This is a genomic window from Haloarcula sp. HT12 (assembly GCF_055271655.1).
The window spans coordinates 1-53962 of sequence record NZ_JBUXKW010000003.1 but is presented as its reverse complement, the minus strand read 5'-3'; the positions used below and the strand labels follow the sequence as shown (position 1 = coordinate 53962).

Genomic DNA, 53962 nt, shown 5'->3' with positions numbered 1-53962 from the left:
GCCCTCCAGCACGCCGAGTACCCGACGGAAACGGTCACAGACTCCACATCGTTCGACCTCGGGAGTCCCGACGTGGTCATTGACGCGATGCTTGGGACAGGAATCGCCGGCGATCTCAGGGAACCAGAGGCGACGGCCGCCGCGGCGATGAACGAGAGCGACGGGACCGTCCTCTCGGTGGATGTCCCGTCCGGGCTTGACGCGGAGACGGGACGGCTGGCCGACAACGCCGTCGACGCCGACCACGTCGTCACGTTTCACGACACCAAGCCCGGCCTGCCGGACCTCGACGTGCCCGTCACTGTCGCCGACATCGGCATCCCCGACGCGGCCGAGTTGTTCGTCGAGCGGGGCGACCTCACCCGCCTCGAACGGGACCCCGCGAGCCACAAGGGCGACAACGGCGAGGTGCTGGTCGTCGGCGGCGGCCCGTACACCGGCGCGCCAGCGCTCACGTCACAGGCCGCCCTCAGAGGCGGGGCCGACCTCGTCCGGGTCGCCTGTCCGGCCGTCGTGGCACGGGAGATCCAGTCCTACAGCGAGAACCTCATCCTCAGACCCTTCGACGGCGATCACCTCGCACCGCCCCACGTCGATCACCTGGCCGAACTAGCGGCGGAACACGACACGCTCGTCCTCGGACCGGGACTGGGCGACGCAGACGCGACGCTTGACGCGGTCGGGGACTTGCTGTCCGGATTCGAGGGGGCGGCCGTCGTCGACGCCGACGCGCTGTCGGTGGTGCCGGACATCGAAACTGACGCCGAACTCGTCTGCACACCCCATCAGGGCGAACTTCTCGGTATGGGTGGTGAGACATCCGCGGACTGGCGGGAGCGGATGGGCCTCGTGGAATCGTTCGCGTCGGAGATCGGTCAGACGCTGCTGGTCAAAGGCCCCTACGACATCGTCTCCGACGGCGAACGGACCCGAGTCGGCCGGACTGGCAACCCGGGGATGACGGTCGGCGGAACCGGCGACGTGCTCGCGGGGGTGACTGGCGCGCTCGCCTGCGTTCAGGACCCGCTCGACGCGGCCGCCATCGCCGCCTACACTGTCGGCAGCGTCGGCGACCGCGTCGTCGACGAGCGCGGCTACGGACTGGTCGCAACGGATCTGTTAGACGAGATACCGAGCGTCCTGTGGCAGCGAGAAGGACAACCGTAGCGGCCGGGGTCAGGCCGACGCACCGACCAGGTCCCCGGCTTTCGCCCGGGACTGCTCGATGATGGCCGGCCGCGCCTCGAACTCGATGACCACCTGGTCGCCGTAATCGACCGTGTCGACGCTGGCGTGGTCGTGGATCCACGAGACGAGACTCATCGTGTCGTCGGTCATCGGGAGGACGAGCCGTTCGCGTTCGTAGTCCGGGAGTTCGCGGTCGATGCGCTCGGCCAGCTCGTCGATGTTGAGTCCCTGCTTGCCGCTGACCGCGACCGGGTTCGGGGCCAGTGAGGAGAGGGCGTCTTTCTTCCGGCGTATCTCCTCATCGTCGACCAGGTCGGTCTTGTTGAGGACCGTGACGATGGGCGCCTCGTTGCGTTCGTACAGCGTGTCGTGGCTCGTCACCAGTTTCTCCCGGATCTCCTCGACGGACTCGGAGATGTCGACGACGAGCAACACGAGGTCGGCGTGGTACACCGACCCGAGCGTGGACTTGAACGACTCGACGAGCCAGTGGGGGAGGTCCTGAATGAAGCCGACAGTGTCGGTGACCAGCACCTCGCGCTTGCCGACCTCGGCGCGTCGCGTGGTCGTCCCGAGCGTCGTGAACAGCCGGTCCTCGCTCTCGGCCGTGGTGTCAAGGTCGGGATGCAGGTCGTCGTTCTCGTCGACGTCGAGGTCGTCGGCGAGGCGACGCAGGAGCGTTGATTTCCCGGCGTTGGTGTAGCCGGCCAGCGCGACGAGATCGAACCCGGACTCGCGGCGCTGCTCCCGGCGGTGGCGTTCGGTCTCCTCGATAGATTCCAGTTCGTCCCGGATGTTGGCGATCTGCTTTTTGATGTCCTCTTCGCGGGACTCGTCGTACTCGCCCAGACCCATGAACCCCGGCCGCTCGTCGCGCTTGGCCAGGCTCGCCTTGGCCTCCGCACGCGGGAGTTCGTAGCGCAACTCCGCGAGTTCGACCTGGAGCTGGGCTTTCCGCGTCTGGGCCCGCTGGCCGAAGATTTCGAGGATGAGCCGGAAGCGGTCGATGACACGCACCCGCTCGGGGAGTTCGTTACCGATGTTGTACGTCTGGTACGGGCCGAGCTGGTTGTCGAAGATGACGACAGCGGCCCCTTCGCGGGCGACCGCGTTGCTCAATCGCGTTACCTTCCCTTCGCCGAGGTGGTACGCCGGGTCCTCCGTCCTGGTCTGTGTGATCTCGTCGACGACCTCGTAGCCGGCCGCCCGAGCGAGATCCCGGATCTCTTCGGTGTCGGCGGTGCCACTGTCGACACGCTTCGCGATGACCGCCCGTTCGGGTGTGTGTGTCGCCGTCACTCGGTAGAAAACTACGGCGTCCGATTATTTAACCCCCGGGGTGGCCCCGTCGGGTAGTTCAAAACACATGCCAGAAATGATACGGCGGAGCGGTGACCCGGTTTGCTCCGGCAGCGGAGCAGACAGCCCCGAGTCAGTGGGTCGCTGTTGGGATTACTCCAGGTCGTAGCGGTCGAGCTTCATGACCTTGCTCCAGGCGTCCACGAAGTCCTGGACGAACGTCTCTTCCTCGTCCTCACTGCCGTAGACATCCGCAATCGTGCGTAGACGGGAGTTCGAGCCGAAGATGAGGTCCGCGCGGGTTCCCTTCCACTTGACTTCGCCCGTCTCGCGGTCGCGGCCCTCGTAGACGTTTCGCTCATCCGAGACCGGCTCCCACGTCGTGTCCATGTCGAGCAGGTTCACGAAGAAGTCGTTGTTCAGCGTTTCCGGCTCGTCGGTGAAGACACCCAGGTCCGACCCCTGGTAGGTCGCGCCCAGCGTCCGCAGTCCGCCGACCAGCACGGTCATCTCGGCGGCCGACAGGTCCAGCAGGTCGGCCTTGTCCACGAGCAGTTCTTCGACCGGCGCGCTGTACTCGCCGCCGAAGTAGTTGCGGAACGCGTCCACGTCCGGCTTCAGCGCCTCGAAGGACTCGACGTCAGTCTGTTCCTGCGTGGCGTCCGTGCGTCCGGGCTCGAACGGAACCGTCACGTCGTACCCGGCGTCGGCCGCTGCCTGCTCGACGGCCGCGTTGCCGCCCAGCACGATGAGGTCGGCCAGCGAGACTCTCGTCTCGTCCGGCTGGGAGCTGTTGAACTCATCCTGGACGTCTTCCAGGGTCGACAGCACCGTCTCAAGCTCCGCCGGCTCGTTCACTTCCCAGCTCTTCTGGGGTTCGAGCCGAATCCGCGCGCCGTTTGCGCCGCCACGCTTGTCGCTGTCGCGGTACGTCGACGCCGACGCCCAGGCGGTCTTGACAAGCTGCGAGACGGACAGGTCCGTATCGAGGATCTCGGCTTTGAGTTCCTCGGCCTGCTCGTCGTCGATGATGTCGTAGTCAGCATCCGGGAGCGGGTCCTGCCAGATGAACGTCTCGTCCGGGACGTCCGGGCCGAGGAAGCGCTCGGGCGGCCCCATGTCGCGGTGGATGAGCTTGTACCACGCTCGTGCGAAGGCGTCGAGGAACTCGGGCGGGTTATCGCGGAAGTTCTCGATGATCTCTCGGAACTCCTCATCCCGCTTGAGAGCGATGTCCGTCGTCATCATCATCGGCGCGTGCTTCTCGGACGGGTCGTGGGCGTCCGGGACGGTGTCGTATGCCTCCTCGTCGACCGGTTCCCACTGCTTCGCGCCGGCGGGACTCTCCGTGAGTTGCCACTCGTAATCGAGCAGGTTGTCGAGATAGGAGGTGTCCCACATCGTCGGCCACTGGTTCCACGCGCCTTCGATACCGCTTGTGGTGGTCTCCGACCCCTTGCCGGAGTTCGGCCAGCCAAGGCCCATCTCCTCGATGGGGGCTGCCTCAGGCTCGGGACCCATGTCGTCGTCGGTGGCACCGTGGGATTTGCCGAAGGTGTGCCCGCCGGCGATGAGGGCGGCCGTTTCCTCGTCGTTCATCGCCATGCGGCCAAAGGCCTGCCGGATCCGCTTTGCCGACCGGAGCGGCTCAGGATTGCCGTCCGGTCCCTCGGGGTCGACGTAGATGAGCCCCATGACGGTCGCGCCCAACGGCTCCTCGAGTTCGTCGTTCTCGTCGATACGGTGTTCCTGTGGGGCTTCCCACTCGTCTTCGGGCCCCCAGTAGATGGCCTCGTCGGGCTTGAAGGCGTCCTCGCGGCCGCCGGCCCAGCCGAGCGTCTGCATGCCCATCGATTCGAGGGCGGTGTTCCCGGCGAGGATAATCAGGTCGGCCCAGGAGAGCTTGCGGCCGTACTTCTGCTTGATCGGTTCGAGCAGCCGGCGCGCCTTGTCGAGGTTCCCGTTGTCGGGCCAGCTGTTGAGCGGCGCAAACCGCTGTGTCCCGCCGGACGCGCCGCCGCGACCGTCAGTGGTGCGGTACGTGCCGGCGCTGTGCCAGGCCATCCGGATGAACAGCGGCCCGTAGTGACCATAATCAGCCGGCCACCAGTCCTGGGAGGACGTCATCAGGTCTTTGAGGTCCGCCTTCACCTCTTCGAGGTCGAGCTTCTGGAACTCCTCGGCGTAATCGAAGTCCTCGCCGTACGGGCCGATGTCGCTGGCGTTGTCGTCAAGAATATCTAAATCCAGCTTGTTCGGCCACCAATTGTGATTGGTCCGCGACTTAATCTCCTCCGCGTCTCCAGTAATCGTCCCCGCCTCCCCGTCGTCCATATCGTCAGTGGATGTTTCGTCAGCCATCTCTGAACAGTAAGAAGGATTCGGTCGTCGCATACAAATCTTTGGATATGAGTAAAGAAATGGTACAGTGTAGGAAATATTTCCCCGGGTTCTGCAGGCGGCTGTTGATTAGCAGTGATACGTTGCCCGCTGGCTCGTATCTGAGTATAAAAAGAGAGCTTCAGGGGAGCACAAAGGATTTAAAAACAGACAGTCAGGTACGCGGTATGGGTGAGTTCGTACTGCAACTAGAGGGGCTTGGCCTCCAGCAAATGGGCCTCGAGTTCGGCGGCGGCGGCCTTATCGGCGGGCTCATCGGGTTCGCCGCGAAGAAAGTCGCCAAACTCATCGCCGTCATCATCGGCATCGAGCTAGCGCTGTTCAAGTTCTTGGAGACGCGCGGCATCCTCGAAGTGAACTGGGACGCAATCGGCGGGGCCGCACAGAACGCGACCGGCACTGCGGGAGATGCGGCGGCGACGCAACCGCCGTCGTGGATCATGTCGCTGCTCTCTGCGCTGCCCGTCAGCGCCGGTTTTACTGCCGGCTTCCTAGTCGGGTTCAAGAAAGGGTAACGCGACGCCGCGGCGTCAACCGCGCGTACTGATGTCGTCTTCGTCCTTGATGATGCGGGTTTCCGCCTCGCCACTGGTGTGTTCGTTCACTACGTCATAGAAGTCGTTTTGCAGGCCAGCCGGGAACGTCAGGACGCCGACCCACGAGCCGTCCGACTGCCACTCCTCGCGTTCGAGGTCGCCGAACTGCCGGATCTGTGCCTGGGCGCTCCCGGCGTAGTCCGCGGGGACCTGCACGGCGACGGTGACCTCGTCGAACCGGATCGGGATGACCGGCCGGAGCGCATCGAGGGCGTCGTCAACCTGCGTCTCGACAGGTTCCATCGGGTCGACCCTGAAGTCCGTCTCTTCCAGCGCGGACTCGATGCGCTCCGGCGGATGTGGCGCGTCGTCCATCTGGGGATTGACCGCGTTGCGCGTGATCCGCTGGACGAGCTGTTTGTGCTTTTGCTCCTGCATCTCGCGACGCTGATCGGCCGTGATCTGAATTTCCCCCCGCTTGATGACTTCGGGGATGATGGCCATCGGGTCGGTCGTGTCGAACACCTCTTCGAGCATGTTCTCGGGCGGTCGGTCCCCCCGCGAGGCGTCCTCGAAGACGTCCTCTGCCGCGATAACGTCTTCGAGGTCGCCGTCGAAGTCATCGCGTTTTATCGCCAGCGCAGCGTCCGGATCCACCAGTACCTCGAACCGCTGGCCGTGGGATTCGAGGCGCGCCGTCACCGCCTCGTCAAGCGATATCATACCCGTCGGTAGCAGTGGGCCAGTTAAAGGCCTTACTGCGTCGTCGGACAGAAAAGAGTCCAGTCGCCCGCGAGGGCCGTCGGAAGCGTTACTCTTCCTCGGTGTCTTCGTCGTCCGCGTCTTCGTCAGTTGGAAGCAGGTCGGCCTCCGCGAGGTGGGCCTCCTTCTCCTCGTCGGTCAACTGGCCGAAGGTCTCCGTTTCGACGTCGACCGTGGCGACGCCGATGCCCTCCGGCGTGACCTCGTCCTCGTTGACCGACGCGAGGGCGGCCAGCGCGAGGTCGACGCCGTCGTCGAGGTCCATCTCCTCGTCGTAGTGCTCTTCGAGGTAGTCCCGGATGTCGCCGCGGTCGGCCCCGACAGCGAGGGCCTTCCACTCGTAGGGCGTCCCGGAGGGGTCGGTCTCGAACAGGCGCGGCTCGCCGTTGACGATGCCGCCGATGATGAGCGCAACGCCGAACGGGCGCGCGCCGCCGACCTGGGTGTACTGCTGGATGTAGTCGGTGATTTCCTTGGTGAGTGTCTCGACGCCGACCGGCTCGCCGTAGCGCAGCTGGTTCACCTGCGCCTGTCGGCGGGCGAAGTCGATGAGCTGTCGGGCGTCGGCGACGTGGCCGGCCGACGCGATGCCGATGTGGTCGTCGGCCTTGTGGATCTTCTCGACCGAGGAGCGCTCCATCAGCGGCGACCGGATGCGCTTGTCCACGGCGAGAACGACGCCGTCGCTCGTTCTGACGCCGATGCTTGCTGTGCCGCGTTTGACCGCTTCGCGGGCGTACTCGACCTGGTAGAGGCGTCCGTCCGGGGAGAAGATAGTGATCCCGCGGTCGTAGGCCTGCTGTTGGTTTTGTCCCTGCATAGTTATCGGAAATCGAGTGCTGTCGCGCCGACGAACGCGCCGTCGGGGGCCGCTTCGACATCGTAGCGCGGCGGCCGAACCGTAGCCCCCCGATCTGCGTTCTCGAACACGACGTGTCTCTGTTCAGTGGGTTCCGGCGGCCCGCGTATATACTTTTCTTCACAGGCGCGCACGGTGCCGCTAATCCCCCGGACACGGACACGAACCTCGTCGTCGTCGATGCTGTTCACACAGGCCAGCGCGGCGCGGGCCGGGTCGGTCTGGCCGCGTCTGGTCCGGACGATAGCCTCGGCCGTGCCGTCGTAGTCGTGGAACTGGAGGACTGTCATGTCCGTCTCGGCGCTGCCGGTGTCGCCCAGCAGGTTCTGTGCGGCGTACCACACCGCCCGCTGGAACGCCCGGCGGTCAAGCGACGCCGTCGGCCACGTCTCGATGCCGACGGCGAGATAGCGCCACCGGGGCCGGAGATGTTTCGGGAGGTGTTTCATGCGTGGTCGTTGGCGCGAAGGACAATGAGCGGTGCGGTGTGGCTACTGGCAGTTTCTGGTACTATTGATAAGGACAGGAAACGGTGTACCGGTTACTACAGTCCACAGCCCATACTTGTAGAAACAGTCCGAGAATCGATGTTGCCGTTGTCATCAATACGGACTTCTGCAAACCGGGAATTACAGTCGAACTGCTCAGTCGTTACTGGGTACGTGCCTGTCGTCTGTGTTGATTCATCAGTAACTCGAAGGAGATAACCATCCGGGGACCGAATTTCCAGTCGAAGCGTCCCATTCGGTTGAAGTGTTTCTGTACGGGTTATGAGTGACGAATCGGTGTTATTATGTATTAATTCTACAGACACGGTTCGGTTCGTCGGGCTATTATTCCAGACCTGGATTGGTAACCCCTCCCGACCGTCACCGACTTGGATGACGATAGTGGGTTCAACTTTCGTTCCTTGGTACGGCTCTGGAACGGATGGATCAATCGTTGGTGTGTCAGTTGTCATTACGTCGGGAGGGCCACTGAGGGTAGAGAGGGTGGGAAACAGGATTAATGAAGCGACGACAGCAGTAATGATAATAAGGAGTACCGTGAGAAACGGACGAAGATTCATGCAATTAGCCGTCAATCTCTGAATATATCTGTTTTATTGTTGTTGAGTCCGCAAATTTATCGACCAGACAGCTCACCACAGAGCGCACGGAACAATTTGGATTATTGCACACTCTCTATCAAGGGCACATGCTATTGTCAGTGGATCACACCAGCGCCAGTGTCTCGCTATTCAGCGTCCGCGTCGTCGTCTTCCAAACGAACACCCGGCTCGATGACGGCGTCACTCTGGCGTTCACGGTTGCGCTCCACGACGCGGCCCCACTCTGCCAGCCCCTCGCGGACGGTGTCGGCGTCGAAGCCGATGGTCTCGCCGACGGCAATGATGTCCCGCGGTGCCCGAATTTGCAGGTGATTGCTCGGCGACGCCGAGATGACAAACGGCGCGCCCGCGTCCTCGACCAGTTCCCGCAGTTTCCGGAGTTCCTTGATAGCCCGGACGCGACTGCCGCCGGACTCGCGAAGCACCGGGCCGAAGTCGAACTCGACGCGGACGCCGTTGTCGGCCGCTGCGTTCGCCAGCACGTGGTTGAAATCTCCGTCCTCGCGCATCGGATGGGCGAGTACGTCGACGGTCGGTTGCTCCACCGCGAACCGGTTGATGCGGCGGTCGCCGCCGTGGACGACGACGACCGTGCGGTCACTGCGGTAGTTCCCGACGAAGCCGCTAGCTCGTGAGGGGTCTTCGGCCCGAACCTCGACGCCGACCGCGACATCGATGTCGTACGCGTCGCTGATTTCGTCGGCGTCGTAGTCCGCTTGCGCGTCGCCGTAGTTCCTGACGACGATGCCGTCATAGTCCGATTCGGCGGCCGTCAGCGCGTGTCGGGCGACGGTGCTGTCGCCGTCGGGATGGGCATAGACGGCCTCGTACATCACAACTCCTCTAACAGTTCGCGGGCGTTTTCGACGGCCTTCTCCCGCTTTGCGGGGTAGGCCTCGACTTTCGCCCGGAGCGTGATGCCGTCGCCGCGTTCGACGCTCCCCCCGAACGCGGCCTGTTTGTCGAAGGTGAGAAAGAACGAACAGTTGTCGTCGACCCGGTCGTCGAGTTCCGCACGCACCGCGTCGATATCCGGCGCTGACGCGACCTGCGTGAGCACGTGGCGGATGTCGTCCGCGTTCTCGACGCGGGCCGAGAGGACGATAATGCGGTCGCCGTAGTGCCCCTCGCTTTTGGCGCGCTCGATAGGGTAGTCCTCTGGCAGGAACGTTCGGAGCGCCCCCTCGACGCGCTTGTCGTCCTCTGTCGCGTAGCAGAACGTCCGGAGGTCGACGTAGTGGAACGGAACCGACGACATCGAGGCCCTACTCGTCCTCGGCGGCTTCGAGGTTGTCCTCGGGGACGCCCTGTTCCTGGCCGTCCTCGAAGGAGACCGTGTAGTTAGCGTCGCCGAACATGGTCTCGACGACCTGCGTGATGGTACCTTCCTGACCGTCGTAGTCGCTGTGCTCGTCGTGGAGAATAACGGAGTCGTCCTCTTCGAATGCCATACCCGGCGGTACTCGGTGGCTCGTCAAAAAGGGACTGATTCAGTGTCGAAGGCTTATAGGCACCTCGCGCCAACTGCTTGCCATGAGCAGCACGGCAGGGGTCCCCGGATACTCGCCGCCACGGCTGGCGCTTCCAAAGCATTCGGACAGATGACGAGCGTCGACGACCTGTGGTTTCTCGCCGACGGCGCGTGTCAGACCGCCGAGCAGACGTATCACAAGCTCCGGGAGCAGTACGGCGGCTACGTCGAGTTCACGCGCCACCGCAACGTCCCGCGGCGGCGGTTCCGGGACGTGGCTGCGGCCGCCCGGGACCACGGCGCGCCCTACGGCGCACACACACTCGCCTACAGGGCCACCGGCGAACTCCTCCTCGTCCGCCACGAGGGCGTCGACATGTGGGTCCTCCCCGGCGGCGAACTCGACGGCGACGAGTCCATGCAGGAGGCCGCACTGCGCGAATTAGGCGAGGAAAGCGGCATCGAAGCGACCATTGAGGGGATGGCGATGCTCGGGCGCATCGAGTTCTACTGCGACGGCAACATGGCCTGGGGCGTCCTGCCGGTGTACGAGGCGCGGGCGGAGACGACCGACATCGCCGTCGACGACCCCGACCACGAAATCAGCGAGGCCCGGTGGTTCGACGAACTACCGGCCGATACGCGCGACCGCGAGGAAATCCTGGAGTGGCGCGAACAGCGGTTCGGGGACGGGGCGTAGTCGTTCGTCAGGAAAGCGTGACAACATCCATCATATCGCTGAAAGCCTCGAAATCATCGTCAGCAGTCACAAGTATGTCGCCTGTCGACTGCGCAGTCGCGGCTATCATCGTATCTCTGGGCGACACTGGCGTTCCTGCGTCCAGGAGGTTCGCCTGGAGATTCGCTGCCTCAATTGCTATCGATTCGGTGAAATCGAGTGCTTGAACGCGCCCAAAGGCCTGCCGGGTCTGAAATACGTCCGTTTTCCCGGGTCCGAATACTTCTCCCTCTAAAACCTCGTAGACACAGATCGAGGCGGTGAAAAGAGTGTCTTGGTCGTCGACGAAGGTCACGACCGAGTCGACGCCTTCGAGATAATCGATAATAACCGACGTGTCCAGAAACGTCATCTATCCCGCCCGAAGCTATCTTTTGACTCTTTGAGCCGTTCGCGTGCGGCATCGGCTTTTTCCGAACTCCACACTCCGGGTTCCATCGAATCGCCATCACGAGCCAACCGTGCCAGAAGCTCGTCGTACGATTCTCCCTCTCGCTTCAGCCGTTCGAGAAGGGCCTTGGTATCCTCGGAAACCCGGATCGTCGTGCTCATACGTATATGTCAAGTATACACTACTATATTCGTTTCGGGTATCTATTCTGGCCCGAAGGACTGCCCCTCGCGAGCGTCGGCGTTCATCCGCCGGATGGTCGCGCGGGCGTTGCTGGCGTCGTAGCCAAACAACACAGTTTCGGCATACTCCTCAGCAACTTCGACGGCCTTCGAGAGATCGTCCACGTCCACGTCGACGGCGTACAGTTCGATGCTAAAGGGCGTCGAGAGGCGGTCCTGCCACCCTTTTGCCAGAATCTCAAGCCAGTAGGTCGTCGAGTAGGCCATGTCGTAGATGGGGACGACGAACTCGTCGACGTACTCGGCGATATCGTCGACGGCAACGCCCGAGCGGGCTTCGAGGTGGCCGGGGTAGGGGTCCGGATACAGTGTGAGATACATCTCGCCGGGCACGCGCTCGCGGGCCTCGGCGACGAACTCCGTGATGACGTTACTGCGCCAGGTCGACCAGTCCTCGAATTCGCTGTCGGCGAAACGTTGCTCGCAGCGGTCACAGTGGCAGTACTCGTCCCGGGGGAAGCCCACGTCGTCGAGGCGGACATCCTCGTTGACGGCTGCCGCCTCCTCGATGATGTCGAGCAGGCCCTCGCGGTAGCGGTCGTGGGTCGGGCAGACGTAGGTCCAGTCGAAGTACGGCTGATTCCGGGTCGCCGGCGTCCCCTCGTCGTCGAACGCGAGCAACTCCTCCTCGCTCTCGACGGCGTTGTCGCCGAAACAGGACACCATGTTCACCGCGCCTTCGATTGGTTCGACAGCGCGGCCGGTCACGTCCTTGACCTCGTAGAACGCCCGGTCGAACTCGGACCACTCCGTCTCCTCCTCGTTACGGGTGACGACGCCGTACATACACGCTGGTACGGCCGTTCGCCGGGTAAGGGTTCGGAAAAACACGGGCGCTGCCGCTGACAGGAGTGGGTCCGTCGGAATACTGTCGGCCGGCGAAGAAGTGGCACCCCACACGAGACCGCTGAGGACCAGTGGGCAGGGCGGCCGACAGCACGGTTCAGGGAACGGTACAGCTCAGGGAGTCGGTCTTATCGCTTGACGTAGTACGCGAGGGCAAGCGCCATGACCGCGGCGAGGGCGATGACTTTCTTTTGCATCATTTCAATAAACGAACACCGATTATAAAGAACTATCGCCGTGCTAATCGTCGGCACGCCCTTCAGTATCGGTGCACGGATCGGCGTCCGGGCCGGCGATATCCGCCGCCTCATGCGTGCCGACTGGCGGCCGGTTCACCTCGGCTGCAGGGGAGTCGGCGAGGTCAGTCCGGTCGTCGGCGTCGGCCTCGATTGCGTCCATCTCACCGTCTTTCCGGGCGTCCTGGTCGATGCGCATCGAGCAGAACTCCGCGCCGCACATCGAGCAAAAGCGCGCCTCCTTGTAGTTGTCTCCGGGGAGCGTCTGGTCGTGGTACTCGCGGGCGCGGTCGGGGTCGAGCGCCAGGTCGAACTGCTCGCGCCAGTCGAAGGCGTAGCGGGCTTCCGAGAGCGCGTCGTCCCAGTCCCGCGCGCCCTCACGCCCGTTTGCCACGTCGGCGGCGTGGGCGGCGATCCGGTAAGCCGCGAGCCCGTCCCGCACGTCAGATTGCTCCGGGAGGCCGAGATGCTCCTTGGGGGTCACGTAACAGAGCATCGCCGCGCCGGCACGGCCCGCCTCCGTCGCGCCGATGGCGCTCGTGATGTGGTCGTAGCCCGGTGCAACGTCGGTCACGAGCGGGCCGAGCACGTAGAACGGCGCGCCGTCACACACCCGTTGCTGCCGTTCGACCTGCGCTGCGACCTGGTCCATCGGGACGTGGCCCGGTCCCTCGACCATCACCTGCACGTCGTGGGCCCAGGCAGTCCGGGTGAGCTCCCCGAGCGTGTCCAGTTCGGCGAACTGCGCGTCGTCGCCGGCGTCGGCGAGACAGCCCGGCCGGAGGCCGTCGCCGAGGCTGAAGGTCACATCGTACTCGCGGAATATATCGCAGATGTCCGCGAAGTTCGCGTACAGCGGGTTCTCCATCCCGTTTTCCTCCATCCATTGTGCGAGAATGGAGCCGCCGCGGGAGACGATACCCGTTTTGCGGCCGTCGGTCAGGGGCAAGTGTTCCATCCGGACGCCGGCGTGGATAGTCATGTAGTCGACGCCCTGCTTCGCCTGCTTCTCGATGACATCAAGCAGCAGTTTGTGGGTGATCTCGCTCGGCTCGCCGGCGCGTTTGACCGCTTCGTAGATGGGGACTGTCCCGATTGGAACCGGCGAATGTTCGACGTTTGCCGACCGAATCTCGTCGAGATCGCTCCCCGTCGAGAGGTCCATCACGGTATCTGCCCCGTAGTGGACGGCAGTGTGAAGCTTCTCCAGTTCGCCCTCGATGTCGCTCGTCTCCTCGCTGTTGCCGATGTTGGCGTTGACTTTCGTCGCGAACTCCCGGCCGATAATCATCGGGTCAAGCGAGTCGTGGCCGACGTTTGCGGGAATCACCGCCTGTCCGTCGGCGACCTGCTGGCGGACGAACTCGGGCTCGACGCCCTCGCGCTCGGCGACTCGCGCCATCTCCTCGGTGACGATTCCGTTCCGGGCCGCTGCTAGCCGCGTCATGATCACTAGGTTATACTACTTAGTTATAAACCTGTGGTGGGCAGTCGCCTCAAAGAGACCCCGTCAATACTGGGACTGACCCCAACACCGATGTACGCGAACGAGAAATAAGCGACCAATGGCCCGACGGACCCGTCGTGCGGTGCTCGCGGCGCTTGGGAGTGGTATCGCCGCGACGGCGGGCTGTGGGGCGTTCGGTCGGGAGCGGATAGAAGTACTGCTCGCGGGGAGCCTGCAGAGCGCGGCCAGCGAGACGCTCCAATCGCAAACAGATGTCGACCTCGCCGTCGAGGCCCGGGGGTCGGTGCAGGCCGCACGTTTAGTCGCCGACGGGAAGCGCGACCCCGACATCGTCGCGCTTGCGGACCCGGCCCTGTTCGACCGGGTCATGGACACCGACTGGCATGCCGTGGTCGCCAGCAACGAGATGGTGCTGGCATACAACCCGGAGACGGACGGCGGGACGCGCATTGCGGACGCGGACCCGTGGTACGACCCGCTCCGAGGGGGCAGCGTTTCGCTGGGTCGGACCGACCCGACGCTCGACCCGCTTGGCTACCGGACGCTGTTCGTGCTCGACCTTGCTGCCGACTACTACGACGAATCGGAACTCCCTGACGCAGTGCTCTCGCCGGACCAGACCTACCCCGAGACGCAACTGCTCGCGCAGTTCGAAACGGGGGCCGTCGACGCCGCGTTCGTCTACCGGAGCATGGCTATCGAGCGGGACTACCCCTTCCGGGAGTTCCCGCCGGAGATACACCTTGGCGACCCTGCTCACGCGGAGGCGTATCGGACCGCCAGCTACGAACTGTCGGACGGGACGACGATCACCGGCAGCCCCATCGAGTACGGTGCCGTCCGGCGTGACGACCACGGGACGACGCGTACAGCCTTCGAGACCGTCCTGTCCGGTGACTGGCTCGCACCACACGGATTTACCGTCCGTCAGGCGTATCCTCGACTAGTGGGAGATGTCCCGAGTACTGTCACGCGGTGAGACCGGGGCCGGCCACGCGGTCGGCGTGCGCGAACTCGTTCCCGTCCTGGGAGCGGTGCTGCTCCTGTATTTCGTCGTCCCGGTGATGGTGCTCGTGCTCACGTACTCCCCGGCGGCGCTGCTTTCGAGCCTGACGGAAACGTACGTCATCAACGCCGCGATCACCTCCCTCGTCGCCGCGCTCGGCAGTACCACTATCGCCGTCGTGTTCGGCCTGCCGCTTGCCTACTGGCTCTCGAAGAACACCGGCGCGCTGGCGACCGCCGCGATGGGGGCCGTCGTTCTCCCGCTCGTCCTCCCGCCGGTCGTCAGCGGGATGTTGCTGTTGACCGTCGTCGGCCCGAACGGCCTCGGCGGCCTCACCGATCTGGCGCTGACGCGGTCGCTGCTGGGCGTCGTCGCCGCCCAGACGTTCGTCGCGTCGCCGTTTTTCGTCGTCACCGCCAAGGCCGCCTTCGACGGCATCGACGACCACCTCGAAGAGGCCTCCCGGTCGCTCGGGCGCGACTGGGTCGGGACGATGCGCTCGGTGACGGTCCCGCTCGCGAAGCCCGGCCTGCTCGCCGGCCTTGTGCTGACGTTCGCGCGTGCGATGGGCGAGTTCGGGGCGACGATGATGCTGGCGTACTACCCGCGGACACTCCCCGTCCAGATCTGGGCCTCGTTCATCTCGGACGGGCTGGACGCGGCGCTGCCCGTGGCGGTGGTCCTGCTCGGTGTCGCGCTCGGGACGCTACTGATAGTCCACGCCCTCCGGGCGACGCCGTGGCGGTAGCGGTCGGTGTCGGAAAACTAGGACCGCTCGTGCGCCCAGAACTCCTCGTCGACGGTGACCTCCTTCTTGAACAGCGGCACCTCCCCTTTCAGACGGTTGATACCGTCTTCGACGGCGCGGAACGCCTCGGTCCGGTGACCGGCCAGAATGACGACGAAGACGATGTCTTCGCCGGCCTCGACCACGCCGGTCTTGTGGTGCAGTCGGACCGCGTAGACGCCGTCCCGTGCTTCGAGGTCCCGCCGGAGCGCGGCCATCTTCTCGGCGGCGACCTCGTCGTAGCGCTCGAACTCCAGCAGCTCGGTCGGCGGGTCTTCCGGCCCCTCTTGTGCGCGGACCCGTCCGGTGAAGGTCGCAATCGCGCCGGAGTAGACTTCATCCGGGTCCCGCTTGATATCTGCGACGAGCGTCTCCAGCGTGATGTAGGGGTCCCGTTCCTCCAGCGCCGAGACGATTTTGTCGAGGTCGGCGTCCGCGCCGTGGGGCGCGCGGTGGACGACGGGGTCTGCGACCTCGCGGTCGCCGAGGACGACCTTCGGAATGGTTGCGTCCGAAAACCCCTCGACGAGCGCGTAGTCGTAGTCGGGCGCGAGGGCGTCGAGCGTCTCATCGAGCGTCCGCGACTGCCCCGTCGCGTACCACTCGCCGTCATCGGTGAGCGCGACCGTCTCGGCCGCGCCGGCGTCGCGGTGGCGAGCCGTGTCCTTCCCGTCCGTGTCGATATCCGGCGCGTGCGTGCAGTGTTTGACCGTCGCGACACGTCCGGATCCGGAAAGCCGCTGTGTCAAACGTTCGACCAGCGTGGTCTTTCCCGTCTCGGAGTGTCCGACGACACCGAGGACTTGCATGCACACCAGTAACAGGGCGACGTAGATAGACCTTTTTCATGCCAGCGGCGCATCTGCAGTCGGTGGCCGCCCTCAGCGGTCGACGGTCTTCTCGACCACGCGGATATCTTCGATGGCCGTCGCGGGGTACTCGCCGTCCTCGTCTTTTTCGTTTGCCTTCACCATGTCCCAGACGACGTTGAGGCCAGTCGTTACGCCCTCAAGCGCCTCCATCTCGCAGCCGGTCTTGCCGACTGTCTCGACGGCGACCGTGATCTCGACGGCCTCGTCGCCGACGATGAACTCGACCTCGACGTTCGTGATAGGGATCTGGTGGCACATCGGCACTGTCTCCCAGGTGTGTTTGACCGCCTGTATCGCCCCGATACGAGCTGTCGTCAGCACGTCGCCTTTCTCCACCTCGTCGGCGTCGATGGCGGCGAGTGTGGACTCGGTGAGTCGAATCTGTCCGCGCGCGACCGCGCGGCGCTGGCTCTCGGCCTTGTCACCGACATCGACCATCTGTGCGTCCCCCTCCTCGTCGACGTGCGTGAACTCCTCGGGCATGCCTACCCGTAACCGACGCCGGCCCAAAACCGTGCGGGTCCGAGTTACCGGCGGACGAGCCCCAGCAGGTGACCCACGGCTGGCGCGACGAGTTTCTCCGCGCCTGTCCGGGCGGCGTTCTCGCTCCCGGGCAGACAGAACACCAGGCGGTCGTCGACGACACCGGCGGTCGCGCGCGAGGCCATCGCCATCGGCCCGACCTCCTCGTAGGAGAGCCAGCGGAACAGTTCGCCGAAGCCGGGTATCGGCCGGTCGAACAGCGGTTCGATGGCGTCGACGGTCACGTCGTCGGGCGTGAGGCCAGTCCCGCCGGTCGTCAGGACCACGTCGACGCCGTCATCGAGCAGCGCGGCGGCGGCGTCCTCGATAGCGTCCATCTCGTCGGCGACGAGACGGCGCTCGGCGATGCTGTGTCCCGCGTCTTCGCAGGCCGCGGCGATGATATCGCCGGCCGGATCGTCGTCCAGCGTTCGTGAGGACGAGACCGTGAGAACGCCGATGGCGATCCCTTCGGCGTCGTGAGCGTGGTGGTCGTCGTGAGCCTGGGCCTCGTGACTGTGGTCGTCTCCGCCGTGACCGTGGTCACTGTCGTGTCCATGCTCCCCGTGGCTGTGACGCGACTCGCTGTCACTGGCTGCCTCGTCGTGATCGTGTCCCATACCGGGGATGACAGTCGGCGGCAAAATATACCCTCGGCTGTGTGGCCGGCGACCGGTGGGCCAGCGCCGACAGAGCGCGAAAACCGTCCGGGTCAGCGGACCCAGTGCCTCACTCGTAGTACGGGAGGCGTTCGACGACCTCCGCGAAGGCGACGTTTTCGCGGACCTGGTCCATCTCGACGCGGAGGCGCTCGCCGACGTCCGCATCGGACACGATGACCACGTACCCGCCGTCGATACGCGCGACGCCGTCGCCCTTGTCGCCGATGTTGTCGATTTCGACCACGCGCGTCTCGCCTTCGACGACGGGCGGAGACGACGGTGCGAACTCCGGTTCCCTGCTCGGCTCGTCGGACCGGGAATCGGACTGCGGCTCGGATCGGGACCTGGGCTGAGAGTCGGATGTGGATCGGGACTGTGACTGTTGCGTGGGTGCCTCGGCCGCCGACTGGAACAGTGCGATCCGGTACAGCGTCTCGGGGGCCAACGTTCCAAGTTCGACCTCTTGTTTCGGAATCTCGATCACGTACGAGTCGTCCTGCTCCTCAACAAGTCCGGTAAAGAGACAGTGGAGAGCTGAATCGGTCGTCATTAGTATAATTGGTTTGGCTAGCACCGGAACTGCATTGATTCTGGTGTTTTCAATCCGCCGTGCCAACCGCAGCGGGGAGCGGTCGTTACTCGAACCCAAACAGCCGACGGAGTTCGCGTTCGATGGCCTCAGTGAACGCCGACAGAACCGTGTCGAACGTCTCTTCGTCGCCCGGCAGAGACTGCGCACACGCCGCGGTGTCGTCGGGGAGTCGAATGGTGAACCTCCCGTCGCCCTCGTACACCGGCTCGCTCTCGCTGAGAATCTGCCGGTCGATACCGCGAAGCACCTCGGAGTCGTACTGCCCGTGCAGCTCCTGGTACGCGTTCGAGTACGCCGTTTCGAGTTCATCGAAGTAGTGGACGTATTTCTCCTCGAACTTCTCGGCGTCGAACTCGGTCATGGGTAATGTGTCACCGGGGCGCGGGTAAAGGGTTCTGTGACTGGCGGACGAGACGCCCGGCGGTCATCGACCCGGTATCGGTCGTAAATGGGTCCGTCTCAGCGGGTGTCAAGCAGGTCGTCGAGGAGTTTCCGCTGGGCAGCGGCGAGGTGCTCGGTGAACGTCGAGGTGGAGATATCCAGCGCTTCGGCCACGTCGCCGGCGGTCGCCTCGCGCGGGTGTTCGAAGTACCCCATCTCGTGGGCTCGACCCAGAACCTCGCGCTGGCGACTGGTCAGTTTCGCACGGTCGAAAACGACCGGCCGGTCCGTCTCCGAGGACGTATCATCGAGCAGCCGCCGGAGTTTGACCGTATCCCCCTCCGATTTGAGGTCGTCGACGATCTCTCGCAGGGTGGGAACGTCGTCGACGATGAACGTGACGACGAGGGACTCGGTGTCCGCCGTGAACTCCTGGACCACGCAGCCGGCCGCCTCGATGCGTTCACAGACGCAGCCCTGACCGGCCGCTCGCGATAGTTGGAAGATGTGTCGGCTGTCGTAAGCGAACACGTGATCGACGTTCGAATCCTCCCTCTGCATCGCTTCCGGGGATCCGTCACCACCTTTGAGGGTGAACTCTTCGACGACACGGTCGGCACCGCCGCTCGTTGCGCTCCGGGAAACCGTCGACACCGACCACTCGTCGTCAGCGTGTGGCTGTACTTGACAGGACCGAGGACCGAACACTTCGACCTCGGCGAGTATTCGGCCCGACATGTGCGGAGGGTGGCTCGGCACACATAAGAAAGGGTGTGCGAACATGTTCGCATAAAAAGCCGCCATATAATGGGCCTAAGATGTCGGGCTGGCAGTTCATCCGGGTCCTGGGACAAACCCCGAACACAGCGACACAGCGCAGGCGTTCGAATCGCTGGCGAACCGAGATAACACAAGATTATGAGACGCAACACGATACTCATCGGACTGTTGATAACAGCGGTGTTGCTGCCGATGTGGTACGTCGCCTTGCACGGCGAGCCACCGTCGGAAGAGATCGCTATCGACGAAAGCGTCAGCGACATCCGGCCGCTCGATAGCCCGATAGAGACGCCGAACAAGCTGTCACCGAGCCAGGTCGGTGTCGTCGTCTGGGTCGCTCTGTTCGTTCTCGTGGGCGTACTGACGGCCGCCCATCAGTTCATGAACAGAGCGGTTCGGCCGCCCGACGAGGCCGAACCGGTCACCGACGGCGGGACCGTCTCGCTGCCGTGGCTCAACACTGAGCACCGTTGGATCGTCGAGTACCACGACGCCTCGGACGCCATAGAGGGGCTCGTCGCCATGAGCGGGCTGACGGTCCTGTCTATCGTCTTCGCGGCGCTGTTCACCGGCGAGTACCTCACGCTCGCCCGAACCCAGTACTTCGGGCTGTACGCGACCGGGATGTTCCTCTCGCTCGCGCTCTCGACGGTCGCGTACTACGCCTGGTTCATGCCACACGTCGAAGTCGCCGAGATCAGGGGGCACGAATGATCGAGTATCCGAAACCCGATGACGACGACGAGGAACAGGGCGACGACTGCTCGTGTGACGGGGCCGGTACGTCCCCGACGCTGTACGGAGACGCGCGTGCGGAACTCCGCCGCCGCGATTTCGCGAAGTTCCTCGCGACCGTCGGCGGCCTGACCGCCGTCGCCAGCCTCACCGCGCCGCTCGCCAGCACCACGCAGGTGTTCGAGCGGGGATACAACGGGCCGGTGTACTCCGACGGCATCCACCTCGTCGACAGCGAGGGCGAGCGCATCACGGAGGGGCGGCTCTCCGAAGGCGAACACATGACCGTCTTCCCGGAGCCCCGCCCCGGCATCGAGGACGCGCCGACGCTGCTGGTGCGCTACGCCGAATCCGACTACGGCAGCGACATCTCCGAGGGGTTTACGATCAGCGGCTACGCCGCCTTCTCGAAGGTGTGTACCCACGCCGGCTGTATGGTCTCGGACCGGGAGGAGGACCTGGTCGTCTGTCCCTGTCACTTCGGGAAATTCAACGTTTTGGAGGGAGCAGCGGTCAGCGGCGGGCCACCGGGACGGGCGCTCCCACAGCTCCCGATTACGGTGACCAGCGACGGCTTCCTCGTCGCCACCGGTGACTTCGAAGGGCCAGTCGGCCCGGGAGGCGAGTGATGTCCCGCGCCAAAGCCGTCTACGACTGGTTCGACACCCGCCTCGACCTGGAGAACGGTCAGAAGTTCCTCGGCAAAGCGTTCCCGGCCGAGGACTCGTTCCTGCTGGGCGAGGTGGCGCTGTTCTGTTTCCTCCTCCTGATACTGTCAGGGGTCTTCCTCGGGTTCTTCTTCGAGCCCTCGACCTCCGACGTGGAGTACGACGGCAGCGTCCAGAAGTTCCAGGGCGAGGAGATGCCCGAAGCGTTCGTCTCGGTGTTGCACATCACCTACGACGTGCCCTTCGGGATGTTCATCCGCCGGCTCCACCACTGGGCGGCCCACCTCTTTGTCGCCTCCATCGGGTTGCACATGTTACGGGTGTTTTTCACCGGCGCGTACCGCAACCCGCGGGAGCCGAACTGGATCGTCGGCACGGGACTGGCGGCGCTCGCGATGGGGGCGGCCTACACCGGCTACGCTTTGCCCTTCGACGAGTTCGCTGCCACGGCCACGAGCATCGGCTACAACCTCACGGTGTCGATACCCCTGTTAGGTGATTTCCTCGGCCAGGTGGTGTTCGGGGGTGAGTTCCCCTCGAGCGCCACCATCCCGCGGCTGTACTTCCTGCACGTCCTCGTGATACCGGCGGCAATCGCCGTTGGGCTGGCTGTCCACATGGCCATCCTCATCCGGCAGAAACACACCGAGGCACCGCGGGACGGGGACGTGACCGGTGGCCGCCAGCCCGTCGACGAGGACGACGACGACATCATCATCGGCCTGCCGGCGTTCCCGAACCAGGCCGCCGTCTCTGCGGTGGTGTTCTTCGTCACCGCGGCCACATTGTCGGCGCTTTCGGGCCTGCTGCCGGTCCACAACGTCGCGGAGTACGGTCCGAACGACCCCGCGGCCACGCCGGAGCTCATCATGCCGGACTGGTTCCTGATGTGGGTGTACGGCTTCCTGAAGCTCCTGCCACAGATCAGCTTCAACGTCGGCCCGGCCCACATCAACGGGGAGTTCATCGGCGGCATCGTCCTCCCGGGCCTGGTGTTTGCCGCGGTCGCCGTCTGGCCCTTTATCGACCGGACGGAGCCGACTCACTTCACCGCGGACCCGCTGGACCGGGCCTGGCAGACCGCCGTCGGCGTGGCCGCCGTCGCGTTCATCATGATCGCCTCGATAGCGGGGATGAACAACATCCTCGCGGACCAGGTACTGGGCACGACGACGAACGTCGTCAATCCCATCCTAACGGCGGCGTTGCTCATCGTCCCGCCCGTCTTCGGGGGGATTACGTACCTGCTGTTGCGCGACGGCGAGCCGACGCCGTCCCGGGAGGGTGACGTGGCCGCCGACGGCGGCTCCGTCGACGACGAAACGGGTAGCACTGACTCGGAGGGAGACGGATGACTGCGAGCGTCGAACTGACTGAGCGGCAGTATCGCCTGCTGGATACGACGAGCAAGCTGGTCGGCCTCGGGCTGGTCGCCGCCGGCCTCGAAGTCGGCGGCAGCACGCTCGCCGGCATCGCCTTAGCCGTGGCCGGCGCTGCCTGCGCGACCGCGACAGTGTTCATCACCAATGAGTAGAAACGACCTGACCGACGACGAGGCGGACAGTGCGGGAATCAGCCGCCGCGACTTCGTGCGCGGCCTCGGAGCGGCATCGCTGCTTGGCGCGACGGGGCTGTCGTTTGCCGACGACGGTATGGACGGCCTGCAAGCGGTCGACGACCCCATCGGCAACTATCCGTACCGGGACTGGGAGGACCTCTACCGCGACGAGTGGGACTGGGACTCCGTCGCCCGCTCGACCCACAGCGTCAACTGCACCGGCTCCTGCTCGTGGAACGTCTACGTCAAGGACGGGCAGGTCTGGCGCGAGGAACAGGCCGGCGACTACCCGACGTTCGACGAGAGTCTCCCCGACCCGAACCCGCGCGGCTGTCAGAAGGGGGCCTGCTACACCGACTACGTCAACGCCGACCAGCGCGTGCTCCACCCGCTCCGCCGCACGGGCGAGCGCGGCGAGGGCCAGTGGGAGCGGATCAGCTGGGACGAGGCGCTGACCGAGATCGCCGATCACGTCATCGACGAGGTGCAGGCGGGCCGGTACGACGCCATCTCGGGATTCACACCGATCCCAGCGATGTCCCCGGTGTCCTTCGCCAGCGGCAGCCGACTGGTCAATCTGCTCGGCGGCGTCTCGCACAGCTTCTACGACTGGTATTCGGACCTACCACCGGGACAGCCGATTACGTGGGGCACCCAGACGGACAACGCCGAATCCGCCGACTGGCACAACTCGGACTACATCATCGCCTGGGGATCGAACATCAACGTCACGCGCATCCCCGACGCGAAGTACTTCCTCGACGCCGGCTACGAGGGCGCAAAGCGAGTCGGTATTTTCACCGACTACTCCCAGACGGCCATCCACACCGACGAGTGGCTCTCGCCCCATGGCGGCAGCGACACCGCACTCGCGCTGGGCATGGCCCAGACCATCGTCGACGAAGGGCTGCACGACGAGGAACACCTCAAGGAGCAGACGGACATGCCGCTGCTCGTCCGGGAAGACACCGGGAAGTTCCTCCGGGCCAGCGAGGTCGGCCTCGCCGAGGACGCCGACGACCCCGAGAAGGTCTTCGTTATGGTCGACGCCGACGGCAATCTCCGTCGTGCCCCCGGCTCGCTCGGCGAGCGGGACGGCCAGCACGACCACTCGGTGAGCATCGAACTCGACTTCGACCCGCAGTTGAGTGTCGAGCGCAGCGTCGACACCGACGAGGGGAGCGTCGAAGTCCGGTCGGTCTGGGAGAACCTCACCGACGAACTCGCCCAGTACACGCCGGCGGTCGTCCACGAGGAGACCGGCGTCGGCGAGAACACCTACCAGCGGGTCGCCCGCGAGTTCGCCGAGGCCGACGCCGCCAAGATCATCCACGGGAAAGGCGTCAACGACTGGTATCACAACGACCTGGGCAACCGCGCCATCCAGTTGCTCGTGACGCTGACGGGGAATCTGGGCGATCCAGGCACCGGGCTGGACCACTACGTCGGCCAGGAGAAGATCTGGTCGTTCCACGGCTGGCAAGTGCTCTCGTTCCCGACCGGGAACGTCCGCGGGGTGCCCACGACGCTGTGGACGTACTTCCACGCGGGCATCCTCGACAACACCGACCCGGACACCGCCGAAAAGATACGCGAGTCCATCGACAAGGGGTGGATGCCGGTCTACCCCGAGGAACGCGACGACGGGAGCCGACCGGACCCGTCCACGATGTTCATCTGGCGCGGCAACTACTTCAACCAGGCCAAGGGCAACGTCGCCCTCGAAGAACAGCTCTGGCCCAAGCTCGACCTCGTCGTCGACATCAACTTCCGGATGGACTCGACGGCGATGTACTCGGACATCGTGCTGCCGGCGGCCAGCCACTACGAGAAGTACGACCTCTCGGAGACGGACATGCACACCTACGTGCATCCGTTCACGCCGGCCGTCGAACCGCTCGGCGAGGCCAAGACCGACTGGGAGATATTCCGCCTGCTCGCCGAAAAGATTCAGGAGCGCGCCCAGGAACGCGATGTCGAGCCGATCGAGGACCGGAAGTTCGACCGGACCATCGACCTCACGACTATCTACGACGACTACGTCCGCGACTGGGAAACCGGTGAGGAAGAGGGGCTCGTCGAAGACAAGGCCGCCGCGGAGTTCATCCTCGAACACTCCGAGGAGACCAACCCCGAGGGCAGCGACGAGCAGATAACCTTCGACGACATCGACGAGCAGCCACAGCGGTTCCTCGAAGCTGGCGACCACTGGAGTTCAGATATCAAAGACGGCGAGGCGTACGTCCCGTGGCAGGATTACGTCCACGACAAGAACCCCTGGCCGACCTTCACCGGCCGCCAGCAGTACTACATCGACCACGACTGGTATCTCGAACTCGGCGAGGAGCTTCCGACCCACAAGGAGGGGCCCGAAGACACCGGCGGTGACTACCCGCTGTCATACAACACGCCCCACGGTCGGTGGTCCATCCACTCGACGTGGCGCGACGACACCAAGATGCTCAGGCTCCAGCGCGGTGAGCCAGTGGTGTATCTGAACCCCGAGGATGCCGCGGAGCGGGGCATCGAGGACGGCGACACTGTGGAGGTGTACAACGACCTCGGTGCGGTGGAGGTCCAGGCGAAGATCTACCCCTCCAGTGAGCCGGGGACCGTCCGGCACTTCTTCTCCTGGGAGAAGTTCCAGTACCCCGACCGGGACAACTTCAACACGCTCGTCCCGATGTACATGAAGCCGACGCAGCTAGTGCAGTACCCGGAAGACACCGGGGAGCACCTGCACTTCTTCCCGAACTACTGGGGACCGACCGGGGTCAACAGCGACGTGCGCGTGGACGTGCGGCCCACCGGAGGTGACAGCGAATGAGTACCGATCAACAGGACGACCAAGGAGAGGACACGCTGGTCAACGTCGCCGACGGCGTCGACCACCAGGTCGCGATGGTGATGGACCTGAACAAGTGTATCGGCTGTCAGACGTGTACGATCGCCTGCAAGAACCTCTGGACGGAGGACGGCGGCAGCGAGTACATGTACTGGAACAACGTCGAGACCAAGCCCGGCGAGGGCTACCCCCGCGGCTGGGAGGACTCCGGCGGCGGCTGGGAGTCCGAGGAGCATTCGGACCGCTCGCCCGGCGAGATTCCTGACGAGGAGGACTACGGCCGCGCCTGGGAGTTCAACCACGAGGAGATCATGTACGAGGGCAGCGACGAGCCGCTACGGCCCCGCGACGGCGCGGAGTGGGGGCCCAACTGGGACGAGGACCAGGGGGCCGGCGAGTACCCCAACAGCTACTACTTCTACCTCCCGCGCATCTGCAACCACTGCACCCACCCCTCCTGTGTCGAGGCCTGTCCGCGCTCGGCGCTGTACAAGCGCCAGGAGGACGGCATCGTCCTCGTCGACCAGGACCGCTGTCGAGGCTACCGCTACTGCGTCGAGGGGTGCCCCTACAAGAAGGTGTATTACAACACCGTCTCGAAGAAATCCGAGAAGTGCATCTTCTGTTACCCCCGGATCGAGGGCGAAGGCCCCGAGGGGGAGACGTTCGCCCCGGCCTGTGCCGAGGAGTGTCCGCCACAGCTCCGGCTGGTCGGCTTCCTCGACGACGAGGAGGGGCCGATCCACAAGCTCGTCGAGGAGTACGAGGTCGCCCTGCCGCTCCATCCGGAGTTCCGCACGCAGCCAAACGTCTACTACATCCCGCCCTTCGCGCCCGGACAGCACACGGAGGACGGGGAGACAGTCGATATCGACCGGATTCCCCGCCAGTACCTCCGGAACCTGTTCGGCGACGGCGTCGACGAGGCGCTGGACACCATCGAAGCGCACCGACAGCGCGTTCGCCAGGGTGGTGACAGCGAGCTGATGGAACTGCTCCAGGACAAGAACCCGGCCAAACAGTACCGACTGGAGGTGTTCGACGATGAGTGAGCACCGCGAACGTCGAATAGGCTGGCGAATACGCCAGCGGAGTTCGACGATGAGTAGCGAGCCGCTACGCGGCTCGGAAACGCGAGCGGGCGATGCCCGCGAGCGGCCCCAGTTGGCCGCGCCGGAGCGTGCTCAGGGGGTGGTCAACGATGGCTGACTACCGACGCACGCTCGCACTCACGGCGGTGCTCTCGGCGCTCGTCCTCGTCTCGACGGTGGCCGCGCCGATGGCGAGCGCCCGGCCGGCACACGAGATCCCGGTCTCGGAGGTATCGGACGCCGACCTCGCCGAGCCAGACGCCGACGGCTGGGAGGAAATCCCAGCCTCGGATGTGCCGCTTGCGAGCGCCCCGAGTAGCGTGCCACACGCCGACGACACGAGCATCGAGACGGTCGACGTGCAGGCGGCCCGCACCGACGAACGGCTGTACATCCGCCTGGAGTGGCACGACGCGACCCGGGACATGGACGCCAGTGCCACGCGGGAGTTCGCCGACGCCGTCGCGGTCCAGTTCCCCGTCAACACCAGTTCCCGGCCGCCGATAGCGATGGGCGGCCCGGACAACCGGGTCAACGTCTGGTACTGGAGCGGGGCGACCGGGACCCAGGAACTGCTCGCCGGCGGTGTCGGCTCGACCACGCCGTTCCAGAACCCGACCGTACAGGCGAACGCGACTCATCAGGACACTGGCGGTAACGCCACCTGGACGGTGGTCTACTCGCGCTCGCTCGAAGCATCAAGCGAAAACCGCACCGACCTGCGGACCGACGGCGACCTCGACGTGGCCTTCGCCGTCTGGAACGGCTCCAACGGGGAACGCTCCGGCCAGAAAGCGGTCAGCGAGTGGCACTACTACCCGTTCAGCGGCGGTCCGCAGGGCCCACCGTACGAGACGCTGCTGTGGACCGTCGCCGGTATCGCTATCGTCGCCGTGATCGGCGTCACCAGCTTCGGCATCTACCGAACGCGGGGGGTCGAGTGATGGCGACGACGCCCACTGACCCCATGGACGACCTCGACGAGGACGCGGCCGCCCGTGGCGCGGTGTACGCGACGCTGGCCAAGGCGTTCGAGTACCCCGAGGAGTCGCTCCACAGCGCGGCGGCCGACGGGACGCTGGAGAGCGATCTCAATGCCTGTCTCGACCGGACCGGTCTGGACGTGTCCGTCCCGTCGCTGACCACCGACGACGACTACGAGACGCTCGCGGCCCGTTACAACGACATCTTCGAACTCGGCTATAGTGAGTACACGGACCGCACCGACGGCTCGCTCGAAGCGGAGGGGCCGCCGGTCCCGCTGTACGAATCGAAGTATCGGCCGGACCACTCCTGGAACGACGTGAACCTCGACCTCTCGCGGGCCTACAGCCACTACGGCCTCGAAATCGACCAGGACCAGCGGGACAACCACGACGCGCTGACCTACGAACTGGAGTTCGCGGGCTACCTGGCCCGCCGGGAAGCCGCCGTCGGCGAGGACGCCGCAATCGCTCGGCTGGACTTCCACGACCGCCACCTCGGCCACGCGGCCGCGGGCGTCGCGGACCGACTCGCCGACGAACCGGGGACCGATATCTACGGCGGCTTCGGCGAACTGCTTGAGGCATTCGTCCGGGCCGACCGCAACGACCTCGCGGAGCGGCTGGAGGGGAGGCGATGACAGCGGCGCTGCAACAGCGGGTCAGGCCGTTGCTTTCCGGCGGACAGCACTCGCTCGCGAACGTCGCGGTCGGCGCTGCGGCCGTCGCGGTCGCCGCTCGCTACCTCGCCGTTCTGTTCGTCAACGCGCCGGGACAGGCGGCCGTTCCGGTCGCACCCGGCCTCGCGACAACGGTGTCCACGGCCGTCGTCGCCGCCGCGGCGATCGCCGTGGCCGTCACCGACGCCGACCCGCTGGCCGGCATCGGGCTCCTGTTCGTCGGCGTGTTCGGCCTGCTGTCGCTTGTCAGCAGCGCAGCGGCGCTCCCGGCGGCCGTCGCAATCGTTCTCGGGACAGCCACCGTCGCGGCTGTCTCGGGTCGGCGGCTGGACGTTATGTCGGCCGCCGCAGTCACCCTGCTCGTCGCGGCACTGAGCGTCGGCCTGGCGAGCGGCGTCGGCGGCTGGACGGGGCTCCGGCCGGTGGCCTCGACCGTTGGGCTGCTGGGGATCGCGTCGACGCCGGCCGTTGCCGCGACGGACTGGCGCTCGCTATCGACGGCTGACTGGGGCGCGATACTCGGCGGACTCGCCGCCTTCGCCGTCGTGTTCGCCGTCGGTCGCGCCGTCCCGTTCGTCACCGGTGCGGTCACGCTCACCGGAACGGGCGTCGTCGGGACGAGCCTGCCGGTCGTGGCACTGGCCGTCGCCGGCGCGGTGACAACGGCCAGCGCGGCCAGCCGAACCCGTCGCTGGGGGCTGCTGGCCGGCGTCGCACTGGTCGCGTTCGCCGGCGTGCCGGCGTCGCTCCCGCGAGCGCTCCCGTTCGCGCTCGGCATCGCCGCGCTCGTACAGGAGGGGCGACGATGACCGGCTGTCACGACGACGACGAGTTCGAGAAACACCTCGAAGAGGACCCCGACCCGCAACTGGACCCGGAGCGCAGTCCGGGCCTGCACAGCGATATCGAGGCGCTGGAAGACATCGAGGTGTCCCGCGAGGACGTGACCATCGGCGAGGCCACGCCCGAGGAGCTGGCCGCCAGCGACACCGAACCCGTCGAGGACGACGCGGTGGCGTCGCTGCTGTCCGACATCGAGCACGGCCCGAAAACCGACCGTCGACGCGCCGCCCTCGAACTGAAAGACCGTGCGACCACCGACGAAATCGTGGCGGGCCTGGCCCGCGCCGCGACGACCGACGACGACAGCGACGTGCGCCAGTTCGCCGTCGAAGCGCTGACGGCCCACGGCGGCGAGCGGGCCGCAGCGGTGGCGGTGGAACTGCTCGCCGACCCCGACCCGTGGGTCCGGGCGGAGGCCGTCGTCACGCTCGACAACGTCGACCGAGAGGCCCACGAGGCCGATATCGAAGACGCGGTCCACGACGACCACCACGCGGTCCGGCGCAACGCGGCCATCTCGCTGTTCAAGCTCCGCGGCGAGGCGATGGCCGACCTGCTGCTGGAGCAGAGCCGCGACGACAGCGAGCGGGTCCGCGAGTGGGCCGCCCACATGCTCGGCGGCGTCGACGAGGACCGCGCCCGCGAGCGACTGCGGGAACTCACTGACGACCCGGCCACCGTCGTCCGCCAGACCGCCGAGCGGTCCCTCGAAGCGGACCCCGGACGGTTCCGCCGACAGTTCGGCGGTGCGCTGGAAAACGACGCCCGACTGCTGCCCGGCGAAGACAGACTGAATCGGATGCCCGACCTCTGACGATGACTGACGGAACGCCCACCACCCTGACCGACCGTATCGAAGCCGCACTGCGAGACGTGCGCGACCCAAACGCCGACCTCTCCGTGTTCGACGCGGGCTTCGTCGAGAACATCGACGCGGCAGACGGCGACGTGACGATCGAGGCCGACCTGACCGCACTGGACGGCCAGACGAGCACGCAGGTCGTCCAGGCGATGCTCCACGCGGTCGACGACGTGGACGGCGTCGACAGCGTCCACGTCGAGCGGACGATGCCCACGAGCGAGGGCACCGCCGGCGTCGAGTCCTTCGACCACGTCGTCGCCGTCGCCAGCGCGAAAGGCGGCGTCGGCAAGTCGACGGTCGCCACGCACCTGGCCTGTGCGCTGGCCGCCGACAGCGACGCGGCGCTGTTCGACGCCGACATCCACGGGCCGAACGTCCCCGAACTGCTGGACGTGAGTGGTCCGGTCCACTCCAGCGAGGAGGGCGACCCGCTTCCGGTCCGCGCCGGTGACATGGACGTGATGAGCGTCGGCCTGATGGAGAGCGGCGCGCCGCTGGCCTGGCGCGGCGCGATGGCCCACGACGCCCTCGATGATCTCTTCGAGAACACCGCCTGGCGCAACGACGACGTGCTGGTGCTCGATCTGCCGCCGGGGACCGGCGACGTGGTGCTGACGACGCTCCAAGAGGTTCCGGTCGACGGCGTCGTGGTCGTGACGACGCCGTTTCACGCCAGCGTCAGCGACACCAGCCGGACGGTGGAGCTGTTCCGGGACAACGACGTGCCGGTGCTGGGGACCGTCGTCAACATGGCCGAATACGTCTGTGACTGCTGTGGCGAACCGAACGACCTGTTCACCGGGGACGCGCTGGGAGACCTCGATGCCGAAGTGCTGGCGGAACTCCCCTTTTCGCAGGATCTGCAGGGGACGCCAGTGCCCGGCAGTGTGCCCGACGCGGTCAGTGAGTTGGGCGACGCCGTCGAGTCGGCACTCGACACCGCCGGCGAGGTTGGCGTCGACCCGACCGCCGATATCCGGGACTTGCCGCCGCAGGAACGCAAGGATCTGGTTCGAGAACAGTTCACCGCGCTGGACAGCGGCGAGTCGTTCGTCCTCGTCAGCGACCGCGACCCGACGCCGGTCGGGCAGTTCCTGGGCCGCCTCGCGGAGGCGCCGCGGGAGGCCTTCGACCCGTTCGAAGTCCGCCGGGCGACGCCTGCCGACTGGGTGTTAGAGACGGTCAAGCCGTAGGCACGGGCTCCGAAACCAAGACTGTTGGGCGGTAGCACACCGCTGGGCGGAGGCCGTAGTAAAGGCATAATTATCGCGGTCCGTAGGAGTACCATAATGACCGCTTCACTCGTGACAGCGGGTCGACTCGCTCGCGGTCCCTCAGGTACCATCTCCTGGCGGGCCGGAGGGGCAGCGTGACCGACCCGTTTGCGGTGATGAACGCTATCGGACTGGTCGGGTTCGCGTTCGTCGGCGCGGCGAAGGCCATCGAAGAGCGCTACGACGTCTTCGGCGTCACGGTCGTCGGCGTGATGACGGCGCTGGGTGGTGGGACGACGCGGGACCTGCTGTTGAACAGGGTTCCGAACTCCCTGCAGTCGCCCGGCGAAGTCGCGCTGTCGCTCCTCGGTGTCGCTGCCGCCGTGTTACTCGTGCATTTCCTCGACGACGGCCACCAGCATCCGGTCGTCCTGACGGCCGACGCCATCGGGCTGGCGGCGTTCACTACCACCGGAGCACTGCTTGGTCACCAGGCCGGTCTCCCGGTGTTCGCCGTCGTCGCGCTGGCGACGGTCAACGCGGCCGGCGGCGGCGCGATATCGGACCTGCTGTTGGGGCGGACGCCGTTCATCCTCCGCCAGGATTTCTACGCGTCCTGTGCCGTTATCGGCGGCCTCGCCTTCTGGGCGCTGGCACAGATGGGCGTGGCGCTCAGCGCGGCGTCGGCCGGGTGCGCGCTCGCGGTGCTGCTGGCCCGAGGGCTGGGCCTCGGCCGCGGGTGGTCGCTCCCGACGGTGCAGGCGTGGGAGCGACGCGACGCGCAGTAGGGCGGCGCTACTTCTCGTCCGGCCACCATCTGAGCGTGAGCGCGACCGACTGGTCCAGTCCGAACACGTCCGACGAGCGGTCGACGACGGCGGTTTCCGGGCAATCGACGGTTGTCCGTTCGTCGTCTATCTCCACGGTGAGGTCACCGCTTCCCTCCTGAAGGCGTTCTGCGAGGACATCGAGTTCCGCAAGCAGCGCCGCGCGGGAGATCGTCGTCTCTCGGTCGGTGTTTTGCTGGGCGACGCCGCCGACGAGAGGGTCGATGTCGACATCTTCCGAGCGGTTCGAGAGCACGGCGTTGATAGCCGCACCCAGCAGTATCACCAGGCCGATGACGTACAGCCAGCTCAGCAGGACGAGGATACTGGCGATGATGTTCCCGCCCGTCGAGCCGGATTTGAACGCGGTAAAGAGAACCTGCGCAATCGTGAGGCCGACGGCGGCGAACGCGACACCCGGGACGACCTCAAGCGGCGAGACATCGGTGTCCGGGAAGACGTAGTACATCGGATAGAAGACGACGAACAGGCCGGCGGCTCGGACCAGCCCACCAAGGACTGCCCACAGCAGTCCGCTCCCTGCATCCGGCAGGACGCTGCCCAGTGCGCTGGCGCTGAGTATCGCCACGGCGACAGTCACCAGCAGGAGCAGCCCGTCGCCGAGCTGGTCGAGGAAGGTGTTCGACGCGCCCGTCTCGTAGATGTCAGAGAAGGCGGTGTCCAGCCCGCGGAAGATACGCAGCGAGCCCCAGAGGAGAAAACCCACGCCGAGGGCCGACACGGACGCGTCGGCTTCGGTCAGTCCCTGCTGGATGATGCCGCTGGCCTGTGCGGTCAGGACGGCTTCCATAATGCCGACGATAGAAGTACTGAGCGCGACGTTCTCCGTCCGCTGGACGAACGTCAACACCAGCAACAACAGCGGCAGGATCGACAGGAACGCGTGGTAGGCTATCGAGCCCGCCATGAACGTGAGCCGTTCCGCCCTGATTTCGTGAACGAGAGCCCGCAGGACCTCCTCCGTGCGGGCGCGGCTGTAACGCATACGGGCCGTTCGACGGCGGGACGCAAATAGACGGCGTCGGCGGCTGCCCGTCCAGTGGTGTCACCGGATTCACAAGATAAATGCCACCCCCGCCTGATACACAGACAATGGTCCTCTCGGACGTTTTGCTCGCCCCCCTGGGACTGGCAGCCCTCCTCCTGGCTGTGCCGATAGTGGTGCTGTATCTCATCCGACCGGACCCACAGGAACTCACGCTGCCGACGTTCCAGTTTCTCGTCGCCGGCGAACGCCAGCAGTCAGCGACGCCGTTTCTCGAACGGATCTCCCGCAGCCTCCTCCTGCTGTTGCAAGTACTGGTCGTGCTAGTGCTCGCGGTCGGGCTGGCGACGCCGTACGTCACCGTCTCCGAGCGCGCGACGGTCGAGGAGACGGTCATCGTCGTCGACACCAGTGCGTCAATGCAGACCGACGCCGACGGCCAGACGCGGTTCCAGCGGGCCGTCACAGCCGCCCGGGAGGAAGTGACGGGAACGACCTCCATCGTCACGACAGCCAACGGCGGCGAGGTGGTGCTCCAGCGCGGCACGCCGACAGCGGCCCAGGGGACGCTGGACGGACTCAGCCCGACAGACGCGCCGGGGGAACTCAGCGGCGCTATCTCACAGGCGGCGTCGCTCGCCGGCGAGAACGCCAGAGTCGTCGTGTTGAGCGACTTCGCGGGCGAGGAGTGGACCACCGCAGTCACGACGGCGCGGGGCCGCGGGCTCTCCGTCGACCTCCGGCAGTTCAGCGGCGGCGGCGACGGGAACGTCGGCTTCATCGACCGCCGGTTCTCCGGTTCGGCGGTGACGCTGTCGGTGAAAAACTACGGCGATTCGACCGTCACCCGGACGGTTCGGCTCGGTAACACCCAGCGAGAGCTGCAACTCGGCCCCGACGACGTGGGTTCGGTGACGTTGCCGGTCCCGGCCGGCGGCAGCGAAGCCCGGCTCAGCCCCGGTGACAGTTTCGCCACCGACGACAGCGTCTACGTCGCCGCGCCTGAGGACACCGCTGTCGACGTACTGGTGCTGACAAACGACCGGAACCGATACCTGACAACGGCGCTGTCGGTCGTCGACCGGGTGAACGTGACGGTCAGACAGCCGCCGACGACGATACAGGGCGACTACGACGTCATCCTCTACAGCAACGTCGACCAGAGTTCGCTGCTCCCCGGCAACGTCGAAACCGGGCGCGAACTGGTCGAGGACGACGGCGGGGTCGCGGTACTCGCACAGGACAACCTCCCCCAGCGGTACCAGGACCTCCTGCTCATCGAGCCCGGCGAGATCCGCACGGGTGCGACGGTGGGCCAGACCGCACAGACACAGCTCACCCGCGGCATCGACTTCCAACCCCCGGACGAGTACATCTCGGGCTCGCTTCGCTCCGGATCGGCCCAGGTGCAACTGGGAGACGGGACGCCCCTCATCGCGACCGAAGATCGAGACGGCGGACGGGTTATGTACTACGGCTACATCGAGGACCGCTCCAGCTTCAAGTTCAACTACCAGTATCCCGTGTTCTGGAAGCGGGCGGTGTACTACCTCGCGGACAGGGAACAGCTCCCGGCGCTGAACCACGAGACCGGCGAGACCGTGCGGTTCGGCAACAGTACCGTCGAGGGGCCGGCCGGCTCCGTCTCCGGGAACTCGGTCCCGCTCCAGCGGGCCGGTTTCTACCGGAGCGAGAGCCGGCAGGTGAGCGCTTCGCTGCTGGACGAGGGCGAGTCAAACACCAACGTCGACGCGCTCGACCAGCGCTCGGGAACGGCCGGGAACCTGACCCGGACCGAACAGCGGTCGGTCCCGCAGCCGTTGACGGAATACTTCGCGCTGGGCGGGCTGGTGCTCGCACTGGCCGAAATCGGCTATCTGCGCCGGCGGGGTGACCTCTGATGGCGGTTTCCTACACACTCACGGAGGGGCTGACCGTCGGCGTCGAGCACCTCTGGCCGCTGCTAGTCTTACCGGTCGCCGTCGTCGTCCTCGCGTATCTCATCCGGCGTGGCGACGGCGGACCGCGGTCGGCCTCGAACCGGAGCCGCCGGCTCCTGCTTGCCAGCCGCGTGCTCATCGTCTGCCTGCTCGTGCTGGGCGCGATGGAACCGTACACCGTCCAGACACGCGAGACGCCGGGCGAACCGGGGGTGACACTCCTCACAGACGAATCCGCGAGCATGGGTATCTATCCGAACACGACCGACGAACTGGTACAGGACATCGAAGGGGAGGGCGTCCCGGTGACGCGGGCGACCATCGGCAGCGGATCGAACTCGCGGATCGGCGACGGCGTGGCGGCGAACCTCCAGGAGAACGGGACGGTCGTCGTGGTCTCCGACGGTCGCGTCACGGAGGGCCGGAGCCTGTCGATGGCTGCCGAGGACGCCGCCGCGCTCAACGCGACCGTCCACAGCGTCACGCCGCAGTCCCCACGCACCGAGCGAGCCGTGGCGATAGCGGGGCCGTCGACGGTGAGCCGCGGCATCCAGTCCCAGTACACCGTCTCGATGCAAGGCGTGAGCGTCCTCGAACCCGTGCCCGTGGAAGTGACCATCGACGGTGAAACGGTCACCGAAGGTGAGCTCCGGCCGGACGGCACGCTCACCGTCGACCACACGTTCGAGGAAATCGGGTCACACCGCGTGACTGCGACGCTGTCCGGCGACGACGAGTACGCCCGAAACGACGTGTTCTACAAGAGCGTCCGCGTCGTCGAACAGCCCGACGTGCTGTACGTCTCACAGGGACAGTACCCCCTGCGGAACTACCTCGACTCGCTGTACAACGTCTCGACGGCCTCGTCGGTCCCGGCGGACCTCGACGACTACTCGGCTGTCGTCATGCAGGACACGCCATCGGGTAACATCGGGAACGCCACCGCGCTGCAGGACTTCGTCATCAACGGCGGCGGGCTGGTCGTCGCGGGCGGTGACAACGCCTACGAGAACGGCGGCTACGAGACGTCGTCGGTGGCCTCGATGCTCCCGGTCCGCGTCGGGAACGCCACCGGCGGCGAGTCGAACATCGTCATCCTCGTCGACGTCTCCGGCAGCGCCGAGAGCGGCCTCTCGATACAGAAAGCCGTCGCGCTGGACGTGCTCGACCAGCTCGGCGACGAGAACCAGGTCGGCGTCGTCGCGTTCAACCACAACGCGTACCGCGTCTCGGAGATGCAGGCACTCGGCCAGAATCGGGCGGAAACCGAAGACAAGATCCGACGGCTCAGCAGCGGCGGCGCGACGGACATCGCCGTCGGGCTCCAGGGGGCCGACGAACTCCTGGGTGACCGCGAAGGGACGATAATCCTGCTCAGCGACGGCCAAGACCGGCTCGGCCCGCCGGCGGCTGTCGCCAACCAACTGGGCCGCGAAGGGACGCGAATCGTCTCGGTCGGCGTCGGCAAGCGCGTCGGCGTCGCGACGATGCGCCAGATCGCCAGCGAGTCCGGCGGCTCGTACTTCGCCGCCGACGAGACCGAGCGGCTGCGGCTCCTCTTTGGCGGCTCCTCGCGGCGCTACCAAGGAGAGAACCTCACCATCGTCACCGAGGACACGTTCATCACCTCGGGTGTGGAACTGACGGCTAATCCCGGCCAGGCCAATAACGTTCAGGTCAAGCCCGGGGCCGACTACCAAGTCGCCACCGCGGACGGAAAGCCGGCCATCGCTTCCTGGCGATTCGGGCTGGGCCGCGTGGTCTCTCTCACCGCCTACGACTCGGACAACACGATGGGCGGCCTGCTCGAACGGCCGGACTCGCTGGTCGTCACGAAGTCAGTGAACTACGCGGTGGGCGACCCGATGCGGACCCAGACCGGCGTTACCGCGGTCGACGATGCCCGCGTAGGGAGTCCGACGACGCTGACCTACCAGGGCGATAGCCGCCCGGAGGCGGCGGACATCTCCTTCCGACAGGTCGGGGACGGCCGGTATCGCGGCGAGTTCACGCCCCGGGAAGCGGGGTATCAGACGGCGCTTGACACCGAGTACGCGGCGAACTACCCCGTCGAGTACGGTGCCTTCGGTCCGAGTGACAGCCTCGATGCGCTCGTCGAGACGACTGGAGGACAGACCTTCAGCCCGAGCCAGGGCGAACAGATTGCCAGAGAGGCCCGCCAGAAGTCCACCCGGGTCCGCACCGTTCGGGACACCTGGGACTGGCTCGCTCTGCTCGGCGCGCTCCTGGTGTTCACCGGCGAGGTGGTTGCCCGGCGCGTTCAAGTGTACCGCGGTCGCACCTCCCTGGAGAGTGGTCTCCCGTGAGCGAAATCGGCCGCCGTATCAACCTCGGACTCGTGGTGTTCGTCGTCCTCTCGATGATCGGCACCGGCGGAACGACGGTGCTGTACCAGGACTCGGCGAGCGAGCTCCGCTCACAGAACCAGGAGCTCCGCCAGCAAAACGCCGAGCTCCGCCAGGATCTCGACGAGACCAGGAGTGACCTCGAATCCACGCAAGCGCGCGCCGATGAACTCGAAGAACGATTAGAGACCAGGTCGGAAGACGTCGACCAGGTCGCGACCAACCTGAACCAGACGGAAGAGCAGCTGAACGCCACGGAGAGCCAGTTGGCAGAGACCCGACAGTCGCTTCGCCAGAGCCAGAACAGAGTCGAGGAACTGGAAGGGACAGTCGATGACCTCCGGGACGAGCGCAACAGTCTCCAGAACGAGGTCGACGACCTCGAGTCGACGATAGACGACCTGGAAACCGAAAACGAGGAGTTAGCAGACGAGCGCGACGAGCTGGAAGATCAGGTGTCGGAGCTGCAAGACGATATCGACAGCCTAGAGTCACAGATCAGCTCCCTCGAAAGCGATATCGAGGACCTGGAAGACGAGAACCAAGAGCTGAGAGACGATATTGAGAGCATCTGTAACAATATGGAGACACCGGACCCGACCTGCGAGGACTACTGATGGACGGACCAGACACAGACAACGAGGAAACTGACGGCAAGGACGCGCCTGCGAGTGAACGGGCAGAGGCACGCGAGCGCATGGCTGCCGCCATCGCCGAGGTCAGACGCGAGGGAAAGAAGGCGGCGTTCGTCTACGCCGTCGTCGACGCGATGCTCCTCTTTCTCCTGGTGAACATCGCCCTGACGGTCCTCGCGCCGACCGAGCTCCCGACACAACTGTCGGTCCCCGCGACGGTGACAGATCCGGTCGGCGCGGCTGTCGGCCGCTCGCTATCGGCGCTATCTGTCCCTACGGGCGCAGTCGTCGGGATCGCCGTCGGACTGGCCTGGTTCCTCGGCGAGTACCTGTACCGGGTCCGCCAGCCGCTCGTCGAGCAGTTCGAGGCGGCGAACGCGAACGTCACCGATGCGCTCCGAACAGCGCGGGACGCGGTCGAGGACGGGGCCGAGACGCGGATGGCGGCCCGGCTCTACGAGGATGTCCTCGACGGACTGAAACAGAGTTCGAGCGTCGCACTCGTCGACAGTCGGCGACTTGTCGGGACCCTCGTCGTCATCGTCCTGCTGAGCCTGGCGACGGTACAGGTAGCCGTCGTCGATATCGGCCTCCTCGACCGGGACCCGGTCGAGTCGGAGTCGCCGAACGAGCGGCCCAGCAGATACGAGGGCCTCGAAGACGGCGACGCGATACTCGGCGACAGCGAGGACGTGCAGGCCGGCGACGAGAACCTCACCGCCCAGATCGATTCGACGGGCGGCGACGAGGAAATCGACCGGAGCCAGGAGTTCCCGCCGTCGGACTCCGGGGGGCCAGGGAGCGGCGACGGCACAGTCGACAGCCAGCAGGCCGGGTTCGCTGGCCAGGAGGAAGTCGAGGACGCGGACCTCATCCGCGAGTACAACCTCAGGATCCGAGACCAGGACACGGACGACGAGGACACCGACCCATGAGTCCAGAGCAAGACATCGACGCACTACAGCAGAAGATCGCGAACGCACGTGAACAGATCAGCACGCGGATCGTCGGCCAGAAAGAGGTACTGGAGCAACTGCTCGTCTGTATCCTGGCCGACGGGAACGCCTTGCTTGAATCGAACCCCGGACTGGGGAAGACGACGATGGTCCGGACGGTCGCGGAGGTGACCGACCTCCAGTTCTCCCGGATTCAGAACACGCCCGACCTGATGCCTTCAGACATCACGGGAACCGAGATCATCCGCGAGACCGACAGTGGCCGGGAGTTCGTCTTCGAAAAGGGGCCGGTGTTCGCCAACGTCGTGCTGGCCGACGAGATCAACCGGGCGACGCCGAAGACACAGGCCGCCCTGCTGGAAGCGATGCAGGAGAAACAAGTGACCGCCGCCGGTGAGACCTACGAACTGCCCCGTCCCTTCTTCATCCTGGCCACCCAGAACCCCATCGACCAGTCGGGGACCTACGCGCTCCCGGAGGCCCAGACCGACCGCTTCATGCTGAAGCTGCTGGTCGACTACCCCGATTACGAGGAGGAGCGGACCATCGTCGACATGTACACCGCCGGGAAGAAACAGGTTCCAGTCAAGCGGTCACTGACCCGCTCGGAGATACAGGAGATACAGCAGCTCGTCCGCGAGATGCCCATCGCCGACGACCTGCGGGACCGGGCGGTCCAGCTCGTGCGTCGGACCCGGGAGGCCGACGACATCGAGTTCGGGGCCAGCCCGCGGGCGAGCATGGCGCTCGTCCAGACGGCGAAGGCGCGGGCGTTCCTCCAGGGGCGCTCGCACGTCACGGGCGACGACATCGAGGCGCTGGCCGCCCCCGTGCTGCGGCACCGGATCATCGTTGACTTCCGGGCCGAACGGGAGGGACGGACGGCGGACGACCTCATCGCCGCGCTGCTGGAATGAGTCAGCCAGTGACCGCGGATCGGCGGGCGACTCCGTGGGAGGGACAGCCGTGACTATCGAGCCGGACTTCCTGGACGAACTCGGCCGGTTCACCGCCGCCTTGAACCGCCAGACGACCTCGATCCGGCAGGGCGACCAGCAGTCCCCGCGGGTCGGGGAGGGGCTTACGTTCAGCGACTACCGGCGGTACTCGCCGGGCGATGACACGCGGCGTATCGACTGGAAGCTGTTCGCCCGCACGGAGGAGTACTTCATCAAGCAGTACGAGGAAGAGCGGAGCCTGACCGTCCACCTGCTCGTCGACACGAGCGCGTCGATGGACTACGGCGACGCGGGGAGCCACAAGTTCGAGTACGCCGCCAAGCTCGGGCTCGGCTTCGCCTATCTCACCGCCGAGGAGAACAACGATTTCCAGTTCTGTACGTTCCGCGACCGGGCGGAGCGTATCGATACGGGCCAGTCGAATCGGGGCGAGCTCCTCTCGCTTATCGACCAGTTGAACGAGGTGACACCGGCGGGGAAGGCGGACTTCGAGTCGTCGCTCGAAGCCTACGCCAAGCGCATCCGCTCGCGCTCGCTCGTCGTCGTGTTCAGCGACTGTCTGACCGACCCGGAGGAACTCGAGTCGGGCGTCGCCGCGCTCGCACGCAACGATGTCGACGTGTTGCTGGTCCGCGTGGTCGCCCCGGCGGAGCGAGACCCCGGCGTCGTCGGCGACGTACTGTTTGCCGACCCCGAGAGCGACGAGAAACGCCGGTCGTACTTCAGCGGCTCGCTGGCCGAGACGTACCAGTCGCGGCTCGACGCTCACATCGATTCCGTCTCCAATCGCGTTACGGCACTCGGCGCGGACCACGTCCTGATCGATACCGGCGAGGACTACTTCGACTCGTTCGCGAGTATCTGGCTGCAGTAGCCCGAGGGCAGCCACGCAGACCCAAAGAATTTACTGCTAACTCCGGAACTGTCAGCGGCATACGGTATGTCTCTGCCCTCCCACCGTCAGCTCAAAGTCGCCGGGTTCGTCGTCGCGGCGCTGTTGCTCGCACTCGCCGCCTACCCCGGTTCCTTCGGCGATCCGTACGTGACCGCCAGCGACAGCCCGAAGTACGCACATACGATTGTGCCGGAGTCCTCACCGTTGTACGAGGAGTACACAGCGGGGTACGACCACGAGGTCTACCAGTACGCGGAGCTGTCACCGGTCGCTCGGGAGCTGTTCGACCGAACCCGAGCCGCTGAGCCCCGCGAACAGTACAACGGCAACCGTCGATACATCCCGGAGGTGTGCCGGGGTTTCATGCTCGTCTGTGACACGTATCACGAGGACGAGCTCCCCGAGGAGTTTACCTACGGGACCGAACTGGACTACGATGAAGCGTTCGTGTTCATCGAGGATGGCTCGGACCGATACCTCCTCCGGACAGGTTGGACCGGCCATGGCGGGCTGTTCGCGTTTCCGATCCGGTCTGTCCTGTCGTGGCTGACACTACTCCCGCTCGCCGGGTTCATCGGACTCCTCGCAGCGAGGGCTGCCGACACCAGCCTGCTCACCGGCGCTGTCGGCGGCGGGGCAGTTGTTGCGGTCGCCAGCCTGCTCAGCCCCTACGTCGAAATGACTGGGGCAGTTTCGGGACTCGCTATCGGGGTAGTGTGCCTGTTAGCCGTCTGGCTCAGCATCATTGCCACCGGCGGCCGTGCCCTCTATCACCGTATGACAGCGTGATAATGGAGCGTTTACGCGAGCCACCGGCAGATCGGGCCACAGCCGCTACTCTGCGAGAATGTGTGCCGGCAGGTCGTCGCGGATGATCGTGTCGCAGTACTCACAGCGGACGCCGTCATCGCCGACGGCAAAGCGCGAGTCGACGGGCTCGTCTTCGGTGGTGATGCAGTTGTGGTTCGGGCATTCGAGGACGCCCTCGACGACCGACGGGCGCTCGACGCGTCCTTTTTCCACGACCTCGTAGTCGCGGATGATGTTGATCGTCGCCGCAGGGGCGATAAGCGAGAGCACGTCGACCTCGTTCTGAGAGAGTTCCCGACCCTCGACTTTGACCACGTCCTTGTGGCCCAGGCGGTCCGAGGGCATGTTCATCGCGACGGAGACGGAGTCGCCGCTGGTGCCGTCGATGCCCAGAATCGCCAGGACGTTCAGCGCCTGGCCGCCCGCGATGTGGTCGATAACGGTGCCGTTCTGGATCTTCGAGACGCGGAGTTGCTGGTCGTTGTCGCTCATTGGTCACCTCCGAGCATCAGGTCGAGCAGAGCCATCCGCACTGGGACGCCGTTATGGGCCTGCTGGAAGTACTGCGCGTGGGTGGTCTCGTCGACGTCGTGGGCGATCTCGTCGACGCGCGGGAGCGGGTGCATCACGGTCAGGTCGTCCTTGGCCGCCTCAAGCGTGGCGGCGTCGATCTGGTACTGGCCCGCGACCTCGCGGTACTCGCTCTCGTCGGGGAACCGCTCGGCCTGGATGCGCGTCACGTAGAGCACGTCCAGTTCCGGCAGGATCTCGTCGAGTTCGGTGTGCTCGCGGATGCCCGCGCCGGCCTCGTGGAGGTCGTAGCGGACCGACCGCGGGAGCTGAAGCGATTCGGGGCTGATGAAGTGCTGTCTGGCGTCGACGGTCGTGAGCGCGTGGGCCAGCGAGTGGACCGTCCGGCCGTACTTCAGATCGCCCATAATGCCGATAGTCAGGTCGTCGAAGCCCGCGTTCTCCCGGATCGTGTACAGGTCAAGCAGCGTCTGCGTCGGGTGCTGGCCGGCCCCGTCGCCGGCGTTGACGAGCGGCACGTCGACGAACTCGCTCGCCATCTTCGCGGACCCCTCCATGGGGTGCCGGAGGACGAGCGCGTCGGTGTAGCCTTCGACGACACGGACGGTGTCGGCCAGCGACTCGCCTTTCTTCACGCTTGAGGACTCGACAGAGCCCATGTCGACGATGTCGCCCCCGAGGCGTTTCATCGCCGTGGTGAAGCTCATTTTCGTCCGGGTGCTCGGCTCGAAAAAGAGGAGGCCAAGCAGCGTGTCGCTGTGCCGGTCCGCGAACGCCCCCGGGTCAGCCGCGATGTCGGCCGCGCGGTCGAGCACCGTCTCGATGTCGCCCCGCGAGAGTTGTTTCGCGCTGATGATGTGGTCGTGCCGCATTTCACTCGATACCGCGCTCCGGACGGTCTTGAATCCCCCGACACGGGAACAGGACTGTCATCCTCAGCGTCACGTTCGGTTCGGAGAAGACCGGCACAGAGGGACGAAGCCAGCGTCACGGAAGAGCACAGCGGCGGAAACAGCGACGGGGCAGGACGACCCGTCAGGGATTGCTCTGCCAGACGTCGACGCGCGGCTCGGTGTAGGCCTTGCCGACGATGTCGGGCATGCCGTCACCGTCGAGGTCGACGACCTTCGCCTCGTGGGTGGGGATGCCGGTGCCCAGTTCTTTCCGCTCGAAGTTCCCCGCCCCGTCGTTGTGGAACACGAACTGCCGGGGTTCGTGTCCGTCCTCCAGCCCCATTTCCGCGACGAAGATGTCGGGGTTGCCGTCGCCGTCGAAGTCCGCCACGTCGAGGCTGTGCGGGTTCGAGAGGTCGTCGTGCAGTAGTGTCAGGTCCCAGTCGGGCGGGTCGAACACGCCCAGCCTGGCCGGGCGGTCGTCGAGATACGGCTCGTCACCTTCGACCAGAATTATCTCCAAGTCCCCATCGCCGTCGACGTCCTCGATAGCGACGCGGGTACACTGCCAGTCCTCGGCGATAGACTCTCTGTCCCAGCCGTCGGCGGTCCGGTGGAAGACGTTGGGGCCGGCGACGATCTCAACCTCCCCGTCGCCGTCGACGTCCTCGACAGCGACACCCTCGACGTCGAGGTCCTCGGCGACGATGTGGCGGTTCGCAACCGGCCACGGCTCCCGGGTCGGGTCGTCGGGAATGTCGTAGTAGAACACGGTTCGGGATTCCTGGGACAGCCCGACGACTTCGTTCTGTCCGTCGCCGTCGACGTCCGCTACGGCGGTGTCGTGGTACTTCTCGAAGTCGTCGGTGATGAGCCGGCGCGTCCACTGCTGTCGCGGATCGTCCGGGATCTCGAACCACCACAGCTTGTGCTGGTGGATGTTCTGGCCGGCGACCATGTCTGGGCGGCCGTTCCCCGTTATATCGCCGAGCGAGCCCCCGACGGAAAGCTCCGGTGCGCTGGCTACGTCGTGGCGCTCCCAGCCGGGGTTCTCGTACCAGAACACGTTCGTCTGGAGCCAGCGGGCAACCGGCCCCATGCCGAACACGGAGAGCAGGTCGACCGACTTGTCGACGAGCGGGAGCTGGACCTCGTGCTCGTCGCCGAGCGCGCCGACGATGACGTCCGGCCGACCGTTCCCCGTGAGGTCGGTCGTGAGACAGAAGCTCATCGTACTCGCCGGCGGCGAGGCTTCGATGCGCTCGTGGTGTAGATTCATGTCCCAGCCGTTCGGGTGTATCGGTATTGTTATAGTCGGGCTAACACGCCGACAGCGGTCACGAACTCGTGGCCGGAATCCGTGTGGGGCGCCGGGACGGTTCGCGCCCATCGTGGAGGCGATCCAGCGTGGCCGCCCCGTGAGTAATCTTCGCCCCCGGGTCGCTGTCGAGTTCGTTCTCGTAGATCAGCCAGTCGGCGCCGGCGTCGGCCGCGGCGTCGACGACCGCATTCATATCTACGAGGCCCTCGCCGTGGGGGACGTTCTCGTATCCCCGGAGCGGCCCCGCAGAGCCCACATCACGGAGGTGGACCATCTCGATGCGGTCGCTGCAGAGCGAGAAGAGGGCAATCGGGTTGTAGCCGGCTTCGCGGATCTCCGCGACCTCCGGTTCGAACGTGACTTCTGCCGGCGCGGTCCGAGCGATGAGGTTCCACATCGGGGTCTCGCTCGGAATCGTCGTCGGCTCGGTCGGCCAAAGTCCGCTCAGCAGCCGGTGTGCGTACCGCCCGACAGCCGTGGGTACCGGCGTTTCCTCGATGACCGTGCCTGCCCCGTCCGGAAGGAAGGGCCGGAAGGCCAGTCGGCCAGTATGGAAGCCAAGCCGCATGTCCCAGTCTTCGAGGCTGGCCGCTGTGTCACGGAACCGATGGGAGAGCGAGCGGATGTCACTCCGGGTTCGGAGCTCGGACGACGGGAGATGCGGGACGACGACAGTGTCACACCCCACTGTTTGACACCGGACGAGCAGGTCTGATTCGCCGTTCAGGGCAGCCTCAATCTCGGAGAGGGCTGCGTGGACGGCGACCGGTTCGAGATTGGCGTCATCGAGTGCTGCTGCGATATCTTCGGGCGGTTCCTCGTGGAACCGATGGGCGAATTCGACGCCATCGTAGCCGGCAGTTCCAACACGTCGAACGATTTCAGGGAGCGACTCGGGCAGGGTTCGGATACTGTATAACTGGAGGGCCGTGTTCGGTCCACTACCCATGCCTGATAGTAGTGTTGTGACTATTTTCGTTACACACATGCTATCGAATCATAGTCCGACTGTAATCGAACGATTCGCCCGTCGGGACGTTCGCCGACGGAGGTATAGACCCGCTACCGATAGCGGAACACAGCGGTAGCTACCGCATAAAAGGTAGCCAACAGCCAACCGCGAGAAGGCGATCCGTCTAATCAGGATCTGATGGGCAATGCCTCACGACCCTCAGCACAAGGGTTCAAAAACCATAACCGGTCCACCCACAGTATGCTCGCAATCGCTGGCGGCAAGGGTGGCTGCGGGAAAACGACGGTCGCTCTCGGGGTCGGACAGGCGCTTGGGACGCCGACCGGACGGTCGCTGGTCATCGATACCGACCGCGATATGCCCAATCTCCATCGCCGTGCTGGCGTCGATCCGACGCCCGGAATCGCCGATATCACGGCCGCGACTGAGCCGGCTTCGGTCGCCCAGCGCGCCACGACTGTCAAGAACGTCGACGTACTCCCATGTCAGACCGCCTCCGGTGCCGCTGTCGGCAATGCTATCGCCGGTCTCACCCGGTGTGATCGCCCCGTGGTACTCGACTGTCCTGCCGGCGCTGGCCCGGACGCCGCCCGGCCGCTGCGGGCGGCTGAGCGGACAGTCATCGTGAGTGAGCCGACCCGCCAGAGCCTCACCGACACAGCCAAAACTGCGGCGATGGCCAGGGCGCTCGACGCGCCGCCCGCCCTCGCGGTACTGGTCGGCAGTGACGGTTCGGTGGACCCGTCGGAGTTGCTGTCCTGTTCGGGAACGGTCCACGTCCCGTCGGTGTCGAAGCCGCTGGAATCGGACCGGGCGACGGCACAATACGTCGAGATAGCGAACGTTCTCACCAAGCGGAATACTTAATCTCGTGGCTAAATAACGTTTCAGTGGTATGGCCAACCGGTTGCGAACGGGCATCGATGTCCTCGACAGAAAGCTCGACGGTGGCATCCCCGCCGGGAGTATCGTCGTGCTCTCTGCCCAGCCGGCCAGCCAGGCGGAGCTGTTCCTCTACGAACTCACCGCCACGCGCGGGACCCTGTGGCTGTCGCTCGACCGGACCGCCGAGTCGGTCATCGCGAGCATCGAGCAGACACCGGCAAACACCGGCGACCCGACAGTGCGACACATCTCCGGCGAGGCACCGCTCGACAACGCCGGCAAACTCGTCTCGGCGCTGCCGGAGACCTCGAACCTCATCGTCGACCCCCTCGACGTGCTGGAAGCGCAGGAGCCACACTCGCGCTTTCGGGCGTTCATGAACGACCTCCAGAACCACATCGTCAACACCGGCAGCCTCGCTATCGTCCACTGCCTGGACGGCCGCGACGTGCCACCACTTCGGGACACGACCGAGCACTTCGCCGACGTGGTGTTCCAGCTCGATACCACGACGAACGGTGACGAAGTGGAGAACCGCCTCGCGATCCCGAAGTTCCGCGGCGGGCGTGCGCCGAACGACATCATCAAACTCAATCTCGTCGAAGAGGTCAGTATCGACACCAGCCGCGACATCGCCTGATTCTATTCGCGGCCGGGCTGTAGCTCTCTGTCCGTCGATCCGAACTCCGTGCCGACGAGTATCAACAGGAACAACCCGAGACCAACGCCGACACCCGCCGTCAGCCCGAGCGCGGTGCTTCCGGTCAGCACGAGCGTGCCGACGCCGAACGCGATGGCCGGTGGGAGCGCGAGCAACAGCGGATACACCAACGACACGCGCATGGGTAGTGATGACGTGTCGTGCGTATAATCGTTCTCCCGTGTCAGCCCTCAGAAAATAGCAGCTGCTATCGACCGGCACCGCAGATCCGTCCGGCGGACTCGCTGTGCAGTTACTCTTCGGCGCCTTCGATCTCTTCGACGATCTCCTCGGCGTCAACGTCGGCGTCTTCCAGCGCGTCCTCGATGTCAGCGCCGCCGGCACCGCCCATGCCGCCCATCATGCCGGGCATGCCCATGCCGCCGCCACCGATCTCCTCCTGCACGATGATACGGTCGATGTCGAGCAGCTGGGTGAGCTGCTGGGCGATCTGCTGTTTGCCCATCATCCACTGCTGGTTCATCGTCAGCTGCGGCGTCGCCTCGATGTACAGGGTGTCCTTCTCGACCTCGACGGTCTCGTACTCGGGTTCGGACTCCTCGTCTTCGTCTTCATCGTCGTCTTCGCTCTCGACGAGCTGTTCCTCTTCGACGGTGTCGGTCTCGAACCACACGTCGAGCTCCATGTCGAGCATCATCCGGATGATGCCCTGTGCCTTCTCCTCGCGGTCCGTGACCTCTTCGAGGATTTCGTAGTCGTACTCGACGTCTTCACCGGCCAGCGGGTGGTTGAAGTCCACTCGCGCGCGGCCGCCGATGATGGTCTCGACGTGGCCGTGCTCGCCCTCGATGTCGACGTGTGCGCCGGGGTAGCGGTCGTCCTCTGGGATCTTGTCCTTCGAGACCGTCCGGACCTCTTCCTCGTCGTACTCGCCGAAGGCGTCGGCGGCGGCGACGGTTACGGTCCCCTCGTCACCGACTTCCTTCCCGTAGATGTCCTGCTCGACGTCCGGGAAGATGTGGTTCTCGCCCAGCACGATGGTGCGCGGGCCGAACTCCTGCTGTTCGGTGTCGATACCGTCGTCCTCGGCGACTTCCTCGTCAGTCGTGTCGACAAGCTGGCCGCCATCGACGGTTCGGGCGGTGTAGGCGAGCTTGACGACATCGCCTTTCTGTAGCCCCTCCGCTTGCTCTTCTTCGGCTTCGGTTTCCTCATCGACTTCAGTCTCAGACTCGTTGCTCATACCCTGTTCGTCAGTCGTGGCACTCTTAAGGACAACGTTTCCCGGTCAGTAGCGGTCAAGCAACTTCGGACCTGGCCGGCTAGTACTCGCTTGCAGCCAGCAACCGGTCGAACTTCTCGCGGTCGATGTTCCGGCCGGAAATAGGGAGGACAACCGTCTCGCCGCGGAGTTCGTCGCCGGCCTGGAGCGCCGCGGCGACAGCCGTCGCGCAGGCCCCTTCCATGACGATGCGGTCCGTCTCGAACAGGCGCGCCACGGCGTCAGCGATGGCGTCTTCGGACACCAGACGGAAATCAGCGAGGCCCGCCTGCAGTATTTCGGTCGGGAGCGCGAACGGCACCCGTGTCGCGACGCCCTCGGCGATAGTGTCGACGCTGTCGAGGGTCTCCAGCGTCTCCTCCTGCCAGGCGCGGTACACCGCGGGCGCGCCCGCGGCCTGTACACCGACGACAGCGGCGTCGGTCATCGCCCCGAGCGTGATGCAGTACCCGGCTGCGGCGGTGCCACCGCCAACGGGACAGAACACGCGGTCGACGTCGGGCCGCTCGTCGAGGATTTCGAGGCCCGCCGTGCCGACGCCAGCGAGCAACTTGGGTTCGTTGCCCGAGTGGACGTAGCGCGCCTCGCGCTGGGTCGCCAGTTCCTCGATGTGTTCGCGGGCCTCGTCGTAGTCCTCGCCGTAGGGAATGACTTCCGCGCCGAGTTGCTCCAGCGCGTCGACCTTTCCGGCGTTCGCTTCTTCCGGGACGCCGATAGTGACAGGCACGTCGAACTCGCGGCCGGCCCAGGCGATGGACTGGCCGTGGTTCCCCGTGCTCGCGGCTAGCAGCCCGGCGTCGCGGAACTCCTCGTCTAGGGACGCGACGAGGTTCACGCCGCCGCGGATTTTGAACGCGCCGGTCGGGAGCGTATCCTCACGCTTGAGCAGGACAGTCGCGTCAAGCGCGTCGGAAAGTGATTCGCTACGGACCAGCGGCGTCTCGGGGAGGTACTGGCGGATGCGTTGCCGGGCGCGAGCGACCGCTGCAACTGTCGGCGGCGTCAGGTCGTGGTACGGAAAGAGGGTCGTCTCGTCCGGGGAATCGATCGGCTCGTAGCGACCGGCCATACTACTACCCGGGAGAGCGGGCACAGTAAATGGCGCGGTCGACGGGAGCGTTTTTCAGCGGGCCGACCCAGCCACGGAGTATGTACGAAGTCGAGGTGAAAGTGCCAGCGGACATCGAGGCCGTCGCGGAGCGACTCGACGAACTGGGGGCCGAGCAGATCGATACGGTGATACAGGCCGACACGTACTACGACGCGCCCCACCGGGATTTCGCCGAGACAGACGAAGCGTTCCGAGTTCGTCGCGAGACCAGGAAGGGAGAGACGACGGCGAAAGTCACCTACAAAGGCCCACTGCTCGAAGCGGAGTCGAAGAGCCGCGAGGAGTTCGAAACTGGGGTCGAGGACGGCGAGGATATCGACGCTATCGTCCGCCACCTCGGCTTCGAGCCGGCGGCGACGGTCCGGAAGAACCGCCGGGTGTACGAACTCCGAGAGTACCACGTCACACTCGACGCTGTCGACGACGTCGGCGAGTTCGTCGAAGTGGAGCGGGAAACCGACGGCGACATCGAACCGGTTCGGGAAGGAGCCTACGAAGTCCTCCGAGACCTCGACCTCGACCCGAACGACCAACGGCGGACCTCCTACCTCGGTATGCTGCTCGCTGATGCGAGCGAGTAATCATTTCATCCTCATCTGTTCCCGTAAGTTATAGAACCCGGCCAACCGAAGTCGGGGTAATGACCGAGCGGAACATCCACGTCCAACCTGCGAGCGGGCTCGCCGTCGAAGACCAGGATATCGAAGTCGTAGAGCGCAAGGGCATCGGCCATCCGGACTCGATCTGTGACGGTATCGCGGAGACGGTGTCGCGGGCACTGGCCCAGACGTACATCGACCGGTTCGGCACAGTCCTGCATTACAACACCGACGAGACGCAGCTCGTCGCCGGAACCGCCGCGCCCGCGTACGGTGGCGGTGAAGTGCTGGAACCGATTTATATACTGGTCGTCGGCCGCGCGACCAAGGAGTACGACGGCGAGCGCATCCCGGCAGAGAGCATCGCCCTCCGGGCCGCCCGCGACTACCTCGACGAGCAGTTCCCGCATCTCGACCTCGGCTCCGACGTCATCGTCGACGTGCAGTTCGGCGAGGGATCGGGCGACCTCCAGACCGTGTTCGGGGAGGAAGCGACAGTACCGATGGCAAACGACACCAGCTACGGCGTCGGGCACGCACCCCTGACAGAAACCGAACAGATCGTCCGCAATACCGAGCAGCGACTGACCGGCGAGTACGCCGAGTCCAACCCGGTCGTCGGTCAGGACGTGAAAGTGATGGGCAAGCGCGAGGGCGACCACATCGACGTGACGGTGGCCGTCGCGATGGTCGACGAACACGTTCCGGACCTCGATACGTACAAGACTGCTGTCTCGGACGTGGAAGCCTTCGTCACCGATCTCGCCGAGGAGTACACCGACCGGGACGTGACGGTCCACGTCAACACGGCCGACGACTACGACGCCGAGTCGATCTACCTCACGACCACCGGCACCAGCGCCGAGCAGGGCGACGACGGCTCCGTCGGCCGGGGGAACCGCGCGAACGGCCTCATCACGCCGAACCGCCCGATGAGCATGGAAGCGACATCCGGGAAAAACCCCGTCAACCACATCGGGAAGATATACAACCTCCTCTCGACCGAGATCGCACAGTCCGTTGCGAGCGAAGTCGACGGCATCCGGCAGGTCCAGATGCGACTGCTCTCACAGATCGGCTCGCCGATCGACGAGCCCCACGTCGCCGACGCGACGGTCATCACCGAGGACGGCGTCGCGGTCGGCGATGTCCAATCGGACATCCAGGCCGTGATCGACGACGAACTGGCCGACGTGACCGACATCACGCGGCAGGTCATCGACGGCAACCTCTCGACGTTCTGAGGGGGCGAGGCGACACCCCTTTACTCGCCGGTAGTTAACTCGCGGGCATGCACCCGCCAGACGCCGACAGCGTGCTCGTCCGCCACGGCGAACTCGGCGTCAAGAGCGAACAGGTCCGCCGGAAGATGGAGGACCAGTTGGCGGACAACCTCCGTGCGATGCTCGATGCGCGCGGCCTGTCTGGGGACTTCGAGCAACGCCGGAACCGGCTGTTCGTCCACACCGACCAGCCAGCGGGCGTGACCGCGGCCGCGGCCGACACGTTCGGCGTCACCTCCGCGTCGGCCGTCACCACTGTCGACCCGACGCTGTCGGCTATTGAGGACGCACTGGCCGCGACCGCGCGAGAACAGTACGACGGCGGTACCTTCGCCGTCGACGCCCGCCGGGCAGGTCCAGCGGCAGCCCATCCGTTTTCCAGTACAGACATCGAATCCGACGGCGGCACCGCGGTCTGGGAGGCCATCGAAGCACTCGGGACGGAACCCGCCGTCGACCTCGACAACCCTGATTTCGAACTGTTCGTCGAGTGTCGCGCCGACGAGGCGTACGTCTTCTGTGAGAAACGCGCCGGTCCGGGCGGCCTCCCGCTGGGAACCCAGCGACCCGTCGTTGCCCTCGTCAGCGGCGGCATCGACTCGCCCGTCGCCGCCTGGAAGCTCATGAAACGCGGCGCGCCGGTGATTCCCGTCTACGTCGACCTCGGTGACTACGGCGGTCCCGACCACCGGGCGCGAGCCGTTTCGACCGTCTCCGAACTCGCGTCGTACGCACCCGGCCACGACCTATCCGTCAACGTCGTCGATGCCGGCGATGTCGTCGCCGACCTGTCACAGGACCTCGGCGCGCTCCGGATGCTCGTGCTCCGCCGGTTCATGCTCGCAGTCGCCGAGGCTATCGCGCACGAGCGAGACGCCGTCGGCATCGTCACCGGCGAGGCTATCGGACAGAAATCCAGCCAGACGAGCGCGAACATTGCCGTCACGGACGCCGCGACAACGCTCCCGGTGCACCGACCGAACCTCACCGTCGACAAATCCGAGATAACCAACCACGCACGGGCCATCGGGACTTTCGAGGGCTCAACGATAGACACCGGCTGCAACCGCGTCGCGCCATCACATCCTGAAACCAATGCCTCGCTCGAAGCGGTTCGATCGGCCGAGCCCGACGACTTGTTCGAGCGCGCCGAGTCCTGTGCCCGGGACCGCGCCGTCGTCCCCATCGAAAGCTAAATTTCCGGGGCGGGCCAGGGTTGAGCCATGACGCAGGTCTGTCTCGTCGGGAGCGAGGGCGTGAACCTCCGGTACGAACTCCTCTCGCGCGAGACCGCACGGAACGCGCTCGCCACCTACGACCTGCAGGAACCGTTCGCCAATACCGTCGCCGTCGACACCGTGAGCCTCGGCGCGGCGGTGGCGCTCCTGAACGACCTGAACTGGTATCTGGTCCGCTTCGCCGACGCCGCGTTCGTCCGTGACCCGTCGATCAGCGAGACCGAGTGGCTCTCTCGGGACCTCGCCGCGGCGATCCGGGACGACGATATCGCCCCCGAAGCCACCGGACGTTTCCTCAACGTGTACGGCATTGTCGAGCCGGACGGGGGCGGCGACACCGATGACGAAGCCGCGTCGGAAGGCGAATCGGAGCCTGCGTCTGACACACAGGCGATGGAGACCGAGCGCCCACCGGAACTCGTCGAACCGATGCTCCTGACACGGACCGGGGACACGATTCCCGAGTACGACCTCCGGGACGTGGACGACACGCTCATCGTCAGGGTGACCGAATCGGAGTTCGGCGCCTGATTCGATTGCGCCGCGCGCGCAGAACAGATCGTTCTCAGTCGAACATTCCGGTCGACATGTACCGCTCGCCGCTGTCCCAGTAAACTGTGACGACGAGTGGGTCCTCAACGCCGTCCGCGGCGAGTTGCTCGGCTACCTCCCTCGCAGCCAGGTTCGACGCGCCCGAGGACTGGCCGACGAGGATGCCCTCCTCGTGGGCGAGCCGCCGGCATTCGTCTTCCGCGTCCGCGAGTTCGACCGTCACCACGTCGTCCAACAGCTCAGTATCCAAGTTGTTACTGATGAAGCCCGGCCCCATCCCCTGGAAGCTGTCCTCACCCGTGCCCGGTTCCATCCCGGAGAGGACGGCGTTGTCGGCCGGTTCGACGGCAACGATATCCATCTCGGGAAACGCCTCGCGCAGTCGACGGCCGGTACCGGTGATCGTGCCACCGGTTCCGACGCCCGCCACTAACGCATCGACTGTCCGGTCGCCGACCTGCTCGATGATCTCCGCGCCCGTTGTCTCGTAGTGTGCCTTCGGGTTCGCCGGGTTGTCGAACTGCCGCAACTGGACGTAGTCGTCGCGCTCGCAGAGTTCGTCCGCGCGCTCTTTCGCGTCCGAGATGTCGCCCTCGACCAGTTCGATCTCCGCGCCGTAGGCCTTCATTATCTGGCGGCGCTCGGGGGACTTCGAGGACGGCATCACCAACACCACGTCGTACCCCTTCGTCGCTCCGACCATCGCCATGCCGATGCCGGTGTTGCCACTCGTCGGTTCGACGAGCGTATCGCCCGGTTCGAGCGACCCCTGTCGCTCGGCGTCGTCGATCATGTACTTCGCCGGCCGGTCCTTGGCGGAGCCGCCGGGATTGAACGACTCGACTTTCGCTGCGACCGTCGCCCCCTCCGGCGCACGAACCGAGACCAGCGGGGACCCGATCGTATCGAGAATAGAGTCTTTCATCGCCGCCGGCTACGCGGCCCCGACTTAAACGCCTACTGAAGGTCTCAAACGGTTCGCGCACTCCCGACACGCGGCAGGGCTTTCCGTCATCGACACCCTCTCACCTGAACATGTTGATGTCGTCGACCGGCAGTACCGAGTAATCGACTGACAGCGTATCCTTCGTGGCCCGGACTTTGCCGACAAACGCGGAGATGTCGTCGAGTTGGCCCTCCAACACGAACAGTTCCATGCAGTACCGGTCGCCGACGTGGCTGTGGAAGTTCGACGCGACGATTGACTCGTGATCGTGGCGGAGATGCATCATCTTTTCCTCGACAGTTGTCGTCTCGTAGTCGAACAACACCGTGACGACCGCCATCAGTTCGCGGTCCTCCAGTCGCTTGTCCTCGAACTCACCCATCAGGTTCCGGACTGCTTCACGTACGACCTCGCTGCGGCCGGTGTACCCGTGTTCGTCCGCGAACGTGTCGATTCGCTCCTCCAGTTCGTCCGGCATCGAAATGCTGACTACGCCCATGTATTAACTCACGGGCATTGTGGTATTAAGAATTCATATCGAGGGGTGCGAACAGCGTTGCTACTATCAAACAACTGTCCTACTATGTCACGCTGCATAAATACACAAAGCCCACTCGGGAGAGATGCCTCTCCTGAGTGAGCTAGGTAAGGTATGAATGGTGGC

At 65.4% G+C, this 53962-nt stretch carries 58 protein-coding genes (1 of these 58 cut by a window edge); 30 read left to right on the top strand and 28 right to left on the bottom strand.

Features of this window, described 5'->3' with window-relative positions; translation table 11 throughout:
- On the top strand, positions 1–1167 hold the 3' portion of the coding sequence (locus tag ACY9XZ_RS09975; protein ID WP_463456898.1) for an NAD(P)H-hydrate dehydratase. 276 nt of this gene lie to the left of the window's left edge; only the last 1167 of its 1443 coding nucleotides appear in the window; the start codon falls outside the window, past its left edge; its stop codon occupies positions 1165–1167.
- A gap of 9 nt (positions 1168–1176) precedes the next feature.
- Here the strand turns inward: ACY9XZ_RS09975 and hflX are convergent, their stop codons facing one another.
- Both hflX and katG read right to left on the bottom strand, forming a co-directional pair.
- A complete protein-coding gene (gene hflX / locus ACY9XZ_RS09970; protein WP_463456897.1) occupies positions 1177–2487 on the bottom strand; it encodes a GTPase HflX in 1311 nt (436 codons plus the stop codon).
- Positions 2488–2640: 153 nt separating this feature from the next.
- The gene (gene katG, locus ACY9XZ_RS09965; RefSeq protein ID WP_463457480.1) at positions 2641–4821 is read right to left on the bottom strand and encodes a catalase/peroxidase HPI; all 2181 of its coding nucleotides are present in this window, start codon (positions 4819–4821) and stop codon (positions 2641–2643) included.
- A gap of 233 nt (positions 4822–5054) precedes the next feature.
- Between katG and ACY9XZ_RS09960 the strand changes: the two genes are divergently transcribed.
- Positions 5055–5402, top strand: coding sequence for an FUN14 domain-containing protein (locus tag ACY9XZ_RS09960; protein WP_463456896.1), 348 nt, complete (start codon positions 5055–5057; stop codon positions 5400–5402).
- Between the two features lie 15 nt (positions 5403–5417).
- On the opposite strand, the gene ACY9XZ_RS09955 is transcribed toward ACY9XZ_RS09960, so the two are convergent.
- The 6 genes from ACY9XZ_RS09955 to ACY9XZ_RS09930 all read right to left on the bottom strand — a co-directional run bounded on the left by ACY9XZ_RS09955 (position 5418) and on the right by ACY9XZ_RS09930 (position 9606).
- Positions 5418–6146 (bottom strand): ribosome assembly factor SBDS, encoded by a 729-nt coding sequence (locus ACY9XZ_RS09955; RefSeq protein ID WP_463456895.1) that lies wholly within the window; start codon positions 6144–6146, stop codon positions 5418–5420.
- 88 nt (positions 6147–6234) lie between these two features.
- Positions 6235–7005: an archaeal proteasome endopeptidase complex subunit alpha gene (psmA, locus tag ACY9XZ_RS09950; RefSeq protein WP_463456894.1), complete on the bottom strand. Its 771-nt coding sequence runs from the start codon at positions 7003–7005 to the stop codon at positions 6235–6237.
- 2 nt (positions 7006–7007) lie between these two features.
- Positions 7008–7493, bottom strand: coding sequence for an Rpp14/Pop5 family protein (locus tag ACY9XZ_RS09945; RefSeq protein ID WP_463456893.1), 486 nt, complete (start codon positions 7491–7493; stop codon positions 7008–7010).
- A gap of 787 nt (positions 7494–8280) precedes the next feature.
- On the bottom strand, positions 8281–8988 hold the full coding sequence (locus tag ACY9XZ_RS09940) for an RNase P subunit p30 family protein (protein WP_463456892.1): 708 nt from the start codon (positions 8986–8988) through the stop codon (positions 8281–8283).
- The gene (locus tag ACY9XZ_RS09935) at positions 8988–9413 is read right to left on the bottom strand and encodes an RNA-binding protein (RefSeq protein ID WP_463456891.1); all 426 of its coding nucleotides are present in this window, start codon (positions 9411–9413) and stop codon (positions 8988–8990) included. Before ACY9XZ_RS09935 ends, ACY9XZ_RS09940 begins: the two co-directional genes overlap by 1 nt.
- A gap of 7 nt (positions 9414–9420) precedes the next feature.
- Positions 9421–9606 (bottom strand): DUF1918 domain-containing protein, encoded by a 186-nt coding sequence (locus tag ACY9XZ_RS09930; protein ID WP_137685012.1) that lies wholly within the window; start codon positions 9604–9606, stop codon positions 9421–9423.
- 150 nt (positions 9607–9756) lie between these two features.
- Between ACY9XZ_RS09930 and ACY9XZ_RS09925 the strand changes: the two genes are divergently transcribed.
- Positions 9757–10326, top strand: coding sequence for an NUDIX hydrolase (locus tag ACY9XZ_RS09925; protein WP_463456890.1), 570 nt, complete (start codon positions 9757–9759; stop codon positions 10324–10326).
- Positions 10327–10333: 7 nt separating this feature from the next.
- On the opposite strand, the gene ACY9XZ_RS09920 is transcribed toward ACY9XZ_RS09925, so the two are convergent.
- The 4 genes from ACY9XZ_RS09920 to thiC all read right to left on the bottom strand — a co-directional run bounded on the left by ACY9XZ_RS09920 (position 10334) and on the right by thiC (position 13527).
- Complete coding sequence (locus ACY9XZ_RS09920) at positions 10334–10717, bottom strand: PIN domain-containing protein (RefSeq protein WP_463456889.1); 384 nt, start codon at positions 10715–10717, stop codon at positions 10334–10336.
- On the bottom strand, positions 10714–10917 hold the full coding sequence (locus tag ACY9XZ_RS09915; protein ID WP_463456888.1) for a DUF7557 family protein: 204 nt from the start codon (positions 10915–10917) through the stop codon (positions 10714–10716). The genes ACY9XZ_RS09920 and ACY9XZ_RS09915 overlap by 4 nt, the downstream gene beginning before the upstream one ends.
- Before the next feature lie 42 nt (positions 10918–10959).
- Positions 10960–11784 carry a hypothetical protein gene (locus ACY9XZ_RS09910; RefSeq protein WP_463456887.1) on the bottom strand — a complete coding sequence of 275 codons (825 nt, stop codon included), beginning with the start codon at positions 11782–11784 and terminating at the stop codon, positions 10960–10962.
- A 300-nt stretch (positions 11785–12084) separates the two neighbouring features.
- The gene (thiC, locus tag ACY9XZ_RS09905; protein WP_463456886.1) at positions 12085–13527 is read right to left on the bottom strand and encodes a phosphomethylpyrimidine synthase ThiC; all 1443 of its coding nucleotides are present in this window, start codon (positions 13525–13527) and stop codon (positions 12085–12087) included.
- Positions 13528–13645: 118 nt separating this feature from the next.
- Between thiC and ACY9XZ_RS09900 the strand changes: the two genes are divergently transcribed.
- Both ACY9XZ_RS09900 and ACY9XZ_RS09895 read left to right on the top strand, forming a co-directional pair.
- Positions 13646–14527 carry an extracellular solute-binding protein gene (locus ACY9XZ_RS09900; protein ID WP_463456885.1) on the top strand — a complete coding sequence of 294 codons (882 nt, stop codon included), beginning with the start codon at positions 13646–13648 and terminating at the stop codon, positions 14525–14527.
- On the top strand, positions 14502–15302 hold the full coding sequence (locus tag ACY9XZ_RS09895; protein ID WP_463456884.1) for an ABC transporter permease subunit: 801 nt from the start codon (positions 14502–14504) through the stop codon (positions 15300–15302). Before ACY9XZ_RS09900 ends, ACY9XZ_RS09895 begins: the two co-directional genes overlap by 26 nt.
- 17 nt (positions 15303–15319) lie before the next feature.
- Here ACY9XZ_RS09895 and ACY9XZ_RS09890 read toward each other — a convergent pair whose 3' ends face one another.
- The 6 genes from ACY9XZ_RS09890 to ACY9XZ_RS09865 form a co-directional block, all read right to left on the bottom strand.
- Positions 15320–16150: a molybdopterin synthase gene (locus ACY9XZ_RS09890; protein WP_463456883.1), complete on the bottom strand. Its 831-nt coding sequence runs from the start codon at positions 16148–16150 to the stop codon at positions 15320–15322.
- A gap of 72 nt (positions 16151–16222) precedes the next feature.
- Complete coding sequence (gene moaC, locus ACY9XZ_RS09885) at positions 16223–16696, bottom strand: cyclic pyranopterin monophosphate synthase MoaC (protein WP_463456882.1); 474 nt, start codon at positions 16694–16696, stop codon at positions 16223–16225.
- Between the two features lie 44 nt (positions 16697–16740).
- On the bottom strand, positions 16741–17355 hold the full coding sequence (locus tag ACY9XZ_RS09880) for a MogA/MoaB family molybdenum cofactor biosynthesis protein (RefSeq protein ID WP_463456881.1): 615 nt from the start codon (positions 17353–17355) through the stop codon (positions 16741–16743).
- Positions 17356–17464: 109 nt separating this feature from the next.
- Positions 17465–17947 carry a TRAM domain-containing protein gene (locus ACY9XZ_RS09875; RefSeq protein WP_463456880.1) on the bottom strand — a complete coding sequence of 161 codons (483 nt, stop codon included), beginning with the start codon at positions 17945–17947 and terminating at the stop codon, positions 17465–17467.
- Between the two features lie 85 nt (positions 17948–18032).
- Positions 18033–18350, bottom strand: coding sequence for a DUF5783 family protein (locus tag ACY9XZ_RS09870; RefSeq protein WP_463456879.1), 318 nt, complete (start codon positions 18348–18350; stop codon positions 18033–18035).
- Positions 18351–18448: 98 nt separating this feature from the next.
- Positions 18449–19108: a helix-turn-helix domain-containing protein gene (locus tag ACY9XZ_RS09865; protein WP_463456878.1), complete on the bottom strand. Its 660-nt coding sequence runs from the start codon at positions 19106–19108 to the stop codon at positions 18449–18451.
- A gap of 180 nt (positions 19109–19288) precedes the next feature.
- On the opposite strand from ACY9XZ_RS09865, the gene ACY9XZ_RS09860 reads away from it, so the two are divergent.
- The 12 genes from ACY9XZ_RS09860 to ACY9XZ_RS09805 all read left to right on the top strand — a co-directional run bounded on the left by ACY9XZ_RS09860 (position 19289) and on the right by ACY9XZ_RS09805 (position 31417).
- Positions 19289–19864: a hypothetical protein gene (locus ACY9XZ_RS09860; RefSeq protein ID WP_463456877.1), complete on the top strand. Its 576-nt coding sequence runs from the start codon at positions 19289–19291 to the stop codon at positions 19862–19864.
- Positions 19861–20514 (top strand): QcrA and Rieske domain-containing protein, encoded by a 654-nt coding sequence (locus tag ACY9XZ_RS09855; protein WP_463456876.1) that lies wholly within the window; start codon positions 19861–19863, stop codon positions 20512–20514. The genes ACY9XZ_RS09860 and ACY9XZ_RS09855 overlap by 4 nt, the downstream gene beginning before the upstream one ends.
- Positions 20514–21908 (top strand): cytochrome b, encoded by a 1395-nt coding sequence (locus ACY9XZ_RS09850; protein WP_463456875.1) that lies wholly within the window; start codon positions 20514–20516, stop codon positions 21906–21908. The genes ACY9XZ_RS09855 and ACY9XZ_RS09850 overlap by 1 nt, the downstream gene beginning before the upstream one ends.
- Positions 21905–22087, top strand: a complete 183-nt coding sequence (locus ACY9XZ_RS09845; RefSeq protein ID WP_463456874.1) for a hypothetical protein — start codon at positions 21905–21907, stop codon at positions 22085–22087. The genes ACY9XZ_RS09850 and ACY9XZ_RS09845 overlap by 4 nt, the downstream gene beginning before the upstream one ends.
- On the top strand, positions 22080–24938 hold the full coding sequence (narG, locus tag ACY9XZ_RS09840; RefSeq protein WP_463456873.1) for a nitrate reductase subunit alpha: 2859 nt from the start codon (positions 22080–22082) through the stop codon (positions 24936–24938). Before ACY9XZ_RS09845 ends, narG begins: the two co-directional genes overlap by 8 nt.
- Positions 24935–26008 (top strand): nitrate reductase subunit beta, encoded by a 1074-nt coding sequence (narH, locus tag ACY9XZ_RS09835; RefSeq protein WP_463456872.1) that lies wholly within the window; start codon positions 24935–24937, stop codon positions 26006–26008. Before narG ends, narH begins: the two co-directional genes overlap by 4 nt.
- 149 nt (positions 26009–26157) lie before the next feature.
- Positions 26158–26991 carry an ethylbenzene dehydrogenase-related protein gene (locus ACY9XZ_RS09830; protein WP_463456871.1) on the top strand — a complete coding sequence of 278 codons (834 nt, stop codon included), beginning with the start codon at positions 26158–26160 and terminating at the stop codon, positions 26989–26991.
- Complete coding sequence (locus ACY9XZ_RS09825; RefSeq protein ID WP_463456870.1) at positions 26991–27671, top strand: molecular chaperone TorD family protein; 681 nt, start codon at positions 26991–26993, stop codon at positions 27669–27671. The genes ACY9XZ_RS09830 and ACY9XZ_RS09825 overlap by 1 nt, the downstream gene beginning before the upstream one ends.
- On the top strand, positions 27668–28519 hold the full coding sequence (locus tag ACY9XZ_RS09820; RefSeq protein ID WP_463456869.1) for a phosphate ABC transporter permease: 852 nt from the start codon (positions 27668–27670) through the stop codon (positions 28517–28519). The genes ACY9XZ_RS09825 and ACY9XZ_RS09820 overlap by 4 nt, the downstream gene beginning before the upstream one ends.
- Positions 28516–29367 (top strand): HEAT repeat domain-containing protein, encoded by an 852-nt coding sequence (locus tag ACY9XZ_RS09815; protein ID WP_463456868.1) that lies wholly within the window; start codon positions 28516–28518, stop codon positions 29365–29367. Before ACY9XZ_RS09820 ends, ACY9XZ_RS09815 begins: the two co-directional genes overlap by 4 nt.
- Before the next feature lie 2 nt (positions 29368–29369).
- Positions 29370–30608: a P-loop NTPase gene (locus tag ACY9XZ_RS09810; RefSeq protein ID WP_463456867.1), complete on the top strand. Its 1239-nt coding sequence runs from the start codon at positions 29370–29372 to the stop codon at positions 30606–30608.
- A 176-nt stretch (positions 30609–30784) separates the two neighbouring features.
- A complete protein-coding gene (locus ACY9XZ_RS09805) occupies positions 30785–31417 on the top strand; it encodes a trimeric intracellular cation channel family protein (RefSeq protein WP_463456866.1) in 633 nt (210 codons plus the stop codon).
- Positions 31418–31424: 7 nt separating this feature from the next.
- Here ACY9XZ_RS09805 and ACY9XZ_RS09800 read toward each other — a convergent pair whose 3' ends face one another.
- Entirely contained in the window at positions 31425–32462 is a 1038-nt protein-coding gene (locus tag ACY9XZ_RS09800; protein ID WP_463456865.1) for a YhjD/YihY/BrkB family envelope integrity protein, read from the bottom strand.
- Positions 32463–32569: 107 nt separating this feature from the next.
- Here ACY9XZ_RS09800 and ACY9XZ_RS09795 point away from each other — a divergent pair, with 107 nt between their 5' ends.
- From ACY9XZ_RS09795 to ACY9XZ_RS09765, 7 genes are all read left to right on the top strand, one after another.
- Positions 32570–34363, top strand: coding sequence for a vWA domain-containing protein (locus tag ACY9XZ_RS09795; RefSeq protein ID WP_463456864.1), 1794 nt, complete (start codon positions 32570–32572; stop codon positions 34361–34363).
- Positions 34363–36729: a VWA domain-containing protein gene (locus ACY9XZ_RS09790; protein ID WP_463456863.1), complete on the top strand. Its 2367-nt coding sequence runs from the start codon at positions 34363–34365 to the stop codon at positions 36727–36729. The genes ACY9XZ_RS09795 and ACY9XZ_RS09790 overlap by 1 nt, the downstream gene beginning before the upstream one ends.
- Positions 36726–37385 (top strand): chromosome partitioning protein, encoded by a 660-nt coding sequence (locus ACY9XZ_RS09785; protein ID WP_463456862.1) that lies wholly within the window; start codon positions 36726–36728, stop codon positions 37383–37385. Before ACY9XZ_RS09790 ends, ACY9XZ_RS09785 begins: the two co-directional genes overlap by 4 nt.
- Entirely contained in the window at positions 37385–38338 is a 954-nt protein-coding gene (locus ACY9XZ_RS09780; protein ID WP_463456861.1) for a DUF7502 family protein, read from the top strand. Before ACY9XZ_RS09785 ends, ACY9XZ_RS09780 begins: the two co-directional genes overlap by 1 nt.
- On the top strand, positions 38335–39276 hold the full coding sequence (locus tag ACY9XZ_RS09775) for an AAA family ATPase (RefSeq protein WP_463456860.1): 942 nt from the start codon (positions 38335–38337) through the stop codon (positions 39274–39276). Before ACY9XZ_RS09780 ends, ACY9XZ_RS09775 begins: the two co-directional genes overlap by 4 nt.
- A gap of 49 nt (positions 39277–39325) precedes the next feature.
- Positions 39326–40192: a DUF58 domain-containing protein gene (locus tag ACY9XZ_RS09770; protein WP_463456859.1), complete on the top strand. Its 867-nt coding sequence runs from the start codon at positions 39326–39328 to the stop codon at positions 40190–40192.
- Between the two features lie 66 nt (positions 40193–40258).
- A complete protein-coding gene (locus ACY9XZ_RS09765; RefSeq protein ID WP_463456858.1) occupies positions 40259–41002 on the top strand; it encodes a hypothetical protein in 744 nt (247 codons plus the stop codon).
- A 45-nt stretch (positions 41003–41047) separates the two neighbouring features.
- Here ACY9XZ_RS09765 and pyrI read toward each other — a convergent pair whose 3' ends face one another.
- The 4 genes from pyrI to ACY9XZ_RS09745 form a co-directional block, all read right to left on the bottom strand.
- A complete protein-coding gene (pyrI, locus tag ACY9XZ_RS09760; protein ID WP_463456857.1) occupies positions 41048–41515 on the bottom strand; it encodes an aspartate carbamoyltransferase regulatory subunit in 468 nt (155 codons plus the stop codon).
- Positions 41512–42426 carry an aspartate carbamoyltransferase gene (gene pyrB, locus ACY9XZ_RS09755; protein ID WP_463456856.1) on the bottom strand — a complete coding sequence of 305 codons (915 nt, stop codon included), beginning with the start codon at positions 42424–42426 and terminating at the stop codon, positions 41512–41514. Before pyrB ends, pyrI begins: the two co-directional genes overlap by 4 nt.
- Positions 42427–42589: 163 nt before the next feature.
- Positions 42590–43726 carry an FG-GAP repeat domain-containing protein gene (locus tag ACY9XZ_RS09750; protein WP_463456855.1) on the bottom strand — a complete coding sequence of 379 codons (1137 nt, stop codon included), beginning with the start codon at positions 43724–43726 and terminating at the stop codon, positions 42590–42592.
- A 58-nt stretch (positions 43727–43784) separates the two neighbouring features.
- Entirely contained in the window at positions 43785–44717 is a 933-nt protein-coding gene (locus ACY9XZ_RS09745) for a sugar phosphate isomerase/epimerase family protein (RefSeq protein WP_463456854.1), read from the bottom strand.
- A gap of 264 nt (positions 44718–44981) precedes the next feature.
- Here ACY9XZ_RS09745 and ACY9XZ_RS09740 point away from each other — a divergent pair, with 264 nt between their 5' ends.
- Both ACY9XZ_RS09740 and ACY9XZ_RS09735 read left to right on the top strand, forming a co-directional pair.
- Positions 44982–45608: a MinD/ParA family ATP-binding protein gene (locus ACY9XZ_RS09740; RefSeq protein WP_463456853.1), complete on the top strand. Its 627-nt coding sequence runs from the start codon at positions 44982–44984 to the stop codon at positions 45606–45608.
- 28 nt (positions 45609–45636) lie between these two features.
- Positions 45637–46266, top strand: coding sequence for an RAD55 family ATPase (locus ACY9XZ_RS09735; RefSeq protein WP_463456852.1), 630 nt, complete (start codon positions 45637–45639; stop codon positions 46264–46266).
- 2 nt (positions 46267–46268) lie between these two features.
- On the opposite strand, the gene ACY9XZ_RS09730 is transcribed toward ACY9XZ_RS09735, so the two are convergent.
- The 3 genes from ACY9XZ_RS09730 to ACY9XZ_RS09720 form a co-directional block, all read right to left on the bottom strand.
- The gene (locus ACY9XZ_RS09730) at positions 46269–46469 is read right to left on the bottom strand and encodes a hypothetical protein (protein WP_463456851.1); all 201 of its coding nucleotides are present in this window, start codon (positions 46467–46469) and stop codon (positions 46269–46271) included.
- Positions 46470–46579: 110 nt separating this feature from the next.
- A complete protein-coding gene (locus tag ACY9XZ_RS09725; RefSeq protein ID WP_463456850.1) occupies positions 46580–47530 on the bottom strand; it encodes an FKBP-type peptidyl-prolyl cis-trans isomerase in 951 nt (316 codons plus the stop codon).
- Positions 47531–47609: 79 nt separating this feature from the next.
- Positions 47610–48638, bottom strand: coding sequence for a threonine ammonia-lyase (locus tag ACY9XZ_RS09720; protein ID WP_463456849.1), 1029 nt, complete (start codon positions 48636–48638; stop codon positions 47610–47612).
- A gap of 80 nt (positions 48639–48718) precedes the next feature.
- Between ACY9XZ_RS09720 and cyaB the strand changes: the two genes are divergently transcribed.
- From cyaB to ACY9XZ_RS09700, 4 genes are read left to right on the top strand one after another with little or no spacing between them, the layout of a single operon-like run.
- On the top strand, positions 48719–49261 hold the full coding sequence (gene cyaB / locus ACY9XZ_RS09715) for a class IV adenylate cyclase (RefSeq protein ID WP_463456848.1): 543 nt from the start codon (positions 48719–48721) through the stop codon (positions 49259–49261).
- A gap of 59 nt (positions 49262–49320) precedes the next feature.
- Complete coding sequence (locus ACY9XZ_RS09710) at positions 49321–50523, top strand: methionine adenosyltransferase (RefSeq protein WP_463456847.1); 1203 nt, start codon at positions 49321–49323, stop codon at positions 50521–50523.
- Between the two features lie 47 nt (positions 50524–50570).
- Positions 50571–51758 carry a tRNA sulfurtransferase gene (locus ACY9XZ_RS09705; protein ID WP_463456846.1) on the top strand — a complete coding sequence of 396 codons (1188 nt, stop codon included), beginning with the start codon at positions 50571–50573 and terminating at the stop codon, positions 51756–51758.
- A 27-nt stretch (positions 51759–51785) separates the two neighbouring features.
- Complete coding sequence (locus tag ACY9XZ_RS09700) at positions 51786–52331, top strand: DUF5804 family protein (protein WP_463456845.1); 546 nt, start codon at positions 51786–51788, stop codon at positions 52329–52331.
- A 34-nt stretch (positions 52332–52365) separates the two neighbouring features.
- On the opposite strand, the gene ACY9XZ_RS09695 is transcribed toward ACY9XZ_RS09700, so the two are convergent.
- Together ACY9XZ_RS09695 and ACY9XZ_RS09690 are read right to left on the bottom strand one after the other, a co-directional pair.
- Positions 52366–53277 (bottom strand): PLP-dependent cysteine synthase family protein, encoded by a 912-nt coding sequence (locus ACY9XZ_RS09695; RefSeq protein WP_463456844.1) that lies wholly within the window; start codon positions 53275–53277, stop codon positions 52366–52368.
- A gap of 100 nt (positions 53278–53377) precedes the next feature.
- On the bottom strand, positions 53378–53797 hold the full coding sequence (locus ACY9XZ_RS09690) for a CopG family ribbon-helix-helix protein (RefSeq protein WP_463456843.1): 420 nt from the start codon (positions 53795–53797) through the stop codon (positions 53378–53380).
- Between the last annotated feature and the right edge of the window lie 165 nt (positions 53798–53962).

What these genes read in the sequence shown, in the direction of transcription:
- katG (WP_463457480.1), bottom strand. Translation starts at nt 4,821, where the DNA reads ATGGACGACGGGGAGGCGGGGACGATTACTGGAGACGCGGAGGAGATT.
- ACY9XZ_RS09960 (WP_463456896.1), top strand. Translation starts at nt 5,055, where the DNA reads ATGGGTGAGTTCGTACTGCAACTAGAGGGGCTTGGCCTCCAGCAAATG.
- ACY9XZ_RS09955 (WP_463456895.1), bottom strand. Translation starts at nt 6,146, where the DNA reads ATGATATCGCTTGACGAGGCGGTGACGGCGCGCCTCGAATCCCACGGC.
- psmA (WP_463456894.1), bottom strand. Translation starts at nt 7,005, where the DNA reads ATGCAGGGACAAAACCAACAGCAGGCCTACGACCGCGGGATCACTATC.
- ACY9XZ_RS09945 (WP_463456893.1), bottom strand. Translation starts at nt 7,493, where the DNA reads ATGAAACACCTCCCGAAACATCTCCGGCCCCGGTGGCGCTATCTCGCC.
- ACY9XZ_RS09940 (WP_463456892.1), bottom strand. Translation starts at nt 8,988, where the DNA reads ATGTACGAGGCCGTCTATGCCCATCCCGACGGCGACAGCACCGTCGCC.
- ACY9XZ_RS09935 (WP_463456891.1), bottom strand. Translation starts at nt 9,413, where the DNA reads ATGTCGTCGGTTCCGTTCCACTACGTCGACCTCCGGACGTTCTGCTAC.
- ACY9XZ_RS09930 (WP_137685012.1), bottom strand. Translation starts at nt 9,606, where the DNA reads ATGGCATTCGAAGAGGACGACTCCGTTATTCTCCACGACGAGCACAGC.
- ACY9XZ_RS09925 (WP_463456890.1), top strand. Translation starts at nt 9,757, where the DNA reads ATGACGAGCGTCGACGACCTGTGGTTTCTCGCCGACGGCGCGTGTCAG.
- ACY9XZ_RS09920 (WP_463456889.1), bottom strand. Translation starts at nt 10,717, where the DNA reads ATGACGTTTCTGGACACGTCGGTTATTATCGATTATCTCGAAGGCGTC.
- ACY9XZ_RS09915 (WP_463456888.1), bottom strand. Translation starts at nt 10,917, where the DNA reads ATGAGCACGACGATCCGGGTTTCCGAGGATACCAAGGCCCTTCTCGAA.
- ACY9XZ_RS09910 (WP_463456887.1), bottom strand. Translation starts at nt 11,784, where the DNA reads ATGTACGGCGTCGTCACCCGTAACGAGGAGGAGACGGAGTGGTCCGAG.
- thiC (WP_463456886.1), bottom strand. Translation starts at nt 13,527, where the DNA reads ATGACGCGGCTAGCAGCGGCCCGGAACGGAATCGTCACCGAGGAGATG.
- ACY9XZ_RS09900 (WP_463456885.1), top strand. Translation starts at nt 13,646, where the DNA reads ATGGCCCGACGGACCCGTCGTGCGGTGCTCGCGGCGCTTGGGAGTGGT.
- ACY9XZ_RS09895 (WP_463456884.1), top strand. Translation starts at nt 14,502, where the DNA reads ATGTCCCGAGTACTGTCACGCGGTGAGACCGGGGCCGGCCACGCGGTC.
- ACY9XZ_RS09890 (WP_463456883.1), bottom strand. Translation starts at nt 16,150, where the DNA reads ATGCAAGTCCTCGGTGTCGTCGGACACTCCGAGACGGGAAAGACCACG.
- moaC (WP_463456882.1), bottom strand. Translation starts at nt 16,696, where the DNA reads ATGCCCGAGGAGTTCACGCACGTCGACGAGGAGGGGGACGCACAGATG.
- ACY9XZ_RS09880 (WP_463456881.1), bottom strand. Translation starts at nt 17,355, where the DNA reads ATGGGACACGATCACGACGAGGCAGCCAGTGACAGCGAGTCGCGTCAC.
- ACY9XZ_RS09875 (WP_463456880.1), bottom strand. Translation starts at nt 17,947, where the DNA reads ATGACGACCGATTCAGCTCTCCACTGTCTCTTTACCGGACTTGTTGAG.
- ACY9XZ_RS09870 (WP_463456879.1), bottom strand. Translation starts at nt 18,350, where the DNA reads ATGACCGAGTTCGACGCCGAGAAGTTCGAGGAGAAATACGTCCACTAC.
- ACY9XZ_RS09865 (WP_463456878.1), bottom strand. Translation starts at nt 19,108, where the DNA reads ATGTCGGGCCGAATACTCGCCGAGGTCGAAGTGTTCGGTCCTCGGTCC.
- ACY9XZ_RS09860 (WP_463456877.1), top strand. Translation starts at nt 19,289, where the DNA reads ATGAGACGCAACACGATACTCATCGGACTGTTGATAACAGCGGTGTTG.
- ACY9XZ_RS09855 (WP_463456876.1), top strand. Translation starts at nt 19,861, where the DNA reads ATGATCGAGTATCCGAAACCCGATGACGACGACGAGGAACAGGGCGAC.
- ACY9XZ_RS09850 (WP_463456875.1), top strand. Translation starts at nt 20,514, where the DNA reads ATGTCCCGCGCCAAAGCCGTCTACGACTGGTTCGACACCCGCCTCGAC.
- ACY9XZ_RS09845 (WP_463456874.1), top strand. Translation starts at nt 21,905, where the DNA reads ATGACTGCGAGCGTCGAACTGACTGAGCGGCAGTATCGCCTGCTGGAT.
- narG (WP_463456873.1), top strand. Translation starts at nt 22,080, where the DNA reads ATGAGTAGAAACGACCTGACCGACGACGAGGCGGACAGTGCGGGAATC.
- narH (WP_463456872.1), top strand. Translation starts at nt 24,935, where the DNA reads ATGAGTACCGATCAACAGGACGACCAAGGAGAGGACACGCTGGTCAAC.
- ACY9XZ_RS09830 (WP_463456871.1), top strand. Translation starts at nt 26,158, where the DNA reads ATGGCTGACTACCGACGCACGCTCGCACTCACGGCGGTGCTCTCGGCG.
- ACY9XZ_RS09825 (WP_463456870.1), top strand. Translation starts at nt 26,991, where the DNA reads ATGGCGACGACGCCCACTGACCCCATGGACGACCTCGACGAGGACGCG.
- ACY9XZ_RS09820 (WP_463456869.1), top strand. Translation starts at nt 27,668, where the DNA reads ATGACAGCGGCGCTGCAACAGCGGGTCAGGCCGTTGCTTTCCGGCGGA.
- ACY9XZ_RS09815 (WP_463456868.1), top strand. Translation starts at nt 28,516, where the DNA reads ATGACCGGCTGTCACGACGACGACGAGTTCGAGAAACACCTCGAAGAG.
- ACY9XZ_RS09810 (WP_463456867.1), top strand. Translation starts at nt 29,370, where the DNA reads ATGACTGACGGAACGCCCACCACCCTGACCGACCGTATCGAAGCCGCA.
- ACY9XZ_RS09800 (WP_463456865.1), bottom strand. Translation starts at nt 32,462, where the DNA reads ATGCGTTACAGCCGCGCCCGCACGGAGGAGGTCCTGCGGGCTCTCGTT.
- ACY9XZ_RS09795 (WP_463456864.1), top strand. Translation starts at nt 32,570, where the DNA reads ATGGTCCTCTCGGACGTTTTGCTCGCCCCCCTGGGACTGGCAGCCCTC.
- ACY9XZ_RS09790 (WP_463456863.1), top strand. Translation starts at nt 34,363, where the DNA reads ATGGCGGTTTCCTACACACTCACGGAGGGGCTGACCGTCGGCGTCGAG.
- ACY9XZ_RS09780 (WP_463456861.1), top strand. Translation starts at nt 37,385, where the DNA reads ATGGACGGACCAGACACAGACAACGAGGAAACTGACGGCAAGGACGCG.
- ACY9XZ_RS09775 (WP_463456860.1), top strand. Translation starts at nt 38,335, where the DNA reads ATGAGTCCAGAGCAAGACATCGACGCACTACAGCAGAAGATCGCGAAC.
- ACY9XZ_RS09765 (WP_463456858.1), top strand. Translation starts at nt 40,259, where the DNA reads ATGTCTCTGCCCTCCCACCGTCAGCTCAAAGTCGCCGGGTTCGTCGTC.
- pyrI (WP_463456857.1), bottom strand. Translation starts at nt 41,515, where the DNA reads ATGAGCGACAACGACCAGCAACTCCGCGTCTCGAAGATCCAGAACGGC.
- pyrB (WP_463456856.1), bottom strand. Translation starts at nt 42,426, where the DNA reads ATGCGGCACGACCACATCATCAGCGCGAAACAACTCTCGCGGGGCGAC.
- ACY9XZ_RS09750 (WP_463456855.1), bottom strand. Translation starts at nt 43,726, where the DNA reads ATGAATCTACACCACGAGCGCATCGAAGCCTCGCCGCCGGCGAGTACG.
- ACY9XZ_RS09745 (WP_463456854.1), bottom strand. Translation starts at nt 44,717, where the DNA reads ATGGGTAGTGGACCGAACACGGCCCTCCAGTTATACAGTATCCGAACC.
- ACY9XZ_RS09740 (WP_463456853.1), top strand. Translation starts at nt 44,982, where the DNA reads ATGCTCGCAATCGCTGGCGGCAAGGGTGGCTGCGGGAAAACGACGGTC.
- ACY9XZ_RS09735 (WP_463456852.1), top strand. Translation starts at nt 45,637, where the DNA reads ATGGCCAACCGGTTGCGAACGGGCATCGATGTCCTCGACAGAAAGCTC.
- ACY9XZ_RS09730 (WP_463456851.1), bottom strand. Translation starts at nt 46,469, where the DNA reads ATGCGCGTGTCGTTGGTGTATCCGCTGTTGCTCGCGCTCCCACCGGCC.
- ACY9XZ_RS09725 (WP_463456850.1), bottom strand. Translation starts at nt 47,530, where the DNA reads ATGAGCAACGAGTCTGAGACTGAAGTCGATGAGGAAACCGAAGCCGAA.
- ACY9XZ_RS09720 (WP_463456849.1), bottom strand. Translation starts at nt 48,638, where the DNA reads ATGGCCGGTCGCTACGAGCCGATCGATTCCCCGGACGAGACGACCCTC.
- cyaB (WP_463456848.1), top strand. Translation starts at nt 48,719, where the DNA reads ATGTACGAAGTCGAGGTGAAAGTGCCAGCGGACATCGAGGCCGTCGCG.
- ACY9XZ_RS09710 (WP_463456847.1), top strand. Translation starts at nt 49,321, where the DNA reads ATGACCGAGCGGAACATCCACGTCCAACCTGCGAGCGGGCTCGCCGTC.
- ACY9XZ_RS09705 (WP_463456846.1), top strand. Translation starts at nt 50,571, where the DNA reads ATGCACCCGCCAGACGCCGACAGCGTGCTCGTCCGCCACGGCGAACTC.
- ACY9XZ_RS09700 (WP_463456845.1), top strand. Translation starts at nt 51,786, where the DNA reads ATGACGCAGGTCTGTCTCGTCGGGAGCGAGGGCGTGAACCTCCGGTAC.
- ACY9XZ_RS09695 (WP_463456844.1), bottom strand. Translation starts at nt 53,277, where the DNA reads ATGAAAGACTCTATTCTCGATACGATCGGGTCCCCGCTGGTCTCGGTT.
- ACY9XZ_RS09690 (WP_463456843.1), bottom strand. Translation starts at nt 53,797, where the DNA reads ATGGGCGTAGTCAGCATTTCGATGCCGGACGAACTGGAGGAGCGAATC.